General features: G+C 68.1%; 54 protein-coding genes (1 of these 54 running past the window's edge). 24 read left to right on the top strand and 30 right to left on the bottom strand.

What is annotated here, in order from left to right; genetic code table 11:
- Positions 1-394, top strand: partial view of an AraC family transcriptional regulator gene (locus OG555_RS35280; RefSeq protein WP_329477136.1) — the 3' portion only. Its footprint begins 488 nt before the window's first position; only the last 394 of its 882 coding nucleotides appear in the window; its start codon lies beyond the left edge, outside the window; it ends in the stop codon at positions 392-394.
- 107 nt (positions 395-501) lie between these two features.
- Positions 502-1,263 (top strand): SDR family NAD(P)-dependent oxidoreductase, encoded by a 762-nt coding sequence (locus OG555_RS35275; protein ID WP_329477134.1) that lies wholly within the window; start codon positions 502-504, stop codon positions 1,261-1,263.
- On the opposite strand, the gene OG555_RS35270 is transcribed toward OG555_RS35275, so the two are convergent.
- The 4 genes from OG555_RS35270 to OG555_RS35255 form a co-directional block, all read right to left on the bottom strand.
- A complete protein-coding gene (locus OG555_RS35270) occupies positions 1,251-2,255 on the bottom strand; it encodes a small ribosomal subunit Rsm22 family protein (protein WP_329477132.1) in 1,005 nt (334 codons plus the stop codon). The two genes, OG555_RS35275 and OG555_RS35270, sit on opposite strands and share 13 nt — an antisense overlap.
- Before the next feature lie 219 nt (positions 2,256-2,474).
- The gene (locus OG555_RS35265; protein WP_329477131.1) at positions 2,475-3,149 is read right to left on the bottom strand and encodes a VOC family protein; all 675 of its coding nucleotides are present in this window, start codon (positions 3,147-3,149) and stop codon (positions 2,475-2,477) included.
- Positions 3,150-3,204: 55 nt separating this feature from the next.
- Positions 3,205-3,858, bottom strand: coding sequence for a dihydrofolate reductase family protein (locus OG555_RS35260; protein ID WP_329477129.1), 654 nt, complete (start codon positions 3,856-3,858; stop codon positions 3,205-3,207).
- Between the two features lie 40 nt (positions 3,859-3,898).
- The gene (locus tag OG555_RS35255) at positions 3,899-4,681 is read right to left on the bottom strand and encodes a DinB family protein (RefSeq protein WP_329477127.1); all 783 of its coding nucleotides are present in this window, start codon (positions 4,679-4,681) and stop codon (positions 3,899-3,901) included.
- Positions 4,682-4,766: 85 nt separating this feature from the next.
- Between OG555_RS35255 and pyrH the strand changes: the two genes are divergently transcribed.
- Positions 4,767-5,474: a UMP kinase gene (gene pyrH / locus OG555_RS35250; RefSeq protein WP_329477125.1), complete on the top strand. Its 708-nt coding sequence runs from the start codon at positions 4,767-4,769 to the stop codon at positions 5,472-5,474.
- Here the strand turns inward: pyrH and OG555_RS35245 are convergent.
- Positions 5,467-6,252, bottom strand: coding sequence for a phosphotransferase family protein (locus OG555_RS35245; RefSeq protein ID WP_329477123.1), 786 nt, complete (start codon positions 6,250-6,252; stop codon positions 5,467-5,469). The two genes, pyrH and OG555_RS35245, sit on opposite strands and share 8 nt — an antisense overlap.
- 174 nt (positions 6,253-6,426) lie before the next feature.
- On the opposite strand from OG555_RS35245, the gene OG555_RS35240 reads away from it, so the two are divergent.
- The gene (locus OG555_RS35240) at positions 6,427-8,421 is read left to right on the top strand and encodes a translation factor GTPase family protein (protein ID WP_329477121.1); all 1,995 of its coding nucleotides are present in this window, start codon (positions 6,427-6,429) and stop codon (positions 8,419-8,421) included.
- Here the strand turns inward: OG555_RS35240 and OG555_RS35235 are convergent.
- From OG555_RS35235 to OG555_RS35225, 3 genes are all read right to left on the bottom strand, one after another.
- Positions 8,378-9,199 carry a putative protein N(5)-glutamine methyltransferase gene (locus tag OG555_RS35235; RefSeq protein ID WP_329477119.1) on the bottom strand — a complete coding sequence of 274 codons (822 nt, stop codon included), beginning with the start codon at positions 9,197-9,199 and terminating at the stop codon, positions 8,378-8,380. The genes OG555_RS35240 and OG555_RS35235 overlap by 44 nt on opposite strands.
- Before the next feature lie 128 nt (positions 9,200-9,327).
- Positions 9,328-10,278: an SDR family NAD(P)-dependent oxidoreductase gene (locus OG555_RS35230; RefSeq protein WP_329477117.1), complete on the bottom strand. Its 951-nt coding sequence runs from the start codon at positions 10,276-10,278 to the stop codon at positions 9,328-9,330.
- A gap of 34 nt (positions 10,279-10,312) precedes the next feature.
- Positions 10,313-11,203, bottom strand: coding sequence for a LysR family transcriptional regulator (locus OG555_RS35225; protein WP_329477115.1), 891 nt, complete (start codon positions 11,201-11,203; stop codon positions 10,313-10,315).
- A gap of 106 nt (positions 11,204-11,309) precedes the next feature.
- Between OG555_RS35225 and OG555_RS35220 the strand changes: the two genes are divergently transcribed.
- The 8 genes from OG555_RS35220 to OG555_RS35185 all read left to right on the top strand — a co-directional run bounded on the left by OG555_RS35220 (position 11,310) and on the right by OG555_RS35185 (position 18,315).
- Positions 11,310-12,335, top strand: a complete 1,026-nt coding sequence (locus OG555_RS35220) for a hydroxyacid dehydrogenase (protein WP_329477113.1) — start codon at positions 11,310-11,312, stop codon at positions 12,333-12,335.
- Between the two features lie 11 nt (positions 12,336-12,346).
- Positions 12,347-13,489, top strand: coding sequence for a mandelate racemase/muconate lactonizing enzyme family protein (locus OG555_RS35215; protein ID WP_329477111.1), 1,143 nt, complete (start codon positions 12,347-12,349; stop codon positions 13,487-13,489).
- A gap of 8 nt (positions 13,490-13,497) precedes the next feature.
- Positions 13,498-14,820, top strand: a complete 1,323-nt coding sequence (locus OG555_RS35210; RefSeq protein WP_329477109.1) for an ABC transporter substrate-binding protein — start codon at positions 13,498-13,500, stop codon at positions 14,818-14,820.
- A 6-nt stretch (positions 14,821-14,826) separates the two neighbouring features.
- Positions 14,827-15,771: a carbohydrate ABC transporter permease gene (locus OG555_RS35205; protein WP_329477107.1), complete on the top strand. Its 945-nt coding sequence runs from the start codon at positions 14,827-14,829 to the stop codon at positions 15,769-15,771.
- Complete coding sequence (locus tag OG555_RS35200; RefSeq protein ID WP_329477105.1) at positions 15,761-16,612, top strand: carbohydrate ABC transporter permease; 852 nt, start codon at positions 15,761-15,763, stop codon at positions 16,610-16,612. Before OG555_RS35205 ends, OG555_RS35200 begins: the two co-directional genes overlap by 11 nt.
- Entirely contained in the window at positions 16,613-17,395 is a 783-nt protein-coding gene (locus tag OG555_RS35195; RefSeq protein ID WP_329477103.1) for a sugar phosphate isomerase/epimerase family protein, read from the top strand. It abuts the gene before it with no gap.
- Positions 17,396-17,427: 32 nt separating this feature from the next.
- Positions 17,428-17,886, top strand: a complete 459-nt coding sequence (locus tag OG555_RS35190; protein WP_328520779.1) for a carboxymuconolactone decarboxylase family protein — start codon at positions 17,428-17,430, stop codon at positions 17,884-17,886.
- 72 nt (positions 17,887-17,958) lie between these two features.
- Complete coding sequence (locus OG555_RS35185; protein WP_329477101.1) at positions 17,959-18,315, top strand: YciI family protein; 357 nt, start codon at positions 17,959-17,961, stop codon at positions 18,313-18,315.
- A gap of 101 nt (positions 18,316-18,416) precedes the next feature.
- Here OG555_RS35185 and OG555_RS35180 read toward each other — a convergent pair whose 3' ends face one another.
- From OG555_RS35180 to OG555_RS35170, 3 genes are all read right to left on the bottom strand, one after another.
- Positions 18,417-18,728: a hypothetical protein gene (locus tag OG555_RS35180; protein WP_329477099.1), complete on the bottom strand. Its 312-nt coding sequence runs from the start codon at positions 18,726-18,728 to the stop codon at positions 18,417-18,419.
- A gap of 229 nt (positions 18,729-18,957) precedes the next feature.
- Entirely contained in the window at positions 18,958-20,007 is a 1,050-nt protein-coding gene (locus OG555_RS35175; protein ID WP_329477097.1) for a LacI family DNA-binding transcriptional regulator, read from the bottom strand.
- A gap of 36 nt (positions 20,008-20,043) precedes the next feature.
- Entirely contained in the window at positions 20,044-20,754 is a 711-nt protein-coding gene (locus OG555_RS35170; RefSeq protein ID WP_329477095.1) for an SDR family NAD(P)-dependent oxidoreductase, read from the bottom strand.
- Between the two features lie 55 nt (positions 20,755-20,809).
- Between OG555_RS35170 and OG555_RS35165 the strand changes: the two genes are divergently transcribed.
- Entirely contained in the window at positions 20,810-21,355 is a 546-nt protein-coding gene (locus OG555_RS35165; protein WP_329477093.1) for a MarR family winged helix-turn-helix transcriptional regulator, read from the top strand.
- A gap of 72 nt (positions 21,356-21,427) precedes the next feature.
- The gene (locus OG555_RS35160; protein ID WP_329477091.1) at positions 21,428-23,710 is read left to right on the top strand and encodes an excinuclease ABC subunit UvrA; all 2,283 of its coding nucleotides are present in this window, start codon (positions 21,428-21,430) and stop codon (positions 23,708-23,710) included.
- On the opposite strand, the gene OG555_RS35155 is transcribed toward OG555_RS35160, so the two are convergent.
- The 11 genes from OG555_RS35155 to OG555_RS35105 form a co-directional block, all read right to left on the bottom strand.
- Positions 23,707-24,522, bottom strand: a complete 816-nt coding sequence (locus OG555_RS35155) for an SRPBCC family protein (RefSeq protein WP_329477089.1) — start codon at positions 24,520-24,522, stop codon at positions 23,707-23,709. The genes OG555_RS35160 and OG555_RS35155 overlap by 4 nt on opposite strands.
- Before the next feature lie 32 nt (positions 24,523-24,554).
- The gene (locus OG555_RS35150) at positions 24,555-25,574 is read right to left on the bottom strand and encodes a winged helix DNA-binding domain-containing protein (protein ID WP_329477087.1); all 1,020 of its coding nucleotides are present in this window, start codon (positions 25,572-25,574) and stop codon (positions 24,555-24,557) included.
- Between the two features lie 186 nt (positions 25,575-25,760).
- A complete protein-coding gene (locus OG555_RS35145; RefSeq protein WP_329477085.1) occupies positions 25,761-26,546 on the bottom strand; it encodes an SGNH/GDSL hydrolase family protein in 786 nt (261 codons plus the stop codon).
- A 155-nt stretch (positions 26,547-26,701) separates the two neighbouring features.
- A complete protein-coding gene (locus OG555_RS35140; RefSeq protein ID WP_329477083.1) occupies positions 26,702-27,748 on the bottom strand; it encodes a mandelate racemase/muconate lactonizing enzyme family protein in 1,047 nt (348 codons plus the stop codon).
- Position 27,749: 1 nt separating this feature from the next.
- Positions 27,750-29,066 carry an extracellular solute-binding protein gene (locus OG555_RS35135; protein ID WP_329477081.1) on the bottom strand — a complete coding sequence of 439 codons (1,317 nt, stop codon included), beginning with the start codon at positions 29,064-29,066 and terminating at the stop codon, positions 27,750-27,752.
- A gap of 23 nt (positions 29,067-29,089) precedes the next feature.
- A complete protein-coding gene (locus OG555_RS35130; protein ID WP_329477079.1) occupies positions 29,090-30,172 on the bottom strand; it encodes a mandelate racemase/muconate lactonizing enzyme family protein in 1,083 nt (360 codons plus the stop codon).
- Positions 30,173-30,174: 2 nt separating this feature from the next.
- Positions 30,175-31,032 carry a carbohydrate ABC transporter permease gene (locus OG555_RS35125; RefSeq protein ID WP_329477077.1) on the bottom strand — a complete coding sequence of 286 codons (858 nt, stop codon included), beginning with the start codon at positions 31,030-31,032 and terminating at the stop codon, positions 30,175-30,177.
- A complete protein-coding gene (locus tag OG555_RS35120) occupies positions 31,022-31,969 on the bottom strand; it encodes a carbohydrate ABC transporter permease (protein ID WP_329477075.1) in 948 nt (315 codons plus the stop codon). The genes OG555_RS35125 and OG555_RS35120 overlap by 11 nt, the downstream gene beginning before the upstream one ends.
- A gap of 3 nt (positions 31,970-31,972) precedes the next feature.
- A complete protein-coding gene (locus OG555_RS35115) occupies positions 31,973-33,400 on the bottom strand; it encodes an NAD-dependent succinate-semialdehyde dehydrogenase (RefSeq protein WP_329477073.1) in 1,428 nt (475 codons plus the stop codon).
- 23 nt (positions 33,401-33,423) lie between these two features.
- Positions 33,424-34,653, bottom strand: coding sequence for an iron-containing alcohol dehydrogenase (locus OG555_RS35110; RefSeq protein ID WP_329477071.1), 1,230 nt, complete (start codon positions 34,651-34,653; stop codon positions 33,424-33,426).
- Between the two features lie 31 nt (positions 34,654-34,684).
- A complete protein-coding gene (locus OG555_RS35105; RefSeq protein ID WP_329477069.1) occupies positions 34,685-35,698 on the bottom strand; it encodes an Ldh family oxidoreductase in 1,014 nt (337 codons plus the stop codon).
- A 169-nt stretch (positions 35,699-35,867) separates the two neighbouring features.
- On the opposite strand from OG555_RS35105, the gene OG555_RS35100 reads away from it, so the two are divergent.
- Positions 35,868-36,569, top strand: a complete 702-nt coding sequence (locus OG555_RS35100) for a GntR family transcriptional regulator (RefSeq protein WP_329477067.1) — start codon at positions 35,868-35,870, stop codon at positions 36,567-36,569.
- A 282-nt stretch (positions 36,570-36,851) separates the two neighbouring features.
- Here the strand turns inward: OG555_RS35100 and OG555_RS35095 are convergent, their stop codons facing one another.
- Genes OG555_RS35095 through OG555_RS35080 form a run of 4 tightly spaced genes read right to left on the bottom strand, consistent with a single transcriptional unit; the run spans position 36,852 to position 40,797 of the window.
- Complete coding sequence (locus tag OG555_RS35095; RefSeq protein ID WP_329477065.1) at positions 36,852-37,622, bottom strand: energy-coupling factor ABC transporter ATP-binding protein; 771 nt, start codon at positions 37,620-37,622, stop codon at positions 36,852-36,854.
- Complete coding sequence (gene cbiQ / locus OG555_RS35090; protein WP_329477063.1) at positions 37,619-38,377, bottom strand: cobalt ECF transporter T component CbiQ; 759 nt, start codon at positions 38,375-38,377, stop codon at positions 37,619-37,621. Before cbiQ ends, OG555_RS35095 begins: the two co-directional genes overlap by 4 nt.
- Positions 38,374-39,393 (bottom strand): energy-coupling factor ABC transporter permease, encoded by a 1,020-nt coding sequence (locus OG555_RS35085; protein ID WP_329477061.1) that lies wholly within the window; start codon positions 39,391-39,393, stop codon positions 38,374-38,376. Before OG555_RS35085 ends, cbiQ begins: the two co-directional genes overlap by 4 nt.
- A 45-nt stretch (positions 39,394-39,438) precedes the next feature.
- On the bottom strand, positions 39,439-40,797 hold the full coding sequence (locus tag OG555_RS35080; RefSeq protein WP_329477059.1) for a dihydrolipoyl dehydrogenase family protein: 1,359 nt from the start codon (positions 40,795-40,797) through the stop codon (positions 39,439-39,441).
- A 179-nt stretch (positions 40,798-40,976) separates the two neighbouring features.
- On the opposite strand from OG555_RS35080, the gene OG555_RS35075 reads away from it, so the two are divergent.
- On the top strand, positions 40,977-41,735 hold the full coding sequence (locus tag OG555_RS35075; RefSeq protein WP_329477057.1) for a metallophosphoesterase: 759 nt from the start codon (positions 40,977-40,979) through the stop codon (positions 41,733-41,735).
- Positions 41,732-42,142, top strand: coding sequence for a tRNA (N6-threonylcarbamoyladenosine(37)-N6)-methyltransferase TrmO (tsaA, locus tag OG555_RS35070; protein WP_329477056.1), 411 nt, complete (start codon positions 41,732-41,734; stop codon positions 42,140-42,142). The genes OG555_RS35075 and tsaA overlap by 4 nt, the downstream gene beginning before the upstream one ends.
- Before the next feature lie 10 nt (positions 42,143-42,152).
- Here tsaA and OG555_RS35065 read toward each other — a convergent pair whose 3' ends face one another.
- On the bottom strand, positions 42,153-42,443 hold the full coding sequence (locus OG555_RS35065) for a hypothetical protein (protein WP_329477054.1): 291 nt from the start codon (positions 42,441-42,443) through the stop codon (positions 42,153-42,155).
- Positions 42,444-42,593: 150 nt separating this feature from the next.
- Positions 42,594-43,991, bottom strand: a complete 1,398-nt coding sequence (gene lpdA / locus OG555_RS35060; protein ID WP_329477052.1) for a dihydrolipoyl dehydrogenase — start codon at positions 43,989-43,991, stop codon at positions 42,594-42,596.
- Positions 43,992-44,237: 246 nt separating this feature from the next.
- On the opposite strand from lpdA, the gene OG555_RS35055 reads away from it, so the two are divergent.
- Both OG555_RS35055 and OG555_RS35050 read left to right on the top strand, forming a co-directional pair.
- Complete coding sequence (locus OG555_RS35055) at positions 44,238-46,361, top strand: peptidoglycan DD-metalloendopeptidase family protein (protein WP_329477051.1); 2,124 nt, start codon at positions 44,238-44,240, stop codon at positions 46,359-46,361.
- Between the two features lie 9 nt (positions 46,362-46,370).
- The gene (locus tag OG555_RS35050) at positions 46,371-46,829 is read left to right on the top strand and encodes a PGPGW domain-containing protein (protein ID WP_329477050.1); all 459 of its coding nucleotides are present in this window, start codon (positions 46,371-46,373) and stop codon (positions 46,827-46,829) included.
- Here the strand turns inward: OG555_RS35050 and OG555_RS35045 are convergent.
- Positions 46,797-47,984, bottom strand: coding sequence for an FAD-dependent monooxygenase (locus OG555_RS35045; protein ID WP_329477049.1), 1,188 nt, complete (start codon positions 47,982-47,984; stop codon positions 46,797-46,799). The two genes, OG555_RS35050 and OG555_RS35045, sit on opposite strands and share 33 nt — an antisense overlap.
- Before the next feature lie 84 nt (positions 47,985-48,068).
- Here OG555_RS35045 and OG555_RS35040 point away from each other — a divergent pair, with 84 nt between their 5' ends.
- Positions 48,069-48,758: a TetR/AcrR family transcriptional regulator gene (locus tag OG555_RS35040; protein WP_329477048.1), complete on the top strand. Its 690-nt coding sequence runs from the start codon at positions 48,069-48,071 to the stop codon at positions 48,756-48,758.
- Here OG555_RS35040 and OG555_RS35035 read toward each other — a convergent pair.
- Positions 48,739-49,635, bottom strand: a complete 897-nt coding sequence (locus tag OG555_RS35035) for a helix-turn-helix transcriptional regulator (protein ID WP_329477047.1) — start codon at positions 49,633-49,635, stop codon at positions 48,739-48,741. The genes OG555_RS35040 and OG555_RS35035 overlap by 20 nt on opposite strands.
- Positions 49,636-49,830: 195 nt before the next feature.
- Here OG555_RS35035 and OG555_RS35030 point away from each other — a divergent pair, with 195 nt between their 5' ends.
- From OG555_RS35030 to OG555_RS35015, 4 genes are all read left to right on the top strand, one after another.
- A complete protein-coding gene (locus OG555_RS35030; protein WP_329477046.1) occupies positions 49,831-52,602 on the top strand; it encodes a family 78 glycoside hydrolase catalytic domain in 2,772 nt (923 codons plus the stop codon).
- A 64-nt stretch (positions 52,603-52,666) separates the two neighbouring features.
- Positions 52,667-54,004, top strand: a complete 1,338-nt coding sequence (locus tag OG555_RS35025) for an ABC transporter substrate-binding protein (RefSeq protein ID WP_329477045.1) — start codon at positions 52,667-52,669, stop codon at positions 54,002-54,004.
- A gap of 46 nt (positions 54,005-54,050) precedes the next feature.
- Positions 54,051-54,977, top strand: coding sequence for a carbohydrate ABC transporter permease (locus OG555_RS35020; protein ID WP_329477044.1), 927 nt, complete (start codon positions 54,051-54,053; stop codon positions 54,975-54,977).
- Positions 54,974-55,825 carry a carbohydrate ABC transporter permease gene (locus tag OG555_RS35015; RefSeq protein ID WP_328520743.1) on the top strand — a complete coding sequence of 284 codons (852 nt, stop codon included), beginning with the start codon at positions 54,974-54,976 and terminating at the stop codon, positions 55,823-55,825. Before OG555_RS35020 ends, OG555_RS35015 begins: the two co-directional genes overlap by 4 nt.
- The last annotated feature ends 548 nt before the right edge of the window (positions 55,826-56,373 follow it).

Below are 56,373 nucleotides of genomic sequence, written 5' to 3'. Positions count from 1 at the left end.
GCTGCTGCGCAGTCCGCAGGGTGCCGCCGTACGCGAGATCGGGCTCGCGGACAGCAGCCTGTCGCACGTCGCCCGGGTGATCCGCTGGATCCGCGACCACTACACCGAACCGTTCCGGGTCGAGGACCTGGCCGCGCTGGCCGGCATGAGTACGTCGGCGTTCCATCGGCACTTCCGCACAGTCACGGCGATGACGCCGATCCAGTTCCAGAAGAAGATCCGGTTGCAGGAGGCGCGGTTGCGGCTGGTCGGGCTGGGCGAGGACGTGACGAGCACCGGGTACGCCGTGGGCTACGACAGCCCGTCGCAGTTCAGCCGCGAGTACCGGCGCGAGTTCGGTACGCCGCCCAGCCGTGACACCAGCCTGATCCGCGCGGAAGCTTCCCTGCCATAGAGCAGGATCGTGCAAGTGGCGGCGAGCAATTGTCTAGCGACTCTCCTGCGAGAACACGTCTACTGGACAAGTACCTGTTCAAGACGTTCGAGGAGATTGACACGATCATGCAAATAGCTGTGATCACCGGCGGGAGTTCCGGCATCGGGCAGAGCGCAGCCTTCGAGGTCGCGAAGCGCGGCGTCGGGGTGATCCTGACCTACCACGGCAACCGCGACGGCGGCCTGGAGACCGCCGAACGGATCGAGAAGGACGGCGGTACGGCGGTCGCACTGCCACTGGACGTCGGTCGCCCGGACACGTTCGCCGACTTCGCGACTGACGTGCGAGAAGTGCTCCAGCGCTGGGGGCGGACGTCGTTCGACTTCCTCGTCAACAATGCGGGCGTCGGGCAACAGCCGGTGAGGTTCGAGGACACCACCGAGGAACTGTTCGATCAGATGCTGCGGGTCCACCTCAAGGGTCCGTACTTCCTGACCCAGACGCTCCTGCCGCTGATCGCGGACGGCGGATCGATCGTCTACACCAGCAGCACCTCAGCCCTGGCCAACACGCGACCGGAGCCGGGGTACTCGGTGTACGCGAGCATGAAGGGCGCACAGGTGGTGCTCACCCGCTACCTCGCCAAGGAACTCAGCGTCCGCGGCATCCGGGTCAACGCCGTCGCTCCTGGCGTGACCCGGACCCGCCTCGGCGACGACGCGTTCGCCCGCTATCCCGAGCTGATCCCGCCGATCGCCGACCGCACCGCCCTCGGCCGCATCGGCGAACCGGACGACCTCGGCAAGGTGATCGCGTTCCTCCTCTCCCCCGATGGCGCGTGGATCACCGCCCAGACCCTCGAAGCCTCGGGCGGCTACGACCTCTGACCACTCCAGTCGTCTCCCCACGTCGCGGTCCTGGCGGCGCGGTAACTGCTGGACGACTTAGGCACCACCGTCTGTTCACGTGAACCGGCGGTGGTGCACAGGTCGAGGATCACTCGCCCCTTCGGCCGCGCGGGCCTCCCGATCACCCGGGCCGGCGCGGGATGGGCCGGTGCGCGGGTGGCGACCAGGTAGCTGAACTTCTCGTCCTCGTAGTTGCGCGTGCCGTCCTTCAGGACCCGATGCAGTTCGGTCCGCGGCAGTCGTACGGCGAAGTGGCACCAGTCGGCGGGGACGAGCGGGCACGCCACCTGATGCGAGCAGGGAGCCGCGACCGTCAGACCCTGCTCGATGAGTTGAGCACGCGCATCGAGTATGCGGCGGTGCCCGCGCGGAGTCCCGGGCTCCACGATCACGACGGTGCCGGCGGTCTGCGCCGCTGTGTCGATGAGGTCGCGGCGGGCGGCGTCGGACAGTTCATTGAGGACGTAGCCGATCGTGATCAGGTCGACCTCGCGGTGCGGGCTCCAGTGGCGGAGGTCGGCCGCCGTCCACCTTGGGCCGGCAAGCGGCCCGCTTTGGTTGCCGTCGACAACGTGACGGCCGTGCTCACCATCGGCAAGTCTTCGGCCGAGGCGGATGGCGGCGGCCTCGCGTTCGATGGTCTCGATGGCGATCCCCGGCCAGATGGCGGCAGCTGCCCAAGCGGCCGCGCCGGTTCCCCCGCCGAGGTCGAGGTGAGTCGTGAAGGTGCTGATGACGTGTCGATCAGCCGCGAGCAGGGCGGCGTGGAGCGCACGACAAGTCGCCGGCATTCGTACGACGGCGTACGCGAGGCAGTCGAGGTCGTCGCTCATTCCCGGTGTGCTGTCGTCGACCCGCTCACCCCGATAGCGGTCCGACAAAGCGATGACCCGGCGGCGCAGCACGTCGTGCTGGACACCGGCAAGGACGCGGACAAGGGCAGCATGCAGTTGTGTGTCCACGAAGGACATGAGGGAACTCCGGTTCGGTCGGCACGGAGTGCGCACAGGGCGCACGAGACCCGCGGCCAGACGCCGCGACGCACCAACCGGTCCGGAAAGCTGTCAGAAGGCAGCAGAGAAGGAGGGATTGGCGCGGAACCGGATAACCATGCAAGCCATCACGCACCTCCTCGGATCACACAACAACCGAGACTCTATCCAACGGCACCTCCACTCCGCGTCTGATTTTCAGCGATCCAGGTACGTACAGAGGCAGACCTTGTTGCCCTCGGGATCCGCCAGCACGGTGAACGACGGCGCCTTGTCGTCGGCCACCACCGTTCCGCCGGCCGCCAGCGCCGCCTCGATCCGGGCCGGGACCACCTCAGCCGGAAGCCACAGATCCAGATGGAACCGTTGCCGAGGAGTCTCATGCGCGTCCGTGCCCTGGAACCACAGGGTCACCACCCGTCCGGTCGGGTCGCAGACGTCAAGCCGGTCGTAGACGCCGGGGTCGCCGGCGAGTACGGCGGCCCAGAACGGACCGATCGCGGCCTCGTCGGCCGTATCCAGGCCGAGCTCCACCTCAGCCACGGCCGACGGGTCAGCTGTGAGGCCCAGTGACTGAGCGATCGAGCTGATCCGCCGCGCCAGGTCGACATCCCGCCGCGTCACGTTCGGATAGCCCTCGCCGGTGCCGAGCTTCACCGCGTCGTCGCTGCGCAGCCGCACATCCGCGAAGCCCTTGCCGAGCCGGACCTCGGGCGCATGCTCACCCGAGGCGCAGGCCTCGCCGAGGGCGCTCACGAAGCGAGCGCCGTCGGCGAACGACCCGATCAGGAACCGCGCGTGCAAGCCCTGGCCCAGCTTGCGCCAGTCGGCCAGCTCGGCGTCCCGGATCGCCTGCCAGCTCAGCATGTCCATCGCCAACCCCCAAGAAATCGCGGTTCCGAAGAGGTTAGGACACCACGCCGACAGTTCAGATCAGGACTTCCTTGCCGTCCTCGACCACGATGTCCCCGGTTCCGAGCGACCCGAACCCGTCCTGCCGCAGCGTCAGCGACACCGCCCCACCGGGCAGCACCTCGCCGTGGCTGATCTTGTAGGTCGCCGGTACGGCGCCGGCCTCGAACAGCCGCTTCCCCGTCCCCACCACGACCGGGAACTGGATCAGCCGATAGGTGTCCACCAGACCGGCGTCGTGCAGGGTCCGCACGAGCTGCCAGCTCCCGTGCACCTGCAGCTCACGCCCGGGCTGTTCCTTCAGCCGCCGTACCTGCTCCACGATGTCGTCACCGCGGAGCACGGTGGTGTCGCCCCACGCCGCGTCCTCGTCGGAGAGCGTGTTGCTGACGACGTACTTCTTCCAGGTGTTCAACGCGGTGGACACGATGTTGTCCGGCTCCACCGTCACCTGCGACCAGAACGTGCGCATCATCTCGAACGTCGACCGGCCGAGCAGGATCGCGTCCGCCTCCCGGAACCACCCGTCGACCGGGTCCAGCTGGCCGTCGGCCGCGTGCGGTACGAGCCAACCGCCGTACTCGAACCCGTTGCTTCGGTCCTCGTCCGGTCCGCCCGGCCCCTGCATGACACCGTCGAGGCTGACGAAGACGTTGACGCTGAGCTCCATGACTTCTCCCTAGGTAGAGGTGCTCTCACCCAGGCGTCGATCAGCTCCCGCCGGACTCGACACGCAGTACGGCGAGATCTCGCTCGGCGTACGTCCGGTGCTCCCACTCCTCGCCCAGAATGCAGCCGAGACACTCGCTGACCTGGTAACTCTGCGACGCCGGATACCCGGGCTCGGTCGCTGGCACGGTCATTTCACTCAGCCGCTCGTCGGTGAGCTCAGCGAAGACGTCCCGAACGGTCTGCATCCGGTCGGCCCGCAACACGAGCACCTCGTCCAGTGACGGGCGTACGGCGCGATCGCGCGGAACGGGCGGTACGTCGTGCATCTCGTCGTGCGGAAGGTCCAGCGGGTCCCAGGGAGCCGGGTCGCCGAGGACGGTACGCCGTACCCAGGCATCGGTCGCGAAGACGAGGTGCCGCTGCGTCTCGATGAACGACCACTCACCGTCGACGGACTCGTGCAACAGCTCCGGCGGCAACTGCCGGGCCCGCTCGACGGTCTCCCTCCACAGCCGCTCGAGCAGTTCCCACGCCTCCCGGTAACCGTCCGCGTCCGCAGGGCGCATCTTCTCGCGACCGGGGTGACGACGGTTGAGCTCTGCATCGATCAGCGGTACGACGTCAACGCCCCAGACCCTCAGGTTGCGGATGTCGCCGTCGAGCGACACGTCGTTCAGGGCTGCGCCGCGGATGGTCGCGCCGTTGAGGTTGACGTTGTCGAAGCGGGCACCGCGCAGGTCGACATCGTGAAACACCGCCTCCCGCAGCGACGACCGTTCGAACCGCGCGGCGGCGAGGTCTTGGTCCTTGAACTCGGTCACCCGCCCAGCTTGGCGTGAGCCCGCCCGGGGCCACAATGGCGGACAAAGGCGAGTTCCGTCCCGCCTTCTGATTGAACGGAGCGGCATGTACCGCAGGCTCGTCCTCAAGCTGTCCGGGCAGGCGATCGCCGGCTCGAACGACTTCGGCTTCGACAGCGACCGGCTCACCCACCTCGCGAACGAGGTGATCGCGCTGCACGCCACCGGCATCCAGGTCGCGGTCATCGTCGGCGGCGGCAACGTCTTCCGCGGCAACCGGTCCGACGAGTGGGGTATCGACCGCGTCGAGGCCGACAACATCGGCATGCTCGGCACTGTCATCAACGCCGTCCTCCTGCGCGGCCGGCTCACGGCGCTCGGTGCCGACGACGTCCACCTGATGACGGCGATCCCGATCAACAACCTGGCCGAGCCGTATATCCGGCTGCGCGCCCTTCGGCACCTGGAGAAGGGCTCGATCGTCCTGCTTGCCAGCGGCAACGGACAGCCCTTCACCACCACCGACTACCCGGCCGTCCAGCGCGCGATCGAGCTCGACGCCGATGCCCTCCTGGTCGCCAAGAACGGCACCGACGGCGTGTACGACGCCGACCCGAACAAGCACCCGGACGCCCACCGCTTCGACCACCTCACCTACCAGGAAGTCATCGACCGCGGCCTCGGCGTGATGGACCAGACGGCCTTCATCCTCGCCCGCGACCACCACCTCCCCCTCCACGTCTTCGACATCGACCGCCCCTCCGCCGCCGCCTCCATCACCATCGGCACCCCCATCGGCACCCTGATCAACTGACCAGTTCCCGGGCGATCGTGTCGACGTGTGGCTGGAACCAGTCGCCGCCGGCGGCTTGCTCTGCGTGGAGGGCCATCAGGGACCAGAGGGCGCGATAGAGCGAGAGGGTGTGGTTGATGTACGGCGTGCGGGAGAGAGGGTAGCCGGTCAGGAATGCGGCGGTGGGTGCCGGGCCGGACATGGTGAAGCGGGCGATGTCGAAGAGGGGGTCGCCGTACATGGCGTCGCCCCAGTCGAGGACGCCGGTGAGCTTGTTGCCTACGGCATAGAGGTGGCGGGGGTGGAGTTCGCCGTGCAGCAGAGCCGGCTTGATGTCGGCGACGGTGCGGACGAAGGGCGGGACGGTGTCGCGGAGCCGCTGGGCGAGCTGGTCGGGGAGGACACTGGTCAGGCGGTCGAGGGTTTCGATCGGCTTGAGAAGGTTCGTGGGCCAATCCGCCGAGGGGTCGTGGATCGTGTGGAGGCGACGGAGGCAGCGGCCGGCCTCGGCGAGGACCTGTGGGGAGTTGGTGGGCTCACCCGGGAGTTCGGCAGTGATCAGGTACGTCGGGGCCGTGAGGTCGACCGCGATGACTCGAGGGCTGGGGACGTCGAGCGAGCGGGCGAGATCGCAGGCTTCGGCTTCCGCGGCAATGGTGTTGCCGGACTTGAGGTAGTAGACGCCGGACGGCGTGTGCAGGCGGAAGGTCTGGTTGCCCGCGAAGCCGTTGACCGGCTCGACGCGGGTGATCCGACCGATCACTGGGGACGCGAGCGCGCGTGGATCGAGGGGCGGCACGTCGTTAGCGTACCGACGGTGTAGCGGTCGTCTAAATGGTTTGCGGGGGCGCGGCGGGGGTTGGTGTACTCGTGGGCGTACCAGCAGGTGTCTAGTCAAGGAGTTCTGTCATGCGACCTCGCTTCATGTCTGTCGCGGAAGGAATTGACACCTGTTCAAAGGACATGAAGCTGCGTGAAAGTACTGAACCTTGGGATCCTGGCGCATGTCGACGCCGGTAAGACGAGCCTGACCGAGCGGCTGCTCTACGCCGCCGGGGTCATCGACGAGATCGGTAGCGTCGACGACGGCAGCACCCAGACCGATTCCCTCGCGCTGGAACGCCAGCGCGGTATCACGATCAAGTCGGCGGTCGTGTCGTTCACGATCGGCCAGGCCGACCCTGTCACGGTCAACCTGATCGACACCCCCGGCCACCCGGACTTCATCGCCGAGGTGGAGCGGGCGCTCAGCGTGCTCGACGGCGCGGTGCTGGTCATCTCGGCCGTCGAAGGCGTCCAGGCGCAGACCCGGGTGCTGATGCGGACGCTGCAGCGCCTGAAGATCCCGACGCTGATCTTCGTCAACAAACTCGACCGGGCCGGCGCGCAGTACGACGCCGTACTCAAGTCGATCGCGGACAAGCTGACCCCGGCGATCGTCCCGATGGGCGAGGCCACGCACCTGGGCACCCCGGAAGCGACGTTCACCGAGTCGTACGGCGCCCTCCTCGAAGTACTCGCCGAGCGCGACGACGACCTGCTGCGGATGTTCGTGGACGGCGAGCCGCTCTCCCGTGACGCCCTGAAGCGAGCGCTGGCCAGGCAGACAAAGGAGGCGCTCGTGCATCCGGTCTACTTCGGCTCCGCCATCACCGGTGCGGGCACGGAGGCGCTGACCGAAGGCATCCGCGAACTGCTCCCCCTGGCCGGCACCCAGGAGGAACCGGTCGACGGAGCGGTCTTCAAGGTCGAGCGCGGCCCGGCCGGCGAGAAGATCGCCTACGTCCGGATGTTCTCCGGCACGGTGCGAGTTCGGGAGCGGCTGGGCTTCCGAGCCGGCGCCGAGGCCAAGGTCACCGCGCTCCGCGTCTTCGGCGAGGGCGGCGCGACCTCGGCCGCCGAGGTGCGCGCCGGGCAGATCGCGCGGGTCTGGGGCCTCGCCGATGTCCAGATCGGCGACCGGCTGAGCGATCTGTGGAACATTACTGCCGCCGAGCGACCATTTGTTTCCCCAAACCCGGTCATGTTCGCGCCGCCCACCTTGGAGACGGTTGTCTACCCGAAGGAGCTGCGTGACAAGGGGAACCTTCGCGTCGCGCTGACCCAGCTCGCGGAGCAGGACCCGCTGATCAACCTGCGCCAGGACGATCTCCGCCAGGAGATCTCGGTGTCCCTGTACGGCGAGGTCCAGAAGGAGGTCATCCAGACCACCCTGGCGACCGAGTTCGGGATCGAGGCCGGCTTCCGCGAGACGACCACGATCTGCATCGAGCGGCTCGATGGCACCGGCGCGGCGGTCGAGTTCAAGAAGAAGGACGCGAACCCGTTCCTCGCCACCGTCGGTCTCCGGCTCGAACCCGCCCCGGTCAACGCCGGTGTCAGCTTCGAGCTGGAGGTCGAGCTCGGCTCGATGCCGTACGCGTTCATCAAGGCCGTCGAGGAGACCGTCCGCGAGACGCTCGGCCAGGGCATTCACGGCTGGCAGATCCCCGACGCGCGGGTCGTGATGACGCACTCCGGCTACTCGGCGCGGCAGAGTCATGCCCACGCCGTCTTCGACAAGAGCATGTCGAGCACGGCCGGCGACTTCCGCTTCCTGACCCCGTTGGTCCTGATGACGGCGCTCCAGCAAGCCGGTACGACGGTGCACGAGCCGATGCACCGCTTCCGGCTGGAGATCCCGACCGACACGACTCGCGCCGTACTCGCGGCTCTGGCCCGGCTGCGCGCGATCCCGCAGGTGCCCGCGCTGGCCGCGGAAACGTCAACCCTGGAAGGAGAAATCCCCGCGGCTGCCGTCTACGAACTCGAGCAACTGCTGCCCGCCCTCACCCGCGGCGAAGGCGTGCTGGAGTCAGCGTTCGAGCGCTACCAACCCGTCACCGGCCCGATCCCGGAACGCGCCCGGACCGACCACGACCCACTCAACCGGCGGGATTACCTCCTGCACGTCCAGCGCCGGGTTTGATGCCGTGGACAACAGTCGCACCGAGCTCGTCGTCGGACGTCACGCGAGCCGTCAGGCCCTGATCCGTCAGCACAGCTGCGGCCGGCGGGGCCTGATGCTCGCTCATCTCCACGAACAGGTGCCCACCCGGGGCAAGCCAGCTCAACGCCCCCGCCGCAACCCGGCGCAATGTGGCGAGCCCGTCCGGCCCACCGTCCAGCGTCACGTGCGGCTCATAGAGCCGAGCCTCGGGCGGCAGCAGCCGGATCTCGTTGGTGGGCACGTACGGCACGTTCGCGAGCAGTACGTCGATCCGCCCCCGCAACTGATCCGGCAACGCGGAGAACAGGTCGCCCTGATACACCGACCCACGCCACGGCACCAGATTGCGCCGGGCACACCGAACCGCGGCCAGTTCGATGTCGGCGGCGTACAACGACACCTCGCGCTCCGCCGCGATCGCCGCACCCAACGCACCCGACCCACAGCCGAGGTCCAGTACGACGGCGCCCGGTGTGGTCACCTCCAGCGCCTCGGCGACGAGGAACTCGGTCCGGCGGCGTGGGATGAACACACCGGGATCGACCGCGATCCGCAGTCCGCGGAACGACGCCCAGCCGAGGACGTGTTCGAGCGGCAGCCCGGCGACACGCTGGTCGACCATGGCGGCTACCTCGGCCGCGTCCCGCGCGGTCTCGACGATCAGCGCGGCCTCGTCCTCGGCGAAGACGCACCCGGACGCGCGCAGCCGCTCGACGACAGCGCCGAGTTCAACAGAAGGAACAGAAGATACAGACACAGAACCCCTTAGAACCGAGGCTCCCGCGGTCAGTCTCAGAAGCTGACCACTCGAGGCGGGAGCAACCAACCTGCCTGTCCGGTGATCGGTCCCACCTCCTCGATCCGTCGTCCCTGGTGCGATCCACCCTACCCGAAAGCGTTCACTCCGGTGAGCTCCGCGGAGACCGCCCACAACCGGGCGGCCGATGCCGGGTCGATCGCGTACGGCCGGACGCCCGGGCTGTCGTCGGTGGATACCTCGGCGATCTCGCAGTCCTCGCAGAACACGCCGCCGAGCCCGTCGAGCTGTGCCGACGTCGCGGCCCACACCTGGGTCGCGGCGCCCTGTTCCGGGGATTTGAAGCCGGGGTTCAGCGGGTTGCCGTCCTCGTCGATCCAGCCGAAGGCGACCATCTCCTCGCGCGGCAGATGCCGCTGCAACGGGGTCAGGATGCCGCCCGGGTGCAGCGCGAACGCGCGCACGCCGGAGTCCTTGCCCAGGGCATCGAGCTGCACGGCGAACAGCACGTTGGCGGTCTTCGCCTGCCCGTACGCCTGCCATTTGTCGTACCCCTGCCGGAACTCCAGGTCGTCCCAGCGGATGTCCGAGCGCCGGTGCCCGGTCGACGACACCGACACCACGCGCGCACCACCATCGGCCACCAGCGCCGGCCAGAGGCGGTTCACCAGCGCGAAGTGCCCGAGGTGGTTGGTCGCGAACTGCGCCTCCCAGCCCGGCCCGACCCGCGTCTCCGGCGCGGCCATGATCGCCGCGTTGTCGATCATGATGTCGATCGACCGCCCGGACGCCAGGAACCGATCGGCGAACGCCCGCACACTCTCCAGATCCCCGAGATCCAGCTCGTCGATCTCGACGTTCGAGAGCCCCTCCAGCGCCGCGCGCGCGGCGTCCGGTCGCCGTGCCGGTACGACGACGTGCGCACCGGCCTTGGTCAGCGCACGTGTCGTTTCGAGGCCGAGACCGGAGTATCCGCCGGTGACGACGGCCAGCTTGCCGGTCAGGTCGATCCCGGCGAGGACGTCGTCCGCGGTGCTGTCGTGCCCGAATCCCGAACCGATCTTGTGCTGTGCAGTCATGTCTTGGACTCTACGAGTTCGCGCACACTCTAGGTCAAGCGTCGAGGTGCGGGTTCTGCCGCAGCGACTCCGCCAGCCGCTGCAGAGCAGGGTTCGGACTGTCGGGGCTCCAGCAGGCGTGCAGCGTGACCGAGTGCGCGTCGGCCGCGTCGAGCTCACGGTAACGGACCCCCTCGACTCCCATCGCCATGATCGAACGCGGGATCAACGCGCACCCCAGACCGGCCCGGACGAGCGCGAGCATCGTCGGCACCTGCGATGCCAGCTGACTGACGGCGTACCGATCCATGCCGATCATCGCGGCGCAGATGTCGTGCAGGTACTGCGAACCCTCGGGGCTGTAGCCGATGTAGTCGTCGGTGGCGTCGGCGAGGGTGACCGGGGTGTCGCCGGTCGCGAGCGGATGATCGGTCGGTACGGCGAGCACCAGATCCTCCGAATGCACCAGCACCGACTCGAATTGCGATGGGATCGGTGGCCGGACGAGGCCGATGTCGATCTCCAGGTTCGCCAACGCCTCGAATTGCGCCGGGCTCACGAGTTCCGTGAGCTCCGAGGTCACCGCGGGCGTGCGTTTCCCGACCATCGTGAGGAAGTCTGCGAGTACGGCGTACGCACCGATGGCGGTGAACGCGATCCGCAGGGTCCCGGTCTGGCCGTCGGCGGCCCGGCGAGTCGCTTCCGGAGCGACCTCGAGCAGCGCGAGCACCCGGCGAGCGTGTTCGAGGAAGACATCACCGGCCGCGGTCAGGCGCACTCCCCGGCCGGTCCGGTCGAACAGCCGGACGTCGAGGGTTCGCTCCAGCCCCTGGATCTGCCGCGTGAGCGGTGGCTGGGTCAGGTTGAGCCGCTGGGCGGCCCGGCCGTAGTGGAGTTCCTCGGCGACGGCGACGAACCCCCGGAGCTGCTGCAGCGACAAGTCCATACCGGCACGGTATCGGTTCATGCGAAATAGGGCTTGGACCTGCATAACGGAAAGCGCCTACCGTCGAGGCTGCGTCTCTCAACGCCGAACCGAAGGAGCCTCCACGGTGCCCAAGCTCGCTGCCTTGTTCTCTCCCGACCGTGCCGCCGACGTGGTCGACCCCGCGACCCGCCGGCTGCTCGAGGACCGCTTCGAGGTCATCTGGGCCGAGGCGGCGCACGCGGCCGGACCGGGATCACCCGGCAAGCCGCCGGCGCTCGACCCGGCCGCCGTACCCGAGCTGGCCGCCGGCGCCGACGTCCTCCTGACCAGCTGGGGTACGCCGCACCTCGGCAAGGAGCTGTGGTCCGACGGCAACGGCCCGCAGGTCGTCGCCCACGCGGCGGGCTCGGTCAAAAACCTCATCGACCCGGTCATCCTCGACCAGGGCGTCGCCGTCTTCTCCGCCGGTCCGCGGATCGCGTGGTCGGTCGGCGAGTACTGCCTGGCCGCCATGCTCACCTTGGCCCGGCGCCTTCCCCGGTTCGACGGAGCAATCCGGCAGGGCGGCTGGAAGCAGACCGGCTTCCGCGGCCACGAACTCGCGGGCGCCCGGGTCGGCGTCATCGGCGCCAGCAGCACGGCCCGGGCGCTGATCACTCTGCTGAAGCCCTTCGGCTGCGACCTCGCGGTCTACGACCCTTACCTGACGGACGAGCGCGCCGGTCAACTCGGCGTACGCACGACGACGCTCGAAGAGGCGGCGAGCAGCCCGTTCCTCACCATCCACGTGCCGAACGTGCCGGAGACCAAGGGCATGATCACCCGCGCGCTGATCGAGCAACTCCCCGACGGCGCGGTCGTCGTGAACTCGTCCCGCGGTCCAGCGATCGACCAGCAGGCCCTGCTCGACCACGTCCTCGACGGCCGCGTGTACGCCGCCTTGGACGTCTACGACCCAGAGCCGCCGACCTTCGACCGCACGATCCTCGACGCGCCCAACCTGCTGCTCAGCCCGCATGTCGCCGGCGACACCGCTGAAGGCCACCTCGCGCTGGCCGGCTACGTCCTTACGGACGTGATCCGGTGGCTCGAGGACGGCACCCGCGGTCCGAGCTTCGTCGACCCGGCCGCCTGGTCGATCGCGGCCTGAGAGGACAGCCGATGTCGCGGATCACGCAAGTCGAAGTGTTTCCGGTCGCAGTCCCGTTCGCGCGCCGCTTCGTGCTCGGCAGCGGCGCGGTCGGCTCCCCCGGTGACGCGCCGGACCAGGCCGCCGCGGTCGTGTTCGTGAAGCTGACCACCGAGGACGGCGTCGTCGGCTGGGGTGAGCAGCGCGCGCTGCCGAGCTGGAGCTACGAGACCGCCGAGACCATGGCGGTGGTGATCCGGCGGCACCTCGCGCAGATCCTGCTCGAACTCACGCCCTTCGACGTCGAGCTGTTCCACCAGCGCGCCGCCAAGCGCCTCAGCCCCGCGGTGTCGAACGGCTTCCCGTTCGCCCGCGCCGCCGTGGACGTCGCGATGCACGACGCGGCCGGCAAGCTCGCCGGCGTCCCGGTGCACGCCCTGCTCGGCGGCAAGGTGCACGACGAGATCCCGCTGTGCTCGGCGATCGGGGTCGGCGACCAGGACGCGGTCCGCGAACATGCGCTCCAGTCGTCGGACTATCCGGCGTACAAGGTCAAGATCGGTGGCGATCTGGACGCGGACGCCGCGGCGATCCAGACCGTGGCCGAGGTCGCCGGCGGCAAGCCGCTGTGGCTCGACGCCAACCAGTCCTACCGGCCGACCGCACTCAGGCAACTCCTCGACCGTACGGCGGGCGTCCGCACGATCCACTGTGTCGAGCAGCCCGTACCGAGCACCGACACGCTCGCGATGCAACGGCTGCGCGAACTGATCGACCTGCCGATCGCGATCGACGAGGGCAGCTTCTCCGCCCAGGATCTGGCCCGGGCGATCAGGCTCGGCGCCGCCGACCTCGTCGTGGTCAAGGTCTGCAAATCCGGTGGGCTGCGCAACGCCCTGAAGACCGCGCAGACCGCGATCGCCGGCGGCGTCGAGGTCCTCGCCAGCGGCCTGACCGACTGCGGGGTCGCGTTCGCCGCCGCGCTGCACGTGTTCAGTCAGCTCGAGCTCGCCTTGCCCGCCGAGCTCAACGGGCCGGAGTTGCTGTCCGATCTGTATGTCGAGGGGCTGAGCATCACCAAGGCCGTCGCGACGGTCCCCACCGCCCCTGGACTGGGCGTTCAGGTCGACGAGGAGCGGATCCGCGCCGAGTCGATCGACCTGCTCTATCGGTGAGGAGAAACATGGGAACGAACCTGTCCCGTCGCGGCTTTCTCGAGCTGACCGGTCTCGCCGGGCTCGGGCTGGCTGTTGCCGGATCCACGGCCGGGTGCTCGTCAGGACCACCCGCCGGCGCCGCCACCTGGGCGATGTGGTCGAGCAGTGCCGCGGAGAAGAAGGTCTGGCAGGACTTCAGCAAGTACGTCGAGCACCAGCTCGGGGTGAAGTCCGTCCCGACCCTGACCCCGTCGAACGGCTACCCGACCAAACTCGACCTGCAACTGGTCAGTGGCACGGCCGGCCTGGTGACCGCGCTCAACGGCACACTGATCCCGACGTACGCCGCCCGCGGTGCGCACCGTCCGCTCGACGACCTGATCGAGGCCGACCCGGACTTCCACCTCGACGACTTCTACCAGTCGAGCCGCCGCATCTCGAGCTTCAACAACAAGACCTACGCGATCGGCTTCGACGTCGCGCCGACGGTCATGTACTACAACAAGACGCTGCTGCAGAAGCAGGGCGTCGAGCTGCCCTCGAAGACGGTGCCGATGCCATGGGCAACCTTCCGGGACCTGGCGAAGCAGCTCACCAAACCCGGCGAGCAGTACGGCTTCACCTGTGCGCCGGCGATCGACGACCTGGTTTCGTGGATCTACTGCGCGGGCGGGAACGTGATGGACGACGCCGCCACCCGGAGCACGCTGGGTGATCCGGAGGCGATGGGGGCACTGCAGTACGTCATCGACCTGTTCGTCAAGGACAAGGTGACCCCGCCGATCAAGAACCTGGTCACCGAGAGTTCGCTGTCCAACTTCATGGAGGGCAACGTCGCCTTCATGCAGAACGGGCCGTGGCAGGTGGTCAACGTGCGCAAGGCCAAGTTCGACTGGGACGTGATCCCGTTCCCGGCCGGGGCAGTCGGCAGTACACCGCGGGTGTCGGGATCCAGCTTCGCGATTCCGTCGGGGGTGCGCGATGGGGCCGAACTGGACCTCGCGTGGAAGCTGCTCAAGACGCTCACCAGCACCGGTGCGCTCGACATCTACGCCAAGGCCGGCCGCAACAACCCGGCCCGGCTGAGCGCTGGCAGTGCGTTCCAGCCACCGCCGGACAACCTCGGCATCGTGCAGCAGATCCTCGCCGGCAAACTCGCCGGCGGTCACGCGTTCGACGTCACGACGAACTGGAACCAGGTCAAGCAACTCCTCGGCCAGGATCTCCCGCGGAGCTTCCTGGGACAGGTCACGGTCGCGGACGCGATCACCGGGCTCACGCCGCGTCTCGACGTACTGATGCGGCAGCACCAGGACAACATCCGCCAAGCCACCGCCAGGAAGGGGTGATCCACCATGGCTGTCGACACTCTCGCCGCCCCGGTCACCACCGCGCCACCACAGCGGTCCTCCAAGCCGACGCCAAGCTGGCGCAACCGGGAGACCCTGACCGCCTGGCTGTTCATCCTGCCCAGCCTGATCGGGTTCCTGATCTTCACCGCCGGACCGGTCGTCGCCGCCGGCGTGATCTCGCTGCTGGACTGGAACCTGTTCAGTCCGCCGCGCTGGGCCGGGCTGCGCAACTTCGCCCGCCTCGGCCCGGATCCGACGTTCTGGTCCGCGCTGGGCAACACGGCGTACTTCACGTTCGTGAGCGTGCCGCTGACGATCCTGGTGAGCCTCGCGCTGGCCTTGCTGCTGAATCAGGGGTTGCGCCGGGTCGCGGTCTTCCGCTCGCTGCTGCTGTTGCCGTACGCAACGATCACGGTGGCGGTCGCGTTCGTCTGGATCTGGCTCTACATCCCGCACGACGGCCTGATGAACGCCGTGCTCGGGGTGTTCGGCATCAACGGACCGACCTGGCTGATCTCGGACAACTGGGCGATGCCGGCGCTGATCCTGATGAGCGTGTGGAAGAGCTTCGGCTTCGGCATGGTCGTCTTCCTCGCTGGATTGCAGGCGATCCCGCAACAGCTCTACGAGGCTGCTCGCGTCGACGGCACGTCGCCGTGGCAGAGCTTCCGCAACGTCACCCTGCCGATGCTGTCTCCGGCCTTGTTCTTCGTGATCGTCACCTCGGTGATCGGCTCGTTCCAGATCTTCGACCAGGCGCTCATCATGACCAACGGCGGACCAGGCACCCGCACCACCACGCTGGTCATGTACATCTACCGGACCGGCTTCGAGAACTACGACCAGGGGTACGCCGCGGCACAGTCGCTCGTGCTGTTCGCGTTCATCGTGATGATCACCGCCACGCAGTTCCTCTTCCAGCGGAGGCTGGTCCACTATGACAACTGAGGCGCTCCCCTTGGTCTCCAACAAGGTTCTTCAGCGGAGGCTGATTGTCTTCGCCTGCTTCCTGGTCACCGCTCTCACCCTCATCCCGGTCGTCATGATGGTGCTGGTCGCGTTCCAGTCCGATGCCGAGTCGATGGCGGCCAAGCCGTCGTTCTGGCCGAGCAGTTGGCACCCGGAGAACCTGACGCGCGCCTTCGAGCTCGTGCCACTAGGCAAGTACCTCCTCAACACCGTGTACTTCGCTGGCGGTACGACCCTGCTCGAGACCGTGACGGCCGCGCTGGCGGCGTACGCGTTCGCCCGGCTGAACTTCCCCGGCCGCAGCTGGCTGTTCGGCATCTACCTCGCCACGCTGATGATCCCGTCGCAGGTGACGCTGATCCCGCAGTTCGTGCTGGTCGCGAAGCTGCACGGCATCGATACCTGGCCCGGGATGATCCTGCCGCACGCCTTTACCGCACTGGGCGTCTTCCTGCTCCGGCAGTTCTTCCTCGGCATCCCGCGCGACTACGAGGAGGCCGCCCGGCTGGACGGCGCGAACCGGTGGCAGGCGTTCGTCCGGGTGATCGTGCCACTGGCGATCCCGGCGATCGCGACGCTTGCCGTGTTCAAATTCATCGGCCAATGGAACAACCTCTTGTGGCCGTTGATCATCTCGAACAGCGATGCCACCCGAACCGCGTCGGTGGGGCTGCAGGTGTTCCAGGACACGAACGGCACCCAGTGGAACCTGTTGCTGATGGCAGCCACCGTCACCACGTTCCCCCTGATCATCCTGTTCTTCCTGACCCAACGCTGGTTCGTCCGAGGCATCACCATGAGTGGACTGGGAGGCCGCTAAATGACCTATCTGTGGTCTGTTTTCACCAAACCTTGGCTGGCGTTGCCGGGTGACGAGCTCGGTCGGCTCGTTTCCGGTCTCGGGTTCGCCGGAGCGGAGGTCCCGGTCCGCGAGGCTGCGTACGTGAGCCCGGCTACGGCCGAGGCTGAGTTGCCGAAGTTCACCGCTCAGTTGCGGGCCGAGGGCGTCGAACCGATCAGTGTCGCCAGTGACCTGTCCGAGCGGGTGTTCGCCGCATGTGCGGAGGCCGGCGTGCCGATGATCCGCATCATGGCCGAGCTCGGTCCCGATGGGTACGCCGCGTCGGTACGACGTACTCGCATGCTGCTCGAGACAGCGGCCGTACTGACCGAGCGGTACGGCGTGCAGGTCGGGGTGCAGCCGCATCACGGGCGATTCGTGGCGTCGACGCTCGGCGTACTGCAACTGCTCGACGGGCTGCCCGAGCAGTTCAAGCTGGTCTGGGATGCGGCGCACGACGCACTGGCCGGCGACCATCCGGCAGTGACGCTCGAGCTCGGCGCCGAGCGACTCGGCATCGTCAACCTGAAGAACGTGCAGTACCTCCGGACCGACGGCGTCTGGAAGCCGTACTTCGTGCAGGCCGACGAAGGACTGTCCGACTGGTCCGCGGTGTTCGCGGCTCTGCAGAAGGTCAAGTACTCCGGCCCGATCTGCCTGACCGGGCAGTACTCCGACCCCGCCGTACCGGTCGAGGAACGGCTCGAAAAAGATCTCCACGCCGCTGTCACATCCGCCGCACAGCATCCGTCAAGGGAGTGAAATCGACACACTCACTTGATGGAGAACCTCCCATGACTGCAGCACGGATGACCAACCCCGCCGAGATCCTCCCGGACGCCACCAAGGGCATCCAGAACATCTACAAGGCCATCGGGCAGGCCGGCGCGCCCGGTGCGACGCTCGAGCTCGTGCACCTGCGGGCGAGCCAGATCAACGGCTGCGCGCCGTGCGTGTTCGGCGGGATCAAGTCGGCGCTGAAGAACGGTGAGACCGACGAGCGGCTGCACCAGGTCGCGGCCTGGCGTGAGTCCGACCTGTTCACCGACGCCGAGCGGGCGGCGCTCGCGCTGGCCGAGGCCGCGACCCGGCTGGCGGACCGGCCGGAGGCGGTCACGGACGAGATCTGGGCCGCGGCGGCCGACCACTTCGGCGAGAAGGAACTGTCCGCGATCGTCCTGATGATCGCGCTGACGAACATGTTCAACCGGATCAACACGACGGTGCGCCAGCCGGCCGGTGCCACCTGGTAGTGAGTAACGTCGGAGCGCCGGTGTCGAGAACGGCACCGGCGCTCCGACGTACCCGGTGAATGGAGGCACGCGATGAAGTACATGCTGCTGATCTACGGGAACAACGACACCTGGGACGCCCTGCACGCCGAGGGAATCGAGCAGGTGCTCGATCGTCATCGACAGCTGGCCGAGGAGCTGAAGGCGAAGGGTGAGTACCTCGACGGTCTCGGCCTGACCATGGCGAACGCCCGGGTGGTCCGGGTGAACGACGGCGTCGCGGCGGTCACCGACGGGCCGTTCACGGAGGCGAAGGAGGTGCTGGCCGGCTACTACCTGCTCGACTGCAGTCTGGAGCGGGCGACCGAGATCGCGGCCAGGCTTCCGGAAGCGCGGTTCTCACCGATCGAGATCCGCTCGTTCACGGATCCGATGCCGGAGGATTCGTAGACCCCACTGCCGGATGCGTCGGCAGGTTCGGGAGCTGCTCCAGGGACTTGCCGGCCTCAGCTCGGCGTTGGGACCTGAGACCGGCGAGTCACTGACTCAGCTCATCCGTGCCGGCTGGGGTTGCCCGGCGCGAGGATGACTCCACCTGAGGCAGGCTGGTCACCCATGCCCCGGCCACCCTGGACGAACACGGTGGCACCTCGCTCCGGTGCCTGCGCACCGTCGCCGAGTCGCAGCGTGGTGGTCATGCCGTTGCTCAGTCTGAGCACCGCCACGCGTCGCGGGCGCACCGGGGACGTCGACGAGTTCACCTCGTGGATGCCGGTACACACCGCCGGTTGGATCGCGGCCCGTCCGAGACCAGCGTTGCCGTGACTCCTCACATCACGGCAGTGCTCGGCGAGCCTTGTCATCGCTGACACACTTCCCCCTTCTCCTCGTGTACTACCCCCGAGTGACGGTAGGCGCGGCCGCAAGAACGTCGCAGTACGACGCGACGACCGCACACTCCCCCGTCCTTCCCGCACCCGGAAACGACGCGGAAGTGATCAGGCAACCCTTGCTGAGAGTGACGGCGTTTGCAAGAGATAGTAACCGGAATCCCGAGTGCCGGAACTCCCGTCCACGGCGGAAAGTTGTGGCTCAGCGTGTGGTGCTGGCGCGCTCGACGATCCGGTGCGGGATCATCACCCGGCGCGGCGCCGCGAACTTGTCGGCCATCCGCTCGCCGAGCAGATCGAGGGCCGCCGACACGAAGGCCCGCCGGTCGAAGTCGACCGTCGTCAGCGGCGGGATCATGAACTGGCTCTCCAGGATGTTGTCGAACCCTGCCAGCAGCGTCTGCCCGGGGACAGCGACGCCCGCGCTCCAGAGCGCCGACGAGGCACCGGACGCGAGCGAGTCGGTGAAGCAGAAGAACGCGTCCGGCAACTCGTGCTCGGCGAGGTACTTCCCGACCACCGTCGCCGCACCTTCCGGCCGCCAGCGATCCAGGCCGATCTCGAGGGCGGGATCGTTCGGTACGCCGGCCTCCTCGAGCGCCTGGCGATAGCCGGCGGTCCGCAACCGGGAGGCCGCCGTACCGGGAGCCTCAGCGGATCCGGCCAGTACGCCGGTGCCACTCGAGCCGCGCGGGATCTCCGGCGTACCGACCGCTGCGATGCGGCGGCAGCCCTGTGCGAGCAGGTGTTTGGTCATGTCCCGGGCGGCGGCGACGTTGTCGATCGCGACCTGGCTGACCAGATCCTGGTCGACGTCGCCGATCAGCACCAGCGGCGGCAGCGGCCCGGCCGTCGTGACCGCGCTGTCGTCCAGGTTCACCGGGTTGAGGATCAGGCCGTCGACCAGGTACGCGCGGGCCTTCGACAGCAGCTCGAACTCACGCTTGGGCTCGGCCGCGGTCTGCTCGATCTGCACACCCCAGCCGCGCTCGTGGGCGAGCTCGACGACCAGATGGACGACCTCCGCGGAGTACGGCCGGAGCAGGTCGGGCAACGCGAGCGCGATCATGCCGGTCCGGCCGTTGCGCAGGCCCCGAGCACTCATGTTCGGCACGTAGTCGAGCTCGGCCAGCGCACTCTCGACCCGAGCCTTGGTCTCCGGTCGGACGAACACGACGCCGTTGATGACGTTGGACACCGTCTTCGGGGACACCCCGGCCAGCTTGGCGACGTCTTTGACGGTGGCACGCATGTCGCCCATTGTCACACCTGGCCACGTTGTCACAAGTCAGCGAGTGACGAGTGCGCCACCGTTCACGTGCAGGACCTGACCGGTGAGGTGCCGGGCGGCCGGCGAGGCGAGGAAGTGGATGGTGCCGGCGATGTCTTCGACCTGGCCTTCCCGTTTGGTCATTGTTGCTGCGAGCAACGTCTCGCGGCGCTCCGGGGTGAGCCGGCCCTGGAAGAACTCCGTCTCGGCGGTGAAGCCTGGGGCGACGACGTTCGAGGTGATGCCGCGCGGTCCGAGTTCGGCGGCCACGTCCTGGTTCCACAACGCCAGCGCTGCCTTGGAGGCGCCGTACGAGCCGGGGCCGCGGGCGCCGGCGATCGAGCCGAGGTGCACGACGGCGGTGGTGAGCCGCGGCGCCAGGGCGGTCGTGGTGAGGACGGCGCTGAGCAGATTGGCTTCCAGATTGGCCAGCCAGTTCGCCTTCAGTTGCTCCAGGCCTGCGTCGGGCCGGCCGAAGTCGGTGTTCCCGCCCGCGTTGTTGACCAGTACGTCGACCTGGTCCGGGAGCGTGTCCAGCAGTCGCTCGACCTGCGCCGGATCGGTCGCATCGCACACCACTCCCCTGGCTCCGAGGTCGGCCGCGGTCTTGGCGAGTACGTCTTCCCGGCGGCCGGTGATCACCACCTCGTCGCCGTCCGCGCGGAACCGCTCGGCGGTCGCCCGCCCGATTCCGGTCGCTCCGCCGGTCACCACGATCACCCGCGTCATCGTCGCATCCTCACGTTTAGGTCTAAATGTTTAGACCTAAACGTATCATCACCCTGTGGCCGACACCTATCCCCTCGACACACCCAGCCCGTATCCCGCCGCGGAGATCGCCCGCGCCTGGCAACGCGAGCGGCCCGGTACGCCGACGGACTCGATCGAGATCGTCACTCCCCTGTGGCGGCTCGCCAAGCTCTTCGCCGACGACCGCCGGCGGGTGCTCGCCGATGCCGGAGTGGATCCGGCCACGCTCGATCTGCTCAGCGTGCTGCGCCGGGCGGGCGCGCCGTACGAGGTGAGTACGCGCGAGCTGAGCCGCCGTACGCTCGTCACCGCCGGAGCGATCTCGCAGCGGGTCGCCCGGGCCGAGGACGCCGGCCTGGTCACCCGCCGGACCGCCGATGACGGCAGCCGGGCGGTGGTCGTGACCCTGACCGCGGCCGGCCACGACCTCATCGAGCGGACGGTCGACCAGGTGCTGACCCGCGAGTCCGAGCTGGTCGCGTCACTGTCCCCCACCGGTCGCGCGCAACTGGCCGCCCAACTGCAGGAACTCCTCGACGAGGTTGCGAAGCGGACCGGAAACCTTCGTCACGGCGTATAAGCTTTGCGCGCTGAGCTGTGGCTGGTTGTGCATGAAAAGTTCCTACGACTGCTTCAATGTCACAATTGAAGGATGCCTGTTGCCGACAGCCACGACTTCATCCAGGTACGGGGCGCCCGCGAGAACAACCTCGGCGGCGTCTCCCTCGACATCCCGAAACGTCGTCTCACCGTCTTCACCGGCGTCTCCGGCTCCGGTAAATCATCACTGGTCTTCGACACCATCGCCGCCGAGTCGCAGCGGCTGATCAACGAGACCTACACCGCCTTCGTCCAGAACTTCATGCCGAGCCTCGGCCGCCCGGACGTGGACTCGCTGCAGAACCTGTCCGCCGCGATCATCGTCGACCAGGAGCGGATCGGCGCCAATGCCCGGTCCACGGTCGGTACCGCGACCGACGCACACACCATGCTCCGGGTCCTGTTCAGCCGCGCGGGCACGCCGTACGTCGGGCCGCCCTCGGCGTTCAGCTTCAACCGGGCCGAGGGAATGTGCCCGCAGTGCGAAGGACTCGGCCGGACCACCGAGTTCGACCTCGACGAGCTGGTCGACCGGGACAAGAGCCTCAACCAGGGCCCGATCAAGGCGCCCGGGTACGCGATCGACAGCTGGCACTGGCAGCTGATGGCGAACTCCGGGCTGTTCGATCCGGACCTTCCACTCAAGGACTATCCGGCCGAGGCCTGGGAGCGGTTCCTCTACCAGGAGCCGACCAAGATCAAGGTCGGGAAGAGCAACCTGACCTTCGAGGGCCTGGTCGCCAAGATCAAGCGACAGTACCTCGGCAAGGATCCGCAGTCGCTGCAGAGCCACGCCCGCGCGTTCGCGGAGCGCGCGATCCGGCAGACGACCTGCCCCGAGTGCGCCGGCGTCCGGCTGAACGAGGCCGCCCGGACGACCAGCGTGAACGGGCGCACCATCGGCGAGTGCTCGGGGATGCAGATCAGCGACCTCGCCGAGTTCGTTGCCGGAATCAACCATCCGGGAGTCGGGCCGATGCTCGAAGGACTCCGGCAGACGCTGGACTCGTTCGTCACCATCGGCCTCGGGTACCTCAGCCTGGACCGGGAGTCGACGACCCTGTCCGGCGGCGAGGCCCAGCGGATCAAGCTGGTGCGTCATCTCGGCTCCAGCCTGAGCGACGTCACCTACGTCTTCGACGAGCCCACGATCGGGCTGCATCCGCACGACATCCAGCAGATGAACGACCTGCTCCTGCAACTGCGGGACAAGGGCAACACCGTCCTGGTCGTCGAGCACAAGCCGGAGACGATCCGGATCGCCGACCACGTCGTCGACCTCGGTCCCGGTGCCGGTCTGGCCGGCGGACGACTCTGCTACGCCGGCGATCTCGACGGCCTGAAGAACTCCGGCACGCTCACCGGTCGGTACCTCGATCACCGCATTGCCCTGCGAGACGACGTACGCCGTCCGACCGGCAAGCTCGCGATCGAGAACGCGACCCTGCACAACCTGCGCAACGTCAGCGTGGACGTCCCGCTCGGCGTCCTCACGGTCGTCACCGGGGTGGCTGGATCCGGGAAGAGCTCACTGATCCATGGATCGCTGGCCGGGCGGGACGGTGTGATCATCGCCGGGCAGGAGCCGATCCGCGGGTCGAAACGCAGCAATCCCGCGACCTACACCGGGCTTCTCGATCCGATCCGGGCCGAGTTCGCGAAGGCGAACAAGGTCAAGCCGGGGTTGTTCAGCGCGAACTCGGTCGGCGCCTGCCCGACCTGCAAGGGCATCGGACTCGTCTACACGGATCTGGCGATGATGGCCGAGGTCGCCTCGATCTGTGAGGACTGCAACGGCGCCCGCTTCACCGCGGAGGTGCTCGCGTACCGGCTGCGTGGAAAGAACATCAGCGAGGTGCTGCGGATGACCGTGACCGAGGCCCGGGAATTCTTCCCCAAGGGTCCGGCGCGGACCGTCCTCGATCGGCTCGCGACGGTCGGACTCGGATACATCGGCCTCGGTCAGCCACTGACCACGCTGTCCGGTGGTGAGCGGCAGCGCCTCAAGCTGGCCATCAACATGGGCAGGACCGGCTCGATCTACATCCTCGACGAACCCACCACCGGACTGCACCTGGCCGACGTCGACCAACTGCTCGGCATGCTCGACACCCTGGTCGACCAGGGCAACACCGTGATCGTCATCGAGCATCACCAGGCCGTGATGGCCCACGCCGACTGGCTCATCGACGTCGGCCCCGGGGCCGGTCACGACGGCGGCCGGATCGTCTTCACCGGCACCCCGGCCGACCTGGTCGAGAGCAGCCCGACCGTGACCGCCGAGCACCTGCGCGAGTACGTCGGCGCCGAACCGGATCCGCAGGTCATGGCCTAAGGCAACAGCTCGGCGGCCAGCGTCTCGATCAGGTCGTGCCAGGTGTTGAGGTAACCGGCGGCGGGGCCGGTCTGGGTGAGCACCAGACGGGCTCCGCCGTTGCCGTCCCGCAGCGTCCAGGTCACCTCGCCGCCGCTCCAGCCGTAGCTGAGGCGCACTGGCTCCTCCAGGTCGAGGACCGGACCCGGATCAATGCCCTTCGCAACGAACCCGGCCGGCGGCGCGCTCCCGGCCGCAGCGCGCTCCGCGCCGGTGAGCAACTGCCAGACAGCCTCCTTCGGCTTCACCAACTGACGCTCGAACCGCACCCCGCCGTCATCCGTGACGACGCCTTCGTCCAGCCCATACACCTTCACGAAGTGCTCATGCAGTACGGCGTAGTCGCGCTCGGGCACCGATCCGCCCAGCACGCGATCCAGCGCGTCGAAGCACAACGTCCAGCCGCCACTGAAGCTCGCGGATCCCGGACGATCGTCGTACGTCGCGGTCAGCTGCAACGTGCACCCGTCCGGCGACGGGTCCAGCTCCCAGCGCAGCACCTCGACGCCCCAGGTGTACTCGAGCAGCTTCGGCGGCTCGTACGCGCGGATCACACCGCTGGTCTGGACGTCGACGGGCGCGCCCGGATCCGTCTCGAAGGTGAAGGTGACCGGACCGTCCAGCCGCAGGTCGAACTCGACCGCGGCCGGGAACCATCCGGCCAGCTGGCCGGGCTCGGTGATCGCCCGCCAGACCTTCTCCACCGGATGCCGCAGCTCCCGCCGCATCCGCAGAACCGTCCGGCCGTTCTCGGTGCTCAAGGTCTCGGTCATGAGTCCATATATACCCGACCCGGCATATACGATCAACCGGCGAACCGGGCCAGATCCGCGAGCTCTCCGGCGAGGTCCGTGCGGGCGCCGGCGTCGAACAGTTCGTAGGAACGGTCGGCGTGCCGCCACGAACCGATCACCCTGCCCGCCTCGAGCACCGCCGGCCGCAACATGCCGCCACCGGGATGGATCTGCTGGTGGAACTCGGCGGCCAGCGCCTGCCGCCGATCCTGATAGCCGAGCAGATACGCGTCGAACTCCCCCAGCAGCCGCACGTCCCGGCATCCCGGCAGATCATCGATGGCGGCCAACTCAACTCCTTCGACGTCGAAAGACTTGGTTGCCGCCGCCTGCACAGCGCGGCGTGCGACCGGCACCGGCAGCCCCGACCAGGTCGCGAAGTCGCGTGCCGTCGCCGGTCCATACGCGGCCAGATAGCGCCGGGCCAGCGTCTCGACGTCACCTTCCAGTACGAGCGGCTTGCCCAGCCAGTCGCTCACCGCGACCCAGGTCTCGTCCTTGTCGTACCCCGGCCCGTAACACAGCCGACCGAGCAGCCCGGTGTACCGGATCAGGGCGTACACCGCTTGGCCCTTGGGCTCCTCGATCAGTCCGGCCTTCACGAGTACCTCGGCCAACTGGGTGCGCGTGGACGGGCCATGGCTCAGCAGATGTGCTTCGAGTCGGTCGGCGGCTTCAGCCCGGATCGCCTTGGTCAGACCGAGTTCGCCGTACCGGCGCTCGGTGTCCTTGATGGCCTTGGGACCGAGCAGGCCGAGAAGTGGGCCCGCGTCCTCCACGGCGACGAGTTGGAGGGTCCCACGCATGAACCAGCCACGGACGACGCTCCGGTCGGTCTCCTGCGCGTGTGATACGTCAGCGAAAGTGGTCGCGGTCGAGCGCGCCCGGACGGCGTACGCGGCACCGCGCCACGCCTGCGCTTGGAGTCCCCCCGTCCGGCGCACGACGTCGGCCACCCCTCCGGGGCCGGCCTCGTCCACCGGACGTGCCAGGCAGTTGGCCTGCATGCGGGCCGCCAAGAGCCAGTCCACAGACCTCTCCGCCACCCCAGCATGACACCACGAACAAACCCCGACCCGCATCTCGAATGCCGGCGACCACCCGAACAGCAGTCGGGGCCTGGGACACCAACTCGGGAGCCAAGACAGGAAATAGCTTGTCTCAGGTCACCGAACGGTGCCCCAGGCCCCAACTGCGGGACTACGGGACTGCGCCGATCAGAGCGCGGGCTGGACCAGGTTGGCGAAGTTGGCGTGGCCGGTGACGTTCGGGTGGTAGGACTCGCTGACCGGGTTCGACAGGCCGTTGATCCACTCCGGGCTGCCGCAGACGGCGTGGCCGACGAACAGCGAGGTCGGGTTGACGAAGGCGAAGCCGGCCGCGCTCGCCGACGCTGCGATCTTCGAGTTGAGCAGGTCGGCGGTCGCGTTCAGCCGGGTCATCTCGTCCGGACTGAAAAAGGTGCCGGCGTTGCAGTCGGTGCCGTTGAACAGTCGCGGGTAGCCGACCACCACGACCCGGGCCGAGGACGCCCGGCTCCTGATCGAGGAGTACAGGGTGTTCAGCCGGCCGGGCAGGGTGTTGTTGATGATCGCCTGCGCGTTCGCGACGGCACTCGTGCAGTTACCGAGCCAGGAGGGCTTGGCGCACTCGGTGATGACCGAGGAGAAGCCGGCGTCGTTGCCACCGACCTGCACCGACACGAGGTTGGCGGCGCTCGTCACCGAGGGCAGCTGGTTGGCGGTGACGTCGGCGACGCGGGCTCCGGAACAGGCCACGAACGTGAGGTTCGCCCCGATCCGGGCCGCGTCGATGTACGGATAGGCCTTCACCGATCGCTGGCAGGACCCGCTGCTGGAGATGTAGGTGCGGGTGCCGACGCCGGAGGCGTACGAGTCGCCGAGGGCGACGTAGTTCGGCGCCGCCGCATGGGCGACCCCAGGACTGAGCAGCATTGCGGCGCCGAGGGCCGCGGCGGAGAGCAGACTGGCGATGGACTTCATGGGCGGACCGCCTTTCTGTGCACGACAGCACAGCGTGTGTGCGAGAGGTGGCGACTGAACCACTCAACGTCACCTTCGCCGACTCGCGAGTAACACACAAGGGCCTGGTTAGAAGTTCACCGCCAGTTGCCGATTCCGGTAGGCCGAGTTTCCGGCTAGTCGTTCCACGACGACAAGCCGGGGCCGAGCGGCAGCGGGTAGCAGCCGTCCACCAGTTCGACCCGGCCGTCCGCCGGCAGCAGTCCGCTCTCCACATAGATCGTGTTCGGGAGTGCGGCCAGCACGTGGATGTGTGCACCACCCCCGTGCGACGCGTACGGCACACCGAACCCAGCCGCCATCAGTCCGATCTCGAGGCAGTCGGTCAGCCCACCCGCACGCCTCAGATCCGGCTGTACGACGCCCACCCCGCCCCGAGCGATCAGGTCGCGGAAGGCGGCCTGCCCGTACCTGTTCTCGCCGGTCGCGATCGGGATGTCCAGCTTGCCGGCCAGCCGGACATGGCTCTCGGTGTCGGCGGCCGGCAACGGCTCCTCGAACCACCGGCACCCGAGCCCTTCGTACGCACGGCCCCGGCGCAGCGCCTCGTCGTACCCGAAGGCCTGGTTCGCGTCGACCATCAGCGGGGCATCCGGCCCGATCACGGCCCGGACGGCCTTGATCCGTTGGATGTCCTCGCTGAGCGGGCCGCCGCCGACCTTCATCTTGACGCCGCGGAAGCCCTGCTCCATCGCCTTGGCCGACACGGTCTCCAGGCCCGCGACGTCCAGCTCGAGCCAGCCCACCATCGCGTACGTCGGGATGGTGGTGCGCTGTGCACCCAGCAGCTTCCAGACCGGCACGTCCAGCGACTTGCCGAGGAGATCCCACAACGCCAGATCGATCGCCGAGATCCCGTACGACGACAGCCCCGCCGTGCCCTGGTAGTCGGTGAGTGTCTGCAGCCGCTGACGGATCCCGCGGATCAGGGCCGGATCCTCGCCGATGATCGCTGGGGCCAGTTGCTCGGTGATGATCTTGGCCAGGACCGCCGGTGAGCTCGCCACCCGACCGAAGTACGTGGTGCTGACGCCACTCACACCTTCGTCGGTGTCGATCCGTACCCGGGTCTGGCCGTTGCGGTCGAGCAACTGGATCGCGTCGCGGACCGCATGCGCCTTCTGCTCCGACACGACCTCGACACTGATGTCCGTGACCTTCATGTCACCCCTTGCCCGCGAGGACGTCTTCGACCTTCTGCTTCACGCTGCCCAGCGCGGCCGCCGCTGTCTGCTTGCCGCTCCAGACGTCGTCGAGGACCGGGCGGTAGATGGTCCGGGCGCGTTCGATGTAGCGGCTGAAGTTCTCGTTCACCGCGTTGTCCAGCGCCTGGGTGACGAGGGCGAGGTTGGCCGGGCCCTTGTCGTCCGGTACGAACAGCGCCGCCGAACTCTTGCTGACCGGCATGAAGCCGCGTGACTGCGCGAGGAGCTTCGACGCGTCCGGGCCGGCGCAGTACTTGAGGAAGTCCCAGGCTGCGTCAGGGTCCTTCGACTGCTTCGGGATCGCCAGCACGGTCATCGTGTTGACGGTCGTCCGGCGGGCCTTCATCGGCGTCGGGAAGATGTCCCACTTCACCTTCGCATTGCTGCGCAGGTACGGGATGCCGCTGGTGAGCGAGAGCAGCATCGCGACCTTGCCGGTGCCCAGCTGGGCCAGCGCCCAGTTCGGCGTCTGCCGGCCGGCCGTGACGGTGGCGAAGTCCGGGTGGACCTTGTGGACGAGGGCGAGGTCGGCGACCCACTGGATCGCCTCGGCGCCTTGCTGCTCGGCCAGCGTGAAGCGAGTGGCGTCCTTGGAGTAGATTCCGTCGCCGCCGTTGCTGACCGGCCAGACGGTCTCCAGCGAGGTGTCCGGGAAGACCAGTGCTCCCCAGCGTTCGCCGTTGGGCTTGGTGAGCTTCTTCGCGGCGTCGAGGAAGTCGTCCCAGGTCCAGCCGCTCTTCGCCCAGTCCTTCGGCGGCAGTTCGACGCCGGCTTCGGCGAACGCGTCGGTGTTGCAGTAGATGACGCCGGGGTTCGTCATGATCGGCCAGGCGGCATGCGCGCCGTCCTCCTGCTTCGGGAAGTTGAACGCCACCGGGAAGTAGTCCTCGGGCTTGATGCCGTCCTTCTCGAGGTACGGCTTCAGGTCGAGCAGGGATCCCTCGGCGTAGTACCCCTTGACGTAGTCGTCGTTGATCCGGATCGCCGTCGGGGCCGCCCCCGACGACAGCACCGTGCGCAGCTTCGTGTCGTAGTCGTCGCCCGGCACGGACTGGATGTCGAGGGTCTTGCCGGCGCCCTTGGCCCAGTTCTCGGCGACCGTGTAGAGCGGGGTGCCGCTGTTGGTGTCCCAGGTGAGGAAGGAGGCGTTGCCGCCCCCGCCTGCTGCGCTGCTGTTGCCACTGCACGCGGCGAGCGGCAACCCGACAGCGATGGCCCCACCGGTGACGCCGAAGGCTTTGAGCACCGACCGTCGGGAAAACTGTGATGCGGTCATGGTCTTTCCTGTTCTGTCAGGGGTTAGTTGGTGCGCAGTTTCGCGACCGCGTCGTCGTCCAGCTCGATGCCCAGACCGGGCAGTTCCCACGGCGTGATCTCGCCGTTCACGGGGACGAGCGGGTTCTGCCAGATCGGCACGTCGTCGAGGATCGGGTTGCGCTCGATGTTGTACTCCTGCGGGTACACGCAGGACGGCGTACTGACCCAGAGGTGGGCGTGCGCCGACGTACCGATCGTCTGCTGGGTGTTGTGCACCGTGATCGGCTTGGTGAAGGTGTCGGCGAGGACGGCGATCTTCTTGAACTCGGTGATCCCGCCGCACTTGATGACGTCGGGCTGCAGGATGTCGACCCGCCCGGTCAGGATCAGGTCACGGAACTGCCAGGTGGTGTACTCCTGCTCCCCCACCGCGATCGGGATGTCGACCGCGTCGGCCAGCCGTCCGTACGCCGCATAGTCGTGGGCGGCGAGTGGTTCCTCGAAGTGCCACACGCCGAGGTCCTCCAGCGCATGAGCCAGCTTGATGGCGGTGTGTTCGTAGTACGCGTTGTTGACGTCGACCAGGATCGGGAAGTCGTCCCCGACCAGCTTCCGGACCGCCGTCACAGTCGCGATGGTCTGGTCGAAACCGTCGTCGTGCATCCACGGCGTCGACGAGTGGATCTTGTAGCCGTGGAAGCCCTTCTCCTGGAAGGACTGCGCGCGTTCGGCCTCCTGCTGCGGGCTCATCCCCCGTGCCATGGAGCTCGCGTAGACCTTGGCGCTCTGGCGGTACTTCCCGCCGAGCAACTGGTAGGTGGGCAGCCCGGCGGCCTTGCCGAGCAGGTCCCACAGGGCGATGTCGATGCCGGCGATGGCGTTCAGCTGGGCGCCGCCGGGGCCGAGCTTGTAGGGCTTGGTGTACAGCCGGCGCCACAGCCGCTCGATGTCGGTCGCCTCCTCGCCGACCAGCAGTGGCGCGAGCGCCTGCTCCACGACGCTGTGGGTGACGTGGGCGTTCATCGGACTGACCTCGCCGACGCCCACCAGGCCGTCGTCGGTGTGGATCTTCAGGATGTGCAGCTTGTCGAGCAGGATGATCGATTCGATCCGGGTGATCCGCATGGTCAACCTTTCAGGCCGGACATCGTGATGCCCTGGACGAAGTACTTCTGGGCCACCAGGAACAGCAGCAGCGGGGGCAGGATCGTCAGCGTCGCGGCCGCCATCATCAGATTGGTCTGGGTGAAGAACTCACCCTTGAACAGCGCGAGCGCGATCGGCATCGTCTGCAACCGCGTCGAGTTGAGGAAGATCAACGGCCCGAACAGGTCGTTCCACGAGCCCATGAAGGTGAGCGCGCCGACCGCGGCCAGGGCTGGTTTCACCTGCGGCAGCATGATCCGCCAGAAGGTGCCGAAGGTGGACGCGCCGTCGAGCTTGGCGGCCTCCTCCAGCTCCATCGGTACGCCGCGGAACGCCTGCCGGAGCAGGAAGGTGCCGAAGACCGGTGTCAGCACGTTCGGCACCCACAGCGGGTAGTGGGTGTCGATCCACCCCATCTCGCGGAACAGCATGTACTGCGGGACGAGGTAGACAATGCCCGGGATCATTGCCGTCGACAACAACAGCGCGAAGGCCAGGTTCTTGAAGGCGAAGTTCAGCCGGGCGAAGCCGTAGCCGGCCAGCGACGCGAACAGCAGCAGGAAACCGACGTTCAGTGCGGCCAGCTTGCAGCTGTTCAGGAAGAACGGCAGGAGCCCGTCGCCGGCCTGGGAGTAGTTGGCCCACTGGAAGGTGGACGGGATGAACGTCGGCGGCGACTGCAGTACTTCGTTCTCCGGCTTGAGCGATGCGCTGATCATCCAGAGCAGCGGCATCGCGAACACCACGGCGAAGAACAGCAGTACGACGATCAGCACGACGCGGCGTGGGATGTGCCTCGGTGGCCGGTTCACCGGGATCCGGAGAGTCTCAGCTGTCATAGTGCACCCACCGTTTCTCCATCTTCCACTGGATCGCGGTGACGACACCGACGATGACGAACAGCACCCAGCCCATCGCGGACGCGTAACCCAGCCGGCCGTGCCCGAAGGCCGCCTCGTAGATCTGGAAGATGAACACCGAGGTGGCGTTGTTCGGCCCGCCGGACGTCATCACGTAGATGATCCCGAACACCTGGAACGAGGTGATGAACTGCGTGATGGTGAGGAAGAACAGGCTCGGCGTCAGCAGCGGGAACATCACCGACCAGAACCGCCGCCAGGCCGACGCTCCGTCCACCGTCGCCGCTTCGATCAGCGACTGGTCGATGCTCTGCAACCCGGCCAGCAGGATCACCATCGGATAGCCGACGCCCTGCCAGAGCGCGACGATGATCACCGCGATCAGCGCGGTCCTGGTGTCGGACAGCCAGGCCGGCCCGTCGATGCCGATCGTCTTCAAGGTGGAGTTGAACAGGCCGTTGTCCGGGTTGTACAGCCAGAACCAGACGAAGCCGATCGCGACGACGTTGGTGACCGCGGGCGAGTAGTACAGCGTCCGGAAGATGCCGATGCCCTTGACCTTCTGGTTACACAGGACGGCGAGACCGAGCCCGATGAAGATGGTCAGTACGACGACGACCACCGTGAAGATCACCGTGTTCTTCAGTGACGGCCAGAACGTGTCGTCGGCGGTGAACAGCTCCTTGTAGTTCTCCAGGCCGAGGAACTTCGGTGCGTTCAGCCCGGACCAGTTGGTCAGCGACACCACCAGGGAGGCCGCGACCGGTGCCAGCTGGAAGAACAGCACGCCGGCGATCACCGGTCCGACGAACAACCAGCCGGCCAGGTTCTGCCGCTTCGGTTTCACCTTCACCCGTTTGCGCGCGGGTCGTCTGCCGTCGACGTCCGGGGGTTTCAGGAGGACTGCGTTGGCCATCGGTCACACCTCGATCCCGATGTACTTCTCCTCGAGAAATTCGAGGATGCCTTCGGAGCTGCCTTCGCGCCCGAGTCCGGACTGCTTCGTCCCGCCGAACGGCGCCGCCGGGTCGCTGAGCACGCCGCGGTTCACCGCGACCATGCCGGCGTCGATCTTCTGCGCGACCGCGAGCGCCTGCGCGGGATCGCCGTACACGTAGGCGATCAGGCCGTAGATGGTGTCGTTGGCCATCGCGATCGCCTCGTCGACGTCACTGAAGGAGACGATCGCGGTGACGGGTCCGAAGATCTCGACCTGGTTGATCTCGCTGCCGTGCCGGACATCAGTCAGCACGGTCGGCGGGTAGAAGGCGCCGACCTCCGGAGTCTCACCGCCCAGCGTCAGCGTGGCGCCATCCGCGACAGCCTGCTCGACGAGCCGGGCCACCTTGTCGCGCTCCTCCGGCGACACCAGGGCGCCGAGCTCGTTCGACCGGTCGGCACCCGGGCCCATCGTGACGCCCTTCATGGCTGCGGTGATCCGGGCACCGAACTCCTCGACGAGCGAGTCGTGCACGTAGAACCGGTTGGCCGCCGTACAGGCCGATCCGCCGTTGCGCAGCTTCGCGACCATCGCGCCCTCGACCGCGGCGTCCAGGTCGGCACCGGGCAGGACGACGAACGGCGCGTTGCCGCCGAGCTCCATCGACGAGCTGACCACCTGGTCGGCGGCCTCCCGCAGCAGCACCCGTCCGACCTCGGTCGAACCGGTGAAGGACAGCTTGCGTACGGCGGGGTGGTGCAGCATCGCGCTCACCGCCGGACCGGCCGGCACCGGCGTCACCAGGTTCACGACACCCGCCGGCACGCCGGCCCGACGCAGTACCTCGACGACATAGGCGGCGGTCAGTGGCGTCTGGCTGGCCGGCTTGAGCACCACCGAGCAGCCGGCCGCCAGCGCGGGGGCGATCTTGCGGGTCGCCATCGCCGCCGGGAAGTTCCATGGGGTGACCAGGACCGAGACCCCGATCGGATCGCGCCGGACCACGATCGTCTTGTCGCCCGACGGGGACAGCCGGAAGTCGCCGCCGATCCGGACCGCCTCCTCGGCGAACCAGCGGAAGAACTCGGCGGCGTAGGCGGCCTCGCCGAGTGCGTCGGCGTACGCCTTGCCGTTCTCGGCGACGATGATCTCGGCGAACTGCTCGCGCTCGGCGGTCAGGATGTCGAAACACTGGCGGAGGATCTCCGATCGTTGCCGCGGCGGGGTCGCGGCCCAGCCGGCCAGTGCGTCCGCCGCGGCGTCGACCGCGGCCAGACAGTCCGCCTCGGTGGCAGCTGCGAACTGTGCCAGTTCGGAGCCGTCGGCCGGATCGTGGACCGGGAACCGCCGGCCGTCAGCGGCCGGCCGCCACTGACCATCGATGAACAGATCGTGCGGAGAGATCATCTGGGTGTGCTCCATGTGCCTGGTCAGAATGGTTGGCTTCGGTCGCCGGCGTACGCGGCACGAGTGATCTCGTACAGCGCGTCGGCGTCCAGCGGGCGGGGGTTGTTGTCGACCAGCCGGGCTGACTTCAGCCCCATCGACGCGACGTACGACAGTTGGTCCTCGGCCAGGCCGAGCTCCTTCAACGTGGACGGGATGCCGATCCGCTCCAGCAGAGCCTCGACGGCTTCGATGCCGGCCAGCGCCTGCGCCTCGCCGCCTCCGGTCACCGGTACGCCGAAGATGGTCGCGATCTCGGCGAATTCCTGCACCCGGGCCGGCGCGTTGTAGCGCATGACGTACGGGAGAAGGACGCCGACTCCGACACCGTGCGCGGTATGTGTCAGGGCGCCGAGCGGATACTGCAAGGCATGCGCGGCGGCGGTTCCCGCGACACCGAGCGCATAGCCGCCGGCGTTCGCGGCGAGCATCACGTCGGAGCGTGCCTGCCGATCGTCCGGATGCTCGAAGGCTTCGGGCAGGGCATTCGCCAGCAGCCCGAGACCCCAGCGCGCGTAGGAGTCGCTGATCACGTTCTTGCCGATGAAGACCCGGCCTTCGCCGACCGCCGTCGCCGGCCGCTGGATCGCGGTGAACGACTCGACCAGATGGGAGACCGCGTCGGCGCCCGCGCTGGCGGTTAGTGCGGGCGGACAGCTGTAGGTCAACTCCGGGTCGCAGATCGCCACCGAGGGAATCAGGTAGGGCGAAGAGATACCCGCCTTCAGCTCGCGGCGGCTGTCGCTGAGCACGCAGACCGGCGTCACCTCGGACCCGGTGCCGCCGGTCGTGGGAACGGCGACGATCGGCAGGACGGCTCCCGGTACGGCGTTCTCCCCGTAGTACCGGTCGATCGGGCCGCCATGGCTGAGCAGCAGCGCCAGTGCCTTGCCGAGGTCGAGACAGCTGCCGCCGCCGATCCCGATCACCACCTCGATCCCGGCATCCTTCATCGCGCCGTAGCAGGCGTCGATGTCGGAGGTCGGCAGTTCGGCGGCGGTGTCGGACCACACGCTCACCTCGAGGCCGTGATCCTTCAGATCCGCGATCAGCTCGGTGAACTCCGCCGAGGCGGCCAGCCGCTGATCCGTGCAGACGAGTGCCTTGCGCCCGTACTCCGCGGCCAGGCTGCCGAGCAGCGCGCGCTGGCCGGCGCCGAAGACGACGGTTCGCGGAGCTCGTTGCACGCCGAAGGAGGGGGTGGTGATCGTCATCGTGAGGGGTCCTTGTCTGGTCGGGGCGGGGTCATTCGGCCAGCACTGCTTCGGGCCGGGCTGCCAGCAGAGCGGTCAGCTCGCGCCACAGGTCGTCGGCGACATCGATGCCGTCGGCGACCGAGTTGCGATACCGGGCCCGGGCGCCGTCGCCGGGAACCGCGACCGGCGTCGCCGGGTCGGCGCGTCGACTGCCGCGGACCTGGTCGAGGTACTCCGAGGCCGAGTACGCGCCACCGCTCAGCAGGATGAACAGGTCACCCTTGTTGCTGAGGCGGTCGTCGTCCAACGTTCCGCCGACGGCCGTGCCGTAGGCGGCGCCGGTCAGGAAGGTGACCATCGCGCCCAGGCCCAGCCCGAGCCCGTAGCCCTTCGGTCCGCCGAACGGCGCGATGGATCCGGCCTTGGCCGCCTCGGGATCGATCGTCGCGTTGCCGTCGGCATCGAGTGCCCAGCCAGGCTCGAGCGGTACGCCGCGGAGAGCGTGGTCGTGCACCTTGCCCATCGAGATCTGCGACGTCGCCATGTCGAGCACCAGCGGATGCGGTTGCGCGGGGACGCCGAGCGCCAGTGGATTGGTGCCGAGGATCGCCTCGGTGCCGCCCCATGGATGGACCAGCGCCTCGCTCGTCGTCATGCCGAGGCAGACCAGACCGCGCTCGGCGATCCGGCCGGCGTAGAAGCCGAGCATGCCGAGGTGGTTGTTGTTCGTGATCGAGCAGACCGCGACGCCGTGCCGGCGAGCCGCCGGAACGACGGCTTCCAGCGCACGCAGTGCGACCACCGGGCCGAGGCCCTGCTCACCGTCGACGGACAGGTAGCACGGGCTGAGCCATTCGTGTTTGCCGGTGTTCGTCGGACTCGCCGTACCGTTCGCCAGTCTGCGGAGCAGCCGCGGCAGCCGGAGCAGGCCGTGCGACGGCACCCCTTTCGCCTCGGCGATCAGGAGGAGCTCGGCTTGCTGAGTGGCTGCCGGGCCGGGCACACCCGCGGTGATCAGCAGACGTTCGGCCAGGGACTGCGCTGTTGCGAGGTCAGTGTGCACGTCGACCATCCCAGGGGTGGATTTTGTCGATTTTTGGCAGGCTAGATCAGATCAGATATGATTTGCAATGGTCTGTGGATACGAATTCACAACTAAGGCCGACCAGGCTCCGACCGGACAGGGCAGGCATATGAGCGAGCGCGCTACGGAGCGTCCTGAACGCACCAGGATGAGCGATGTGGTCTACGAGCAGCTGCAGACGCTCCTGCTGGACGGCGTGATCCAGCCCGGTGAGCGGATCCGGGTCGATGTGATCAGCCGGCAGCTCGGCGTCTCCCAGACCCCGGTCCGGGAGTCACTGAACCGGCTCGAGGCCGAAGATCTGGTCACCAAAACACATCTGATCGGATATTCCGCGAGCCCGAAACTGACGCCGGAGCGGTTCGAGGACCTCTTCGAGGCGCGGTTCCTGATCGAGCCGTACTGCTCCGGCCTGGCGGCCGGCCGGCACCAGCGGGTCGAGGTCGAGCAGATCGCCGGCATCGCCGCCGACCTGCGCGCCCGCTACCTGGCCGGCACGATGTCGTACGGCGCCTTCGCCCGCAAGGACGCCGAGTTCCACCAGGCCATCATCGGAGCCACCGGGAACAGCTACTTCGGCGAGATCTTCGCCAAGCTGCACTGCCACCTGCAGCTGTTCCGGCTGCTGCGCGACTCCCGGGTGACCGAGGAGGCGCTCGAGGAGCACGACCTCATCGTCACCGCGATCCGGCAGCGCGACACCGAGGCCGCGGACCGGGCGATGCACGCCCACCTGACCGCCTCGCGCGGCCGCCTGAGATCAGCCTTCGAGTCGGCCCCCGAGACAGTCACCGTCGCCATCGCACCCGCCGCCGACCCCATCCCCGAGGCGACTGCCGACCCCTCCTGATCACATGACGGGACCGGTTGTCCGGAGCGACCGCTGCCCCGAAGCCAGCCCGTTGGCCAGATGCGGGGTTCACCCCTTATCTGGTCCCTTCGCCCCGGGTATCCGGTAGGGGGAACGGTGCAGCTGCGAGGTTCTCCCCTGAAATTGCCCTGGGCAGAAGCCAAGTGTGGTGGCGACCTCAGCGTTCTTGGCGAGGCACTAGGTTCCGACAAGGTGTCCGCGCCCTGCGGGCGCCTCGGTGGACCGGATATCCGTGCGCGTGCAGAGTTGTCGGCCGGCAGGTCAGCGTTCGGGGCCTGGGACGGAGAGGGGGTCGAAGCCGTAGGGGAGCTCCAGTCGGTGGGCGGCCATCAGGTCGGCGTCGCCGAGCAGATCGCGGGTCTTGCCGTCGGCAACGATCCGGCCGTCGTCCATCAGCAGGCTGCGCTCACACAGCTGCAGCGCGTACGGCAGGTCGTGCGTGATCATCAGCAGCGTCACGTCCAGGCCGGCCAGGATGTCGGCGAGCTCTCGCCGAGCGGCCGGGTCCAGGTTGCTCGACGGCTCGTCGAGCACGAGCACCTCCGGCCGCATCGCCAGGACCGTCGCCACCGCGACCCGCCGCCGCTGACCGAACGACAGGTGATGCGGCGCCAGGTCGGCGTGGTCCTGCATCCCGACCTGCACCAGCGCCTCATGCACCCGGTCGTCCAGCTCGGAGCCGCGCAGTCCGAGGTTCGCCGGACCGAAGGCCACGTCGTCGCGCACCGTCGGCATGAATAGCTGGTCGTCCGGGTCCTGGAACACCAGCCCGACCTTCCGCCGGACCACGGACAGGTGCTCCCGGTGCAAACCGGTCCCGCCGATCTCGATCCGGCCGCTGCCGGTGCCGCCGGCCACTGAGCCGAGGATCCCGTTCAGATGCAGGACGAGCGTGGTCTTGCCGGCGCCGTTCGGCCCGAGCAGTGCGACCCGCTCACCACGCTGGACCGTGAAATCGACGCCGAACAACGCCTGCCGTCCATCGGGATAGGCGAAGACCAGACGCTCGACATGGATCGCGGGACCGCTCACAGGCCGACCACCCTGGCCGCGACCGCGATCAGCACGGCCACCAGGGACATCGTCATCCCCTGCAGCCATTGTTCACGCGTCGCACCCATGACGCTCAGCAGCGGCATCCGGCCGGTGTAGCCGCGTGACCGCATGGCCAGATGCACCCGCTCACCTCGCTCGAAGCTGCGCACGAACAATGCCCCCACTCCCCCGGCAACCGCCTTCAGATGACCGACCCGGCCGCCGGTGTAGCCGCGCGACTCCCGCGCGATCCGCATCCGATGCAGGTCGTCCGACACCACACTCAAGTACCGGACCATGAACGACAGGATCGCGACCAGCGTCGACGGCAGCCGCAGCCGCTCCAGGCCCGCCAGCACGTCACGCGGTCCCGTGGTCGCCGACAGCAGGATCGCCGCGACCACCCCGAGGGTGCCCTTGGCCAGCACGTTCCAGGCCCCGAGTACGCCGGACTCCGACAACTCCACTCCCAGCACCGAGACCGTCGGCCCGGTCGCCACGAAGGGCAGCAGCAACGCGAACACGATGAACGGCGTCTCCACGGCCAGCCGCCGTGACACGACCGGGGCCGGCAGTTTCGCGACGACCACGGCGGCCACGAGCATCACGGCGTACGCGCCGAAGGCCCAGAACGCGGCCGCCGGGGTGGAGACGACGGCGAGCACGAAGACGAACAGGGCGACGAGTTTCACCTGCGCCGGGATCCGGTGGACCCGGCTGTCCACCGCGACGAGAAGACCGTCTCCGCTCACGACGCTTTGCCGGCACGCAGCGATGCCAGCTTGGCGATCGCCAGGCCGACCACGATCGTGACCAGTACGCCGATGATGCCGGCGAGCGCACCGGAGACCTGGGAGTTGCCGATCCCGCTGACGCCGTAGTCGGCGAGCGGGCTACTCGCGGCCGCGGAGTGCTTGGCCGCGCTCTCGAAGCCGAGCTTGGCGCCGACGAACTCGAGCCCGTCCGGATGCGCGCTCGCGAACAAACTCAGCCCACCGGCCACCATCAGCGCGAGCGCGATCCCGACGCCGAGCGACCGTCCGGCCGGCTTGGTAGCGATCGCCTTGTCCGGCGACACCGTGGAGGTGTTGCCGTCGGCATCGACCAGGATCAGGTCCTGCTGCAGGTGGCGGGCGGCGTACACGAGATCCGGCCGGGTCGCCACGACCGCGCTCAGTACGGCGGCGGTGATGACCGCCTCGCCGATCCCGACCAGGATGTGCCAGCCGACCATCGCGGTCGCGAGCTTGCCGAGCGGGATGTCGACGGCGCCGCCGATCGCGTACAGCCCGGTGAACGCCAGCGCCGCGACCGGCACCGACACCAGCGCCCCAAGCGTCGCCGCCGGTACGACGCTGCCGGCCCGGCGCGGCAGAACCCGCAGTACCGCCCGGATCAGGATGTACCCGACGAGCACCGTGATCAGCCCCATCAGCGTGATGTTCGTCCCGAGGGCGGTCAAACCACCGTCCGCGAACAGCAGCCCCTGGACCAAGAGCACCGTCGACATCACGAGTACGGCGGTCCACGGGCCGACCAGCGCCGCGGCCAGCGCGCCACCGAGCAAGTGTCCGCTGGTCCCCGCGCCGACCGGGAAGTTCACCATCTGCACCGCGAACACGAAAGCCGCGGTCAGCCCGGCCAGCGCGGGACCCGTCTCGCGGATCTCCCGATTCGCCCGCTGCAGGCTGAACCCGACCGCGCCGGCCGCGATCAGCCCGGTGGCGACGGAGGTCGGCGCGTCGAAGAAGCCGTCAGGAACATGCACGGCCACATTCTTGATCTAGTTGCGACGCATTCGCAAGAAGCCGTCTCACAACGGCTTCAGAGCTTCCCCGATCGCACGGTGGAAGGTCGGGTAGGCGTAGATCATCTGTCGCAGAGTGTGAACGGGAACTGCCGCGTGCACCGCCAGCGCGAGCGCGCTGAGGACCTCGCCACCGGTCGGGCCGGCACTCGTCGCACCGACCAGGACACCCCGATCGGCGTCCGCGACCACCTTGATGAAGCCCTCGTTGCCGGCCTTGTGGATCCAGCCGCGGGTCGAGGCCGGGATCGGGGTCGACCCGGTCCGCACGTTCAGCCCGGCGTCGCGCGCTTGCTTCTCGGTCATCCCGACCGCACCGATCTCGGGATCGGTGAACGTCACCCGCGGCATCGCGTGGTAGCTCGCGGTCGGCGCGTCCGGCTCCTGCAGGATGTCGCGGACCGCGATGTCTGCCTGGTACATCGCGTTGTGGGTGAACACGCCGACCCCGGTGACGTCGCCGATCGCCCACACCTTGTCGCCGGCCCGGACGTGCTCGTCGACCTCGATCCGGCGAGCCTTCGGGTCGAGTCCCAGCTTGTCCAGGCCGAGGTCGTCGGTGGCGATCCGGCGTCCCGTTGCCACCAGCAACTTCTCCCCACTGACCGAGGACCCGTCGTCGAGTGTGACGGTGAACGTGTCACCGGCGTACCCGACCTGCTTGGCGTGCACCCCGGTCCGGAAGGTGACGCCGTCGCGCTCCAGCGCCTCCCGGGCCAGTACGCCGGACTCCGGCTCCTCCATCGACAACACGTCGGCCGCGCCCTCGATCACGGTCACCTTCGTGCCGAACCGGGCGAACACCTGGGCCAGCTCCATCCCGATCGCTCCACCGCCGAGCACCAGGATCGTGGCCGGTAGCGTCTCCGCCTCGATCGCCTCCCGGTTCGTCCAGTACGGCGTCCCCGCGAGCCCGTCGACCGGCGGGATCGCCGGGAGCGTGCCGGTCGCGATCACGATGCCGCGGGACGCCTCGTACTCGCGGTCCCCGGCCCGGACCGTGCGGGGTCCGGTGATCGTGGCGCGGTCCTTGATGACAGTGGCGCCCTTGTTCACCAGCCGGTCCACCGCGACCTGGTCGTTCCAGGTGTCGGTGGCCTCCTCGCGGATGCGCTTGGCCACCGGAGCCCAGTCCGGCTCGACGGTCGCCGTACCGGCCATGCCGTCGACGCGGCGGGTCTCGGCGATCAGGTTCGCGGCCCGGATCATCATCTTGCTCGGGATGCAGCCGTAGTACGGGCATTCACCGCCGACCAGGCGGGACTCGATCCCCACCACCCGCAATCCCGCCTGCGCCAGCCGGCCGGTCGTCTCCTCGCCGCCGACGCCGACTCCGACCACGACCACATCCACGTTCTCAGCCATGCCGCCCAATCTCGCAGACCGGCCCGGACCGGCCAAGTCTCGAGCCTGCGTGTCATCGGTCGGTAAGCATCCGTTCACCGCGGGCCAGTACGTTCGGGGCTCGGAGAAGTGGGGACCGACGCAGTCGTCTCGTTCCGTGTGGAGATCTGCTGACCGGCTTCTGCGGTTAAGGTGCAGGCATGTACGTGATCGCGCACCTGAGTGACCCGCATCTCGACGGCTCGGAGGAGGCGCGTGACCGGTTGCGGCGGATCACGGCGTACCTGAAGGACTTCCGGCGGCCGGTGGACGTCATCCTCGTCACCGGCGATCTCGCCGATCACGGGCTGGAGGCGGAGTACGCCGAGCTGGCCGCGGAGCTCAAGCTGGACCTGCCGGTGCTCGTGCTGCCGGGCAACCACGATGTGAGCGCGCCGCTGCGGGCGGCGCTCTCGTCGCTCGTCGACTCACCCGGCGAAGGCCATCCGGTGCATCAGGTCCGCGATGTCGGGGCGGCGCGGTTCGTCCTGCTCGACACGACGGTCCCTGGTGAGAACCACGGACTGCTGCCGGAGGAGTCGCTGGCCTGGCTCGACGGCGTACTGCGGGAACCGTTCGACGGACCGTTGTTCGTCGCCTTCCACCAGCCGCCGTTCAACCTCCATCACCCGACGATGGACCAGTGGATGCTCCGGACTCGCGAGCCGTTCGCGGCCGTCCTCGAAGGCAAACCGGTCACCGCCCTGTTCGCCGGCCACGTCCACAACGCCATCGCCGCCACCTTCGCCGGGATCCCGCTCCGGGTCGCCCCCGGCATCCGGTCCACGGTCCCGCTCCCCTTCGAGCCCGCTTCCGCGGCGGGCACGTTGGTGGACCCCACGGCCCATCCCGGCTTCGCGCTGCACATCCATGTGGACGGCGAGCCCCTGCAGACCGTCTACCGCTACCCGGCCCGATGACCGAGCTCACGCTGCGGGCCATCGGCCGCGTCAAGTCCCCCTTGATCACGCGAGCCGACGCACCACGCCAAGGCGACGAGGGTGCGCCCGACGCATGGGTGGTGTTCGACGAGTCGGTCCGGGCGGCACTCGCCGATGTTGCGGCCGGTGACGAGATCATCCTCATCACCTGGTTCGACCGCGCCGATCGCGACGTACTCACGGTGCATCCGCGCGGCGACCGGACCCGGCCGCCCACCGGTGTCTTCAGCACCCGCTCGCCCGACCGGCCGAATCCCCTCGGCCTGCATCGCGTCACGGTCCTCGCCACCGACGGCCCGCGGATTCAGGTGAACAACCTCGAAGCTCTCGACGGCACCCCCATCGTCGACGTCAAGCCCGTCCTGGGCGACATCACCGACCGCTGAACCGCCGCGCTCACGGGCGGAGGCGCTGATGCGCGATCGGTGATCGGGCCGGATACGGCCCGGTGAGGTAGGTGTTGATCTCCGCGATCGTCCCGTCGGTGTCGCGGATCAGGTGCCGCAGCCCGTTCCAGCGGGCGACCTCGACGCCGATCGCGATCAGCCGCAGCCGGCTCGCCCCGGAGGCGAATGGCTCCGTACTGTCACAACGCCGCGTGTACCACGTGCCGCCCTGGTGGTAGGTCTCCACATCCGCGTGCAGCTCGTGAGTGGTGTCTGGTTCGTACTGGTCGCACGATGTCATCCGGCCTGCCTTCAGCGAGAAATCCTGCGACGAAAGCTCATCACCTGACACCGGCCCGGCACTGCGGCCGAAAGTCCCGGATCGCCGGGACCTCGGTCCCGAACGACGAAGCCCCGGACCACCTGGTCCGGGGCTTCGCTGCGACCGCGATCAGAAGTTGATCATGTGGCCTTCGAGGCCGTGGAAGGCCTCTTGGAGTGCCTCGCTCAGGGTGGGGTGGGCGTGCACGTTGCGGGCCAGTTCCTTGGTGGTCAGGTCCCACTTCTGCGCCAGAGTCAGCTCGGGCAGCAGCTCGGTGACCTCCGGGCCGATCAGGTGCGCGCCGAGCAGTTCGCCGTACTTGGCGTCGCTGATCACCTTGACGAAACCGGTCGGGTCGCCGAGGCCGTGCGCCTTGCCGTTCGCGGTGAACGGGAACTTGGCGACCTTGACGTGGAAGCCCTCCAGCCGGGCCTCTTCCTCGGTCCACCCGAAGCTGGCGATCTGCGGCTGGCAGAACGTCGCCCGCGGGATCATCTTGTAGTCCAGCTCCATCGTCTCGTGCCCGGCGATGGTCTCGGCCGCGACCACGCCCATCGCCTCGGCGGCGTGCGCGAGCATCAGTTTCGCGGTCACGTCACCGATGGCGAAGATGTTCGGCACGTTGGTCCGGCAGAAGCCGTCGATGCCGATCGCGCCGCGCTCGGTCAGGGCGACGCCGATCTTGTCCAGGCCGTAGCCGTCGACGCGCGGCTGGAAGCCGATCGCCTGCAGGACCTTGTCGGACTCCAGCGTCTGCTGGGCTCCGTCCTTGCCGGTCACGGTGACCTTCACCGTGTCGCCGGAGTCGTCGATCGAGTCGACCCGGGTGCCGGTCAGCACGTCGACGCCGAGCTTCTTGTACGCCTTGGCCAGCTCCTTGGACACCTCGGCGTCCTCGAGCGGCATGATCCGGTCCAGGAACTCGACGATGGTGACCTTGACGCCGTAGTTGGCCAGCACGTAGGCGAACTCGACACCGATCGCGCCGGCGCCGGCGATGATGATCGAGCCCGGCAGCTCCTCGGTGAGGATCTGCTCCTCGAACGTCACAACGCGGTCGCTCAGCTGCGTGCCCGGCAGCAGCTTGGTGGTCGCGCCGGTGGCCAGGATGCAGTTGTCGAACGTGACGGTCTCCGAGGAGCCGTCGTTCAGCGTCACGTCGAGGGTGTTGGCGTCGGTGAACGAGCCCCAGCCGTCGAACTCGGTGATGTTGTTCTTCTTCATCAGGAAGTGGACGCCCTTGACCCGGCCGTCGGCCACCTTCCGGCTGCGCTGCACCGCGGTCGGGAAGTCGAAGCTGACCTCGCCGCTGATGCCGAAGGTCTTCGCCTCCTTCTGGAAGATGTGCGCCAGCTCGGCGTTGCGCAGTAGCGCCTTGGACGGGATACAGCCCACGTTCAGGCAGACACCGCCCCAGTACTTCTTCTCGATGATGGCGGTCTTGAGCCCGAGCTGGGCAGCGCGGATCGCCGCGACGTACCCACCCGGACCCGCGCCGAGGACAACAACGTCAAAGTGCGAGGCCATGCTGTGAACTTTAGTGGGTCGCACCAGCCCTCCGGACCACCGGTACGACGCTCTGCCGCGGGCGTGACCGGGGTCACTGCGATGGCCCGATCGGGCAGTCTTGTCCGCCATCGGCCCGCCGGGCCGTACCTACTACGGTTACAGTCCGTTCATCCGGGTTCCGCCAGGACCGTTCGCCGCCTACGCTGGGGGCCACGCGGGGGCCGTCTCCCTCCGCGTGCGTGAGGCGACGACGATGGGGGCCCGATGGTTCTGGGGAGCCGCCGAGGGCTGTGGTTCGCAGTACTCGGCACAGTGCTGGCAGTGGTCGCACTGCCGGCGTACGCGGACGGCCCCACACCGCCACCGCCGGCCTCCGTCACGGACGTGAACCGATCGCTCGAAGAGCTGCAGGCCGAGGCCGCCGCCGTCCAGGCCGACTTCGCCAAGGCGACCATCGCCTACACGAACGCGCTCAAGGCCGCGCAGACCGCGGAGGCCACCGCGAAGAAGGCCGAGGCCAGCGCGACCGTCTCCAAGAACAAGGCAGAGACCGAGCGTCACCAGCTCGGGCTCCTGACCGCGCAGGCCTATCAAATGGGGATCCCGACCGTGATGGGCACCGAGTCGATGCTGTGGTCGCTCGCCCCGATCGCGGAGAACCTGCAGGAGATCGCCGACCGGCAGACCGCGATCACCCAGCTCGGTAGCACCCAGGTCGCGCAGTACCGGACGGCGATGGCCGCGGCGAACGAGGCTGACCGGCTCACCGCCGACGCCACCGGCAAGCGGGCCGCCGCGAACGAGGCCGCCGCCAAGGCGAAGGAGCTCAGTCAGCAGGTCCAGCAGAAGGCTGCCTTTGCCGCGTCCGCGATGGAAGGCCAGGCCGCCGACCTCGACGGAGCGTCTGAGCTGTCCAAGCAGCTGCAACTCGCGCGCAACCAGCAGGCGCTCGTCCGCTGGCAGACCTACCTGACCGAGCTGTCGACCGCGAAGGTCAGTCCCCCGGCGGCCGCCGTACTGAAGAACCCGGCCAAGCTCCCGGCCGGGCTGAAGCCGCTCACCCGGCGGGGTGCGCCCGTCGCCGGTGTCGCGACCATGGCCGCCGCCGGCCGGACCGTCCGGGTGCTGTCCGCCGAGACGATCCGCGCGGTGAACCAGGCCTTCAGCCTGCTCGGCAAGCCGTACGGCGTGGCCGCGACCGGCCCGGACAAGTACGGCTGCCTCGGCGCGGCGCGGGTCGCTTGGCAGCCCTACACGACCCTCCCCAACCTGGTCGGCAAGGTCTATCCGGACTACCAGGCCGTGCCCACTTCCCAGATCGAGCCCGGCGACCTGCTCGTGATGGGCAGCAAGTCGCTCGGACTCGTCCACATCGGCGTCGCCCTCGACAACGGCGAGATGATCGCCTCCGACGAGGCGAAGGGCTCGGTCGTCGTCACCGCCGTCCCGGACAACCTGTACGCCGCCCTGCGCCCGACGCTCGGCGCTCCGGTCAAGCCGCAGGTCGCGCCCGCCGCGGCCTCGGACGCCGTCGACTTCCGCTGCGGCAACACGGCGACGTCGTACAACATCGGTTCGGGCGCCTGGACCTGGCCGCTGGCCGACGGGACGTACGACATCGGTACGCCGTTCGGTCAGGCCGGGCCGATGTGGGCGACCGGCTTCCACACCGGCCAGGACTTCGTGGCCGCCGTCGGTACGCCGGTCCACGCGGTGACGGCCGGTGTCGTCCGGGTCGAGCACCCGGCCTGGGCCGGGAACCTCGTGCGCATCGACCACGGCAACGGCCTGGAGACGCTCTACGCCCACCTCAGCAAGATCGACGTCGCCGACGGCCAGCAGGTGACCGCCGGTCAGCGGATCGGCGCAGTCGGCACCGAAGGCAACTCGACCGGACCGCACCTGCACTTCGAGGTCCACCTCGGCGGCGAGCCGGTCAACCCGATGCCGTTCCTGGCCACCGGCTCCGCGAGCATGGGCTGGGGTGGCTACAGCAACGGCATGATCCCGGCGAGCAAGCTGTGCGGGATCGCGTCCGGTCACATGCTCCGGTGTGACGCGGCGGCGGCGTACCAGCAACTGGCGACCGCCTACCGCGCCCACTTCGGCAACACGCTCTGCATCACCGACTCGTACCGCTCCTACGCCTCCCAGGTCGACCTGTACGCGCGCAAGCCGTCACTGGCTGCGCTCCCGGGCACCTCGAACCACGGCTGGGGGGTCGCGGTCGACCTCTGCGGCGGCATCGAGAAGTACGGCACCGCGGAGTACCAGTGGATGAAGGCCCACGCGCCCGCCTTCGGCTGGGTCCACCCCCAGTGGGCCGATCAGGGCGGCAGTCGCGAAGAGCCGTGGCATTGGGAGTTCGGGAAGCCGCCCAGCGCGTAGGCTTGCATCGTGGCCGAGCAGAACAGTCCCGACCGCACTGATCACAACATCACGCTGGACGCTCAGGACGACCGGTGGGAGTGGCGGCGGCGGATCCGGGCGAATCCGAGGAAGCTCCTGATCTACCGCATCGGCGTCGGGGTGGTCGGTGGGTTGCTGATCATCGCCGCGCCTTTGACGGGCTGGCTGCCCGGACCAGGCGGCATTCCGTTGTTCATCGCCGGCCTCGCCGTACTGTCCAGCGAGTTCGAGTGGGCTCAGCGTCTGCTCTACCGGGTCCGGGACTGGGTGAAGGCGCTCACCGCCTGGACCGGCAGGCAGCCCGCCTGGCTGAAGGCACTCGGCACGCTCGCCCTCTTCCTCTGTGTGATCGTCGCGATCTGGCTCTACCTCGCTGTCCTCGGGGTCCCCGGATGGTTCCCGGACCCCTGGGAGTCATTCCTCCACAAACTCCCCTTGCTGCACTGAGTAGTTGGGCAGCTCGATCAGGTTGCTCATCTTCTGGGCCATCTTGAGCATCTGGTTGAGGAAGAACCGGTTGTCGAGGATCCGGTTCCGCGCGGTGATCCCGAGCCTCGTCGTCGGCGCCAGGAACCGTCCAGCCTGGCTGCCGTCCTGTGTGGTCGAGACCGCCTTGCGCAGCCGTGCTTCGTAGCGCCCGAACGCGGCCTGGTAGTCGCCGCCCGCCCGCGCCAGCTCCCCCGCCAGGACATATGCGCCCACGACCGCCGTACCTGTGCCCAGTGCCCCGAAGGTCGCGCCGTACCCGGCGTCGCCGAGCAGGACGAGCCGGCCGTTGGACCAGCGATCCACATGCACTCGGCTGATCGAGTCGAAGTACATCTCAGTTGCCGCCGGCAACCCATCGAGCAATGCCGGCACGTGCCAGCCGAGATCCGCGAAATGCTCACGCACGATGGCCTTCTGCTCGTCCTGGTCGCGCCGGTTGTATCGCAGTTCCGGTGACCTGAACACGAACAGCGTCTGCGCCAGCGCCGGGTCACGCCGGTCCGCACCGACACTCGCCAACCTCCCCGGCACGTTGTAGTGAAGCCCGTCACCGCTGATGCCCATCGTGTTCGGCACCTCCCAGCCGGCGACGTAGTACCCGAGATGACGCTCGGTCACCCGCTCCGCCGGCCAGGCCAGCCGGCGTACCACCGAATGCATCCCGTCCGCGCCGATGACCAGGTCGTACGTCTCCTCGAGCCCACTCTCGAACCGAACATCCACGCCGCCCGCATGCCCACACAGGCCGGCGATCGAGTCGCCGAACCGGTACGCCGCCCGCTCGCGACTGTGCTCGTACAACACCCGTGACAAGTCCGCGCGCAGGACCTCGAGCTCACCGCCCGCGAACTCGGCGGGCAACCGCATCAGCAGCCGCCCGGACTCGTCAACGAACCGCATCGCGGTGCCACCGGTCTGGAGCGCCCGGAGGTCATCCAGCACGCCCATCCGGCCGAGCACGGCCTTGTTCACCTCGCCCCGGAAGTCCACGGCGTACCCGCCCTGCCGCAACGCCGGCGCGATCTCGACCACGGTCACGTCGTGGCCGGCCCGTCCCAGCCAAAGCGCCACCGACGGGCCCGCGACACTCGCACCCGATACCAGAACCTTCATCTCCGCCTCCTGACTAATTGTGTCCGCCGGACACAATAATGTGTATGGTAGACACAGTTCAAGCGCATCCGGAAGGGAGCACCGATGACCGAACTGCTCTGGGGCAGGCAGCCGGCGCCGAGCCGCGGCCCGAAACCGGCGATCACCCTGACCGGGATCGCCGAGGCCGCGATCCGGATCGCCGACGCGGAAGGACTCGACGCGGTCTCGATGCAGCGCATCGCCGGCGAGCTGCCGGTCACCAAGATGGCGCTCTACCGCTACGTGCCCGGCAAGACCGAGCTCCTCGCCGTGATGAGCGACCTGGCGATGGGCGCACCGCCGGAGCGGCCCGGCCTGCCGTGGCGCGAAGCACTGCGGGCGTGGGCGATGGACCTCTACGCGGGCTTCACCCGTCACCCCTGGCTACTGCAGTCGACCATCGGACGCCGCCTGCTCGGTCCGAACGAACTCGCCTGGATGGAGCAGGGGCTTGCCGCCCTCGGCGACTCGGGCCTGCGCGGCGGCGAGCAGCTCGACTCGATCCTGGTCATCACCAGCCACGTCCGGAACATCGCCCAGCAGTCCACGACCTTCCCCGGTCACAGCGTCGGTCTCACCGAGGAGGAGGTGACCCGGTCACTGGCCGAGATCCTCAGCACGGAGTCCGAGCGGTTCCCCAATCTCGCCGCGGCCCTGCGCACCGCGGCCGGCAGCGAGAACCAGGGCCTCGAGTTCGGCCTCGACCGCATCCTCGACGGCGTCGAGCTACTGATCAGTGCACGGAAGGACTGATCCGCAGCGAATTGAAACGATGCCGATAGGTCGATGCGCTGAGCCCGTAGTGGGACTTGAATCGGCGCGCGAAATAGTTCTGATCGGGCCACCCGACGGACTCGCCGATCCGGCTGATCGGCAGGTCCGTGTGCAGCAACTGATCGGCCGCGAGCTCGACCCGATGCCGGGACAGATAAGCCATCGGCGGCATCCCGGTCACCGACTTGAACAACCGGACCAGGTACCCCGGCGCAAGATGCAATGCGTTCGCCAGATCGGTCAGCGTCCACGGCCTGGCCGGGTCCGCCTCCATCATCCGCATCGCATCCAGTACGGCGGGATGCGTCTGCTCGCCGCGGTCGTCCCGCTCGGCGACCGTCCGCGCCACGCAACTCAGGTACAACGACAGCCAGCCGATCACCTCACCGCGATGCCGGCTCAGCGGCCGGTTGCGCAACTGCCGCAACCCTTCGAGATGCCCGATACCTTCTCGCAGAGTGTCCGGATCGAGATGCGTGGTCAGCATTCCGCGGCGCTGCGCCGAGAAAGGTCCAGTCCACAACAGGTAACCCAGTAAGGGATCCTCGCGCGCCCAGGCGAGCTCGCGGCGGACGAGGTCGGCCGAGAAGCAGCAGTTGTAGACCTCGAGAGAACTACATTCCTCATATTCGTGCCAGACGCCCGGACGGAGCAGGATCGCGTCCCCGATCTGGAGGCGCTGCCGGCCGGCCAGGCTGTGATGAACGCCCTCGCCGCCGATCACCAGGGCGAGCTCGAAGAAGCTGTGCGTGTGCAGCGGATGCGAGTCCTCGTGCACGTGCGGACCGGAGTGCACCACCGTCCCTTCGACGAAGTGCAGCACGGTCCCGCGGGTCCTCACCGGCTCGTCGGCCATGCCTCACGATACGGGCCAAGGTGCATTTTGTGCTACCACGAGTGCACTCCGGGCTAGCCCCCGGCGACTACCAGCCGCAGGATCGGGGAACAGGCGAAACGTCCCTGATACGTCGCAGCCATCAATCCGCAACAGAACGAGGCGTTTCGCCGGAACACCCAATGAATCGTTTCACTCGACGTCGGTTGGAGACTCATGTCGAACCTCGCCGCACCCACTTCGCTCCGCTTCGAACACCGTGCCGCCCCCGTCCTGGGCCTCGGCACCGCGACCCCACGGTTGTCGTGGCAGGTCGCGGCCGCGGACGCCGACTACGCGCAGACGGCGTACGAGGTCGAGATCACCACCGGGACAGCGCAGGTCTACACGGTCCAGTCCCCCGAGCAGGTCCTGGTTCCGTGGCCGGGTGACCCGCTCACCTCCCGGGAGTCGGCGCAGGTCCGGGTGCGCGTCCGCGGCAACGGCGACTGGAGTGACTGGAGCCGGCCCGCGACCGTCGAGGTCGGCCTGCTCGGCTCGGACGACTGGACCGCGCGCTTCGTGAGCCCGCGTGACAACAGCCACGGCTCCCCCGCTCCCCTGCTCGCCGGTGTCGCCGACCTGCCGGACGGCATCGTCAAGGCCCGCCTGTACGCGACCGCGCACGGCGTCTATCTCCCCGAGCTCAACGGCGAACGGGTCGGCGACGAAGAGCTCGCGCCCGGCTGGACGGCGTACCAGTATCGGCTGCGCTATCAGACGTACGACGTGACGAGCCTGGTCCGGCCTGGTGAGAACAGGCTCGAGTTCCTCGTCGGCAACGGCTGGTACCGGGGCCGGCTCGGGTTCCAGGACCAGAAGGAGGTGTACGGCAACCGCCTCGCGGTCCTCGCGCAGCTCGAGGTCACCACGGCCGACGGACAGGTCCACACCTTCGGCAGCGACGACACCTGGACCTCACGCGAGAGCGCGGTCCTCGCCGACGACCTGTACGACGGCCAGCGCACCGACCTCCGCCGTACGCCGGGAGAGCCCACCTCGGTCGACGTGCTCGACGCCGACCTGGGCCTGCTCGTCGCACCCGACGGCCCGCCGGTCCGCATCACCGATGTCCTGCCCGCGGTCGAGATCAGTGCGTCGCCCTCCGGCAAGACCCTGATCGACTTCGGCCAGAACCTGGTCGGCCGGGTCCGGCTGACGGTCCGTGGCGGCGCCGCGGGCGACGAGGTCGTCCTGCGGCACGCGGAGGTCCTGGAGCACGGCGAGCTCGGTGTCCGCCCGCTCCGGACCGCCAAGGCCACCGACTCGTACATCCTGGCCGGATCCGACGAGGTCACCCTCGACTCGCCGCTCACCTTCCACGGCTTCCGGTACGCCGAAGTCACGGGCGTCAGCGATCTCCGGAAGGAAGACCTCGAGGCGATCGTGGTCGGCAGCGACCTGCCGCGCACCGGCTGGTTCGACTCCTCGCACGCACTGCTCAACCGGTTCCACGAGAACGTGGTCTGGGGCATGCGCGGCAACTTCGTCGACGTGCCGACCGACTGTCCGCAGCGCGACGAGCGGCTCGGCTGGACCGGCGACATCCAGGTCTTCTCACCCACTGCGAGCTTCCTGTTCGACACCGCCGGCTTCCTGACCAACTGGCTGGCCGACCTCTCGGCCGAGCAGCAGAAGGACGGCTCGGTTCCGTTCGTCGTACCGGATGTGCTCAAGAACTCGGCACCGGCCACGGCCGCTTGGGGTGACGCGGCAACGATCGTCCCCTGGGTGATCTACGAGCGCACCGGCGACGCCGGTCTGCTCGCGCGCCAACTGCCGAGCATGCGGGCCTGGGTGGACAAGATGGCCGACCTGGCCGGCGACGACCTGCTCTGGTCCGGCGGCTTCCAGTTCGGCGACTGGCTCGACCCGACCGCCCCGCCCGAGAACCCCTTCCGCGCGAAGGCGGACCCGGACGTCCTCGCCACCGCTCACCTGGCCCGCTCGGCCGAGGTCGTTGCCAAGGCCGCAGAGGTCGTCGGCGATGCCGACCTGGCCCGCGAGTACGCCGACCTCGCCGCGCGCGTCCGGCAGGCGTTCGCCGCGGAGTACACCACCGAGGGCGGACGCGTACTGAGCGATGCCACCACCAACTACGCGCTCGCGCTCCAGTGGGCACTGCTGCCCACGGAGAGCCAGCGGGAGCGCGCCGGCAAGCGCCTTGCGGATCTGGTCCGGACGGCGGGTTTCCGGATCAGCACCGGATTCGTCGGTACGCCGCTGATCGCCGACGCGTTGGCCGATTCCGGACATCCCGACCTCGCATACCGCCTTCTGCTACAGACAGCCTGCCCCTCTTGGCTGTACTCAGTGACGATGGGCGCGACGACGGTCTGGGAACGCTACGACAGCATGCTGCCCGACGGCAGCATCAACCCCGGCCAGATGACGTCGTTCAACCACTACGCGCTCGGCGCCGTCGCCGACTGGATGCACCGGCGGGTGGCGGGCCTCGCGGCCGGCGACCCCGGCTACCGCACGATCGTCGTACAGCCGCTCTTCACCTCGCACCTCACCGCCGCATCGGCCAAGCACATCACGCCGTACGGCGAGGCCGCGGTGGCGTGGACGCGGTCCGACGGCGAGATCCGGCTCAGCGTGACCGTGCCGGTCGGCTCGCGTGCACAGGTCGCCGTACCTGGTGAGAGCGAGCCGGTCGAGGTCGGCCACGGCACGCACGAGTGGACCGCGACGTACGCCGAGACGCCCGCGCTGCCCGCGGAGCCGACGGTCCGGCAACTCATCGACCACGAGTCCAGCTGGGACACCTTCGTCGCCGCGGCCGTCGAGACCGAGGTCGTCGCCGACGACGGTGAGCTGGCTGCGCGGCTGGAGCGGTACCTCGACCTGCCGGCGAGCCAGCTGGTCGACGCGATCAGCCGGCGCGACTTCTCCCCCGCTGCCCAAGCTCTGCAGGCGAAACTCGACGCCCTGCTCGACAACTGACCCTGTTCCACCGACCACCGCCCCGCTGCCGATGCCCTGAAGAAACATCCCCTTGGAGGTCAAGATGACATTCCGCCCAGGCAGGAGAGGACTGGCCGTCAGCACTGTTCTGGCCGTCTCCTCGCTCGCCCTGACCGCGTGCAGTGCGGGCAGTCTCGGTTCCAGCGACAACGCCGGCAGTGGCTCGGTCGAGATCACGTACCTGACCACCAACCAGGACCAGGACGTGAAGGAGGCCGAGCAACTGGCCAAGGACTTCCACGCGAAGAACCCAAGCATCACCGTGAAGGTGGAGACCCGGCCGGGTGGCACCGAAGGGGACAACCTGATCAAGACCCGGCTGTCGACCGGCGACATGGTCGATGTGTTCAACTACAACACCGGGTCGCTGTTCAATGCGATCGCACCGCAGAAGAACCTGCTCTCGGTTAACGACGAGCCGTGGGTCGCCGACCTGGACGACAACTTCAAGAAGACCGTGACCGCCGACGGTCAGGTGTACGGCGCACCCGTCGGCGGCTTCCAGGGCGGTGCGGTCCTCTACAGCATCCCCGTCTACACCAAGCTCGGGCTGAAGGTGCCGACGACCTGGGCCGAGTTCATGGCCAACAACGCCAAGATCAAGGCGTCCGGTGGCGGCGTCGCACCGGTGATCCAGACCTATGGCGAGACGTGGACCTCGCAGCTGTTCGTCCTGGGCGACTTCCACAACGTGTCGGCGGCCGAGCCGGACTTCGCCGACAAGTACACCCAGAACCAGGCGAAGTACGCGACGTCGCCGGCCGCGCTCAAGGGATTCGAGCACACCGAGGCCGTCCACGACGCCGGGTACGAGAACAAGGACTTCGCCTCGGCCAAGCTGCCGGACGGTCTCAAGATGCTTGCCACCGGCAAGGGTGCGCACTACCCGATCCTGTCCGGCGTGGTCGCCAACATGGTCGCCACCTACCCCGACGCGGCCAAGACCGTCGGCCTGTTCGCGCTACCTGGTGACGACGCGAGCAAGAACGGCCTGACGTTGTGGACACCGGGTGGTCTCTACATCCCGAAGTCCACCACGGGTGACAAGCTGGACGCGGCCAAGAAGTTCCAGGCCTTCGTCGCCAGCCCGGACGGGTGCAAGTCGCAGAACACGGCCGGCGCACCGACCGGTCCGTACGCGGTCAAGGGCTGCACGCTCGGGGACGACGTACCCCAGTCGATCAAGGACATGCAGCCGTACCTCGACAAGCCGGGTGCGTCCAGCCTGGCGCTGGAGTTCCTCTCGCCGGTCAAGGGCCCGTCGCTCGAGCAGATCACCGTCGAGGTGGGTTCGGGCATCCGGAAGGCGAAGGACGGCGCCGCCCGGTACGACGAGGACGTGAAGAAGCAGGCGCAGCAGCTCGGACTGGCGGGTTGGTGAGGTTTGTGACCGGCGCTCTGCTCCTCAGTCCAGGACGGGAGGCCCCATGACCGTCACCTCCACACGCCCGGACGCGCGCAGTGACGCGACCCCGGCCGCAGTCGCGGCCGGGGGGAAGGTCTACTCGCCGTACTCGTTCTGGTTCTACCTGCCCACCGCGGTGATCTACACCGTCCTGTTCCTCGTTCCGACCTTTGCCTCCTTCTACTACAGCCTGACCCGGTGGAGCCTGTTCGAGTCGAAGTTCATCGGGTTCGACAACTTCAAGCTGTTCTTCCAGGAGCCGGCTCTGGTCAAAGGCTTCACCAACACGCTGATCTACGCGGTGGTGACGTCGGGGTCGAAGGTCGTGCTCGGCCTGCTGCTCGCCGTACTGCTCACGTCCAGGATCGTCGGCCGCGCGTACCTCCGCTCGGTCGTCTTCTTCCCGGTGCTGGTCAGCACGATCGGCGTCGGTCTCACCTTCACGGTGCTGATGAACCCCGAGCGCGGCCTGATCAACGGCGCGCTGGGTGTGATCGGTATCAACGGACCCGGGTGGCTCACCGACCCGAAATGGGCGTTGATGTCGATCGCCGCCGTCGACGTGTGGAAGGGCGTCGGGCTCGCGACCCTCATTTACATCGCGGGCATCGTGTCGATCCCGCGCGAGTACATGGAAGCCGCTCGCGTCGACGGAGCCGGGGCATGGGAGACGTTCCGGCGGATCGTGCTGCCGCTGTGCAAGCCGGCCACCGTCACCGTGATCATCCTGTCGCTGATCGGTGGCCTGCGGTCGTTCGAGCTGATCTGGGCGATGACGCGCGGCGGGCCCGGGTTCACCTCGGACGTGATCGCGTCGGTGATCTACAAGCAGTACCAGGCCGGGTTCTACGGCCTGTCGACAGCCGGCAACGTCGTGCTGTTCGTGGTGGTCACCGCGATCATCCTGCCGCTGTCATGGTTCCTCAACCGCAAGGAGGTGGACCTGTGAGCACCGCCGAGCTCGTCAACCACAAACCGGGCCGGAACTACCTGCTCAGCGCCGTCGCGATCGTGGCCTCGATCGTGGTGTTCGTGATCCCCTTCGCGTTCATCGTGCTGACCGCGGTGAAGGACCGGCAGCAGTCCGCGGATCTGAGCTTCTCCTGGCCGCACCAGTTCCGGATCGTGCAGAACTTCGTCGAGGTGGTCAAGGCCCGCGACTACATGCTGGTGATCGCCTTCATCAACAGCACGATCCTGACCGTGGCCAGCGTCACCGGGATGGTGGTGCTCGCGGCCATGGCCGGGTTCGTGCTGCAGCGGCGCAAGAGCAGGTGGAACGGCTTCATCAACTTCCTGGTGCTGTCCGGGTTGATCATCCCGCCGGCCGTCGTACCGACGATCTGGGTGCTGCAGAAGCTCGGCCTGTTCAAGACCATGCCAGGACTGATCCTGATCGAGATCGCGTTCGGGTTGTCGTTCTGCATCCTGTTGTTCCGGGCGTTCGTCGCGACCATCCCGCGGGAGCTGGACGAGGCGGCGATCATCGACGGAGCGGGCCCACTCCGGTTGTTCTTCGGGGTGATCTTCCCGTTGCTGAGATCCGTCATCGTGACCGTGGTCGTGGTGCAGTCGGTCAACGTGTTCAACGACTTCGTGAACCCGTTGTACTTCCTGCCCGGCGACAAGAACGCCACGGTCCAGCTGACCCTCTACAACTTCTCCAGTCAGTTCACCACCCAGTACAACCTCCTCTTCATGAACATCCTGCTGATCACGATCCCGCCACTCATCATGTTCCTGTTCTTCAACCGCCAGATCGTCGCCGGCCTGACGTCAGGCGCGGTCAAGGGCTGACGCTCGCGAGGAGCTGAGACAGGGTGTGGTGGGCTGACACCTGATATTTCCTGTCCCAGCCCACCACCGATCAGGCGAACCTCGGACACCAAACGGAGACCTCGGACACCGCATCAGATGTCCGCAGGCCCGAGAAGGTGTCCGCGCTTCCCCGCTCGGCGCCGCGGTGACCAGCACGCGGACCCTGCGGATCGGATGACGGACCTTCAGGGCGATGCGTACCGACGGACGGGTAGTAGTCGAGCCACCCCATCAAACACACCCGAGCCCCCGCGCAAACTGTCCGAACCGCGCCGGAGCTGATCGACTACTACCCGTCCGTCGGTACACCTCATGCGGCACCTCGATGGACGTGCGGGTGCGGATGCTCAGGCGGGCTTGCGTACCAGCAGATAGCCCTGCGGTACTTTCTCCGGCGGCATCGGAGCGCGAGCCAGGGTGGCTACCTCGGCGAAGCCGGCGGCACTGAGCAGACCAGTGACGTCGGCCGGATCGAAGGTGTAGACCTCCAGGTCGACGTCATGACCGTACGCGCTGGCGAGGTGCCG

Origin of the sequence: Kribbella sp. NBC_01484 (assembly GCF_036227145.1) — a bacterium.
In the GTDB taxonomy this organism is placed as follows: domain Bacteria; phylum Actinomycetota; class Actinomycetes; order Propionibacteriales; family Kribbellaceae; genus Kribbella.
Note: the sequence above shows the minus strand (reverse complement) of the source record. Positions and strands in the feature narration are given on the sequence as shown.

Bases quoted from the DNA above. Each gene is read 5' to 3' on its own strand.
- pyrH (WP_329477125.1), top strand. From the start codon at position 4,767: ATGTACCGCAGGCTCGTCCTCAAGCTGTCCGGGCAGGCGATCGCCGGC.
- OG555_RS35140 (WP_329477083.1), bottom strand. From the start codon at position 27,748: ATGAAGGTCACGGACATCAGTGTCGAGGTCGTGTCGGAGCAGAAGGCG.
- OG555_RS35270 (WP_329477132.1), bottom strand. From the start codon at position 2,255: ATGTCCTTCGTGGACACACAACTGCATGCTGCCCTTGTCCGCGTCCTT.
- OG555_RS35185 (WP_329477101.1), top strand. From the start codon at position 17,959: ATGAAGTACATGCTGCTGATCTACGGGAACAACGACACCTGGGACGCC.
- OG555_RS35100 (WP_329477067.1), top strand. From the start codon at position 35,868: ATGAGCGATGTGGTCTACGAGCAGCTGCAGACGCTCCTGCTGGACGGC.
- OG555_RS35260 (WP_329477129.1), bottom strand. From the start codon at position 3,858: ATGGAGCTCAGCGTCAACGTCTTCGTCAGCCTCGACGGTGTCATGCAG.
- OG555_RS35145 (WP_329477085.1), bottom strand. From the start codon at position 26,546: ATGAAGTCCATCGCCAGTCTGCTCTCCGCCGCGGCCCTCGGCGCCGCA.
- OG555_RS35025 (WP_329477045.1), top strand. From the start codon at position 52,667: ATGACATTCCGCCCAGGCAGGAGAGGACTGGCCGTCAGCACTGTTCTG.
- OG555_RS35030 (WP_329477046.1), top strand. From the start codon at position 49,831: ATGTCGAACCTCGCCGCACCCACTTCGCTCCGCTTCGAACACCGTGCC.
- OG555_RS35195 (WP_329477103.1), top strand. From the start codon at position 16,613: ATGACCTATCTGTGGTCTGTTTTCACCAAACCTTGGCTGGCGTTGCCG.
- OG555_RS35045 (WP_329477049.1), bottom strand. From the start codon at position 47,984: ATGAAGGTTCTGGTATCGGGTGCGAGTGTCGCGGGCCCGTCGGTGGCG.
- OG555_RS35135 (WP_329477081.1), bottom strand. From the start codon at position 29,066: ATGACCGCATCACAGTTTTCCCGACGGTCGGTGCTCAAAGCCTTCGGC.
- OG555_RS35110 (WP_329477071.1), bottom strand. From the start codon at position 34,653: ATGACGATCACCACCCCCTCCTTCGGCGTGCAACGAGCTCCGCGAACC.
- OG555_RS35040 (WP_329477048.1), top strand. From the start codon at position 48,069: ATGACCGAACTGCTCTGGGGCAGGCAGCCGGCGCCGAGCCGCGGCCCG.
- OG555_RS35130 (WP_329477079.1), bottom strand. From the start codon at position 30,172: ATGCGGATCACCCGGATCGAATCGATCATCCTGCTCGACAAGCTGCAC.
- OG555_RS35170 (WP_329477095.1), bottom strand. From the start codon at position 20,754: ATGACGCGGGTGATCGTGGTGACCGGCGGAGCGACCGGAATCGGGCGG.
- OG555_RS35275 (WP_329477134.1), top strand. From the start codon at position 502: ATGCAAATAGCTGTGATCACCGGCGGGAGTTCCGGCATCGGGCAGAGC.
- OG555_RS35075 (WP_329477057.1), top strand. From the start codon at position 40,977: ATGTACGTGATCGCGCACCTGAGTGACCCGCATCTCGACGGCTCGGAG.
- OG555_RS35180 (WP_329477099.1), bottom strand. From the start codon at position 18,728: ATGACAAGGCTCGCCGAGCACTGCCGTGATGTGAGGAGTCACGGCAAC.
- OG555_RS35120 (WP_329477075.1), bottom strand. From the start codon at position 31,969: ATGGCCAACGCAGTCCTCCTGAAACCCCCGGACGTCGACGGCAGACGA.
- OG555_RS35215 (WP_329477111.1), top strand. From the start codon at position 12,347: ATGTCGCGGATCACGCAAGTCGAAGTGTTTCCGGTCGCAGTCCCGTTC.
- OG555_RS35265 (WP_329477131.1), bottom strand. From the start codon at position 3,149: ATGGACATGCTGAGCTGGCAGGCGATCCGGGACGCCGAGCTGGCCGAC.
- OG555_RS35035 (WP_329477047.1), bottom strand. From the start codon at position 49,635: ATGGCCGACGAGCCGGTGAGGACCCGCGGGACCGTGCTGCACTTCGTC.
- lpdA (WP_329477052.1), bottom strand. From the start codon at position 43,991: ATGGCCTCGCACTTTGACGTTGTTGTCCTCGGCGCGGGTCCGGGTGGG.
- OG555_RS35225 (WP_329477115.1), bottom strand. From the start codon at position 11,203: ATGGACTTGTCGCTGCAGCAGCTCCGGGGGTTCGTCGCCGTCGCCGAG.
- OG555_RS35205 (WP_329477107.1), top strand. From the start codon at position 14,827: ATGGCTGTCGACACTCTCGCCGCCCCGGTCACCACCGCGCCACCACAG.
- OG555_RS35175 (WP_329477097.1), bottom strand. From the start codon at position 20,007: ATGCGTGCCACCGTCAAAGACGTCGCCAAGCTGGCCGGGGTGTCCCCG.
- OG555_RS35020 (WP_329477044.1), top strand. From the start codon at position 54,051: ATGACCGTCACCTCCACACGCCCGGACGCGCGCAGTGACGCGACCCCG.
- OG555_RS35190 (WP_328520779.1), top strand. From the start codon at position 17,428: ATGACTGCAGCACGGATGACCAACCCCGCCGAGATCCTCCCGGACGCC.
- OG555_RS35160 (WP_329477091.1), top strand. From the start codon at position 21,428: ATGCCTGTTGCCGACAGCCACGACTTCATCCAGGTACGGGGCGCCCGC.
- OG555_RS35155 (WP_329477089.1), bottom strand. From the start codon at position 24,522: ATGACCGAGACCTTGAGCACCGAGAACGGCCGGACGGTTCTGCGGATG.
- OG555_RS35230 (WP_329477117.1), bottom strand. From the start codon at position 10,278: ATGACTGCACAGCACAAGATCGGTTCGGGATTCGGGCACGACAGCACC.
- OG555_RS35115 (WP_329477073.1), bottom strand. From the start codon at position 33,400: ATGATCTCTCCGCACGATCTGTTCATCGATGGTCAGTGGCGGCCGGCC.
- OG555_RS35065 (WP_329477054.1), bottom strand. From the start codon at position 42,443: ATGACATCGTGCGACCAGTACGAACCAGACACCACTCACGAGCTGCAC.
- OG555_RS35210 (WP_329477109.1), top strand. From the start codon at position 13,498: ATGGGAACGAACCTGTCCCGTCGCGGCTTTCTCGAGCTGACCGGTCTC.
- OG555_RS35125 (WP_329477077.1), bottom strand. From the start codon at position 31,032: ATGACAGCTGAGACTCTCCGGATCCCGGTGAACCGGCCACCGAGGCAC.
- OG555_RS35080 (WP_329477059.1), bottom strand. From the start codon at position 40,797: ATGGCTGAGAACGTGGATGTGGTCGTGGTCGGAGTCGGCGTCGGCGGC.
- OG555_RS35055 (WP_329477051.1), top strand. From the start codon at position 44,238: ATGGTTCTGGGGAGCCGCCGAGGGCTGTGGTTCGCAGTACTCGGCACA.
- OG555_RS35200 (WP_329477105.1), top strand. From the start codon at position 15,761: ATGACAACTGAGGCGCTCCCCTTGGTCTCCAACAAGGTTCTTCAGCGG.
- tsaA (WP_329477056.1), top strand. From the start codon at position 41,732: ATGACCGAGCTCACGCTGCGGGCCATCGGCCGCGTCAAGTCCCCCTTG.